Below are 55,931 nucleotides of genomic sequence, written 5' to 3'. Positions count from 1 at the left end.
GGGCGCGGGGTCGGTGGGCGGGTCCTGCTCGGTCAACTCGACGAAGCCGCCGTGGACCGGATAGGGCAGGCCCGCCGCGATCTCGTCGACGTCGATGATCATGATCTGCCCTTCGGGCAGGCCGTCGCGTTCGCGGATCCCGGTGTTCTCAGGGGTCTCGCTGTACTGGAGCCGGCCGGTCACCGCGGCCTCGCCAGCGGGTGCGGGCGGAACCTCCGGCTGCTGGGTCGAGGTCGGCGGCTGCTCCACCCAGCCCCGGTTGACCAGCACGGCCGTGCCGTCGCCGGTCACCAGCGGGGTGATCACGTAGAGGCCCACGCCCCTCGAGCCGTCCCGGTTGCGGACCAGCAGCTCGTGCTCGCTGTCGTAGGTGCCGGTGGCGGTGACCGTCCTCCAGCGGTCCTCGCTGTCCACGTCGCCGCCCACCGAGGTCAGCTCCTGGACGGGCACCGCGTCGCTGCTGAGGTTGGCCTCCTGCAGCGCCACCGCGGCGGCCTTGTCCTCCCATCTCCCGTACTGCCAGAAGCCCAGCGCGATGAAGGAGGGCACGACCAGGACCACCAGCGCGTGGAACGCCAGCATCCGAGGTGAGAACAGGACCCGAAGCACATCTTCGAGGCTACGAGATGGTCGCGCCCACTCGTCATCGCCCCGGGCCGACGCCCCGGGCCGGCCCCGTGGACCCCGCGGTCCCGGCCCGGAGAACGCGGTCGGCCCCCGGCGCGCTGCCGGGGGCCGACGTCGATCGTCACGCGTACGCGGGCCGGATCAGTCCTCGACGGACTCGGCGGACTCGGCGGCGGCCGCGGCCTTCTTCTTGCGGGAGAAGTACATGGCGGCACCGCCACCACCCAGGGCGGCGACGGCCGCGGCGACGAGGCCGCCCAGCGCCGCGCCAGTCACGGGCAGGCCGCCGGCGGGCTTGGAGTCATCGGCGGCCGGAGGGGTGTCCTCGGAGCCCTGGTCGTCGCCGGAGTCGCCGCCGTTGCCCTCGTCCTCGTCCTTGCCGCCGTTCTCGTCCTCGTCCTTGCCGCCCTCGTCCTCGTCCTTGCCGCCGTTCTCGTCCTCGTCCTTGTCGCCCTCGTCCTCGTCCTTGCCGTCGTCGCCGTCCCCGCTGTCCTCCTCGGAGATCTGCTGCATGCACTCGGCCTCGGCCACGCCGAGCACCGAAACGGCGTTGCCGCAGACGTCCACCGCGGCGTCGACCGGGATGTTGACCTGGTTGCCGCTGGCCACGCCACCGGAACCGTCCGTCTCCTGCTCGGCCCCGTCGCCGTCCCCGTTGCCGGAGGAGTCCCTGACGGCGTTGACGACCGTCGTGCACTCGGCCTTGGAGACGCCGAGCACGGCGATGGAGTTGCCGCAGACGTCCACCGCGACGTCAACGGGGATGTTGATCTGGTTGCCGCTGGCCACGCCACCGGAACCGTCGGTCTCCTGGCTGTTCTCCTCCGAGTCGGCCACCTTCTTGACGATCTCGGTGCACTCGGCCTTGGAGATGCCGCCGACGGCCGCGGAGTTGCCGCAGACGTCCACCGCGGCGTCAACGGGGATGTTGATCTGGTTGCCGCTGGCCACGCCACCGGAACCGTCGGTCTCCTGGCTGCTGCGCCCCTCATCGCTGGAGGCGTAGAGGACCTTCGAGATCTCGGTGCACTCGGCCTTGGAGATGCCCAGGACGGCCAGGGAGTTGCCGCACAGCTCGGCCTCGATGTCGACCGGGACGTTGACCTGGTTGCCGCTGGCCACGCCACCGGAACCGTCCGTCTCCTGGTCGGCGAAGGCGTAGGGGGCGAAGCCGCCGACCAGCCCCGTGGAGAGCAGGGCGACGGAAGCGGAGGTGTAGAGCTTCTTACGCATGTTCAGGCAGGACCTTTCGCTGACTGCGTTACCAAAGGTAACCGTTTGAGGCCTTAGCGTCACTAAGAGCGGGGTCAGTGAACCGCGGGCCCGAATATGAGACGCCGGGGGATTTCCGCCTTGCGTCAACGGCAGGAGGGGGCCGAGCCGATTCACGGCACAGGCCACCCGGAGCGCAAGCGACAGAGTGCTTCGACTTGCTGACAGACCGCTACGTTAGCAGTCTTTCGGCCACGGGAGGCAATTTTGGATGTAATTCCCGCAAAATCGGGGAAGCCGCCGATTACGACGGTCGGACGCCCCTTCCTATACCCCCAACAGGCACAACCGAGGGTACCGCTCCTCACCCCGGTCGAACGGTAGGAACTCTACTAGGCATCTTCGTAAATTCGGACTGAACCTAAAGCGCACGTCGTAAATCGCTACTTTGTGCAACCATCCGGCCGGACGGCCATTCAGTACTGCCATAAGGCCAACATAAAGGGCCTATGACCCAAGTCGCCCATAAAGGACATATCACCCAAGATGGCCCCGAGCCGGTTCCGAACGCACGAAAGCCCCGGTCGGGGGATCCGAGGATCCCCCGACCGGGGCTCGCCACCGGTCCGGCCGGTCGGCCGGACGCGCGGCCGGGACTAGCTCTGGACGCCCAGGCCCTTGGCGACGCCGCCGCCGAGGTCGGGGTGGACGTTGGTCCAGTACTCGACGACGCGCTTCTTCATGTCGTCGGTGACCTCGGGGGCCGAGGCGTGGCCGACGATGTTGTCCACCATGTTGGCGCGCTCGGAGTCGGAGAGGACCTTCTCCCACAGCGCACGCGGCTGGCCGAAGTCGTCGTCCTCCTTGTGGAGCTGGTAGGCGGAGCGCACCATCTCACCGGCGACGTGGTAGCCCTCCCCCTTGAACAGCTCGGGGTCGGCGACCGGGCCGCCCGCGGTGTTCGGCGCGTACACCGGGTCGCCGCCGTTGTAGAACGCCATCGCGCCGTCGCGGTTGTAGCTGTTGACCGGCGACTTCGGGCGGTTCACCGGCAGCTGCAGGTAGTTGGCGCCGATGCGGTAGCGGTGGGTGTCGGGGTAGGAGAACAGCCGGCCCTGCAGCATCTTGTCCGGGCTCATGGCGATGCCCGGCACCAGGTTCGAGGGCTCGAACGCCGCCTGCTCGATCTCGGCGAAGTAGTTCTCCGGATTGCGGTTCAGCGTGAACCGGCCGATGGTGATCTCCGGGTAGTCCTCGTGCGGCCACACCTTGGTGAGGTCGAACGGGTTGAACCGGTAGTCGGCGGCGTCCTCGAACGGCATGACCTGGATGTTGACGGTCCAGGACGGGAAGTCGCCGTTCTTGATGGAGTTCCACAGGTCGCGGCGGTGGACGTCGGGGTCCTCGGCCTCCAGCGCCTTGGCCTCGCCCGCGGTGAGGTTCTCGATGCCCTGCTCGGTCTTGAAGTGGTACTTCACCCAGAACTTCTCGCCGTTGGCGTTGTACCAGAGGAAGGTGTGGCTGCCGAAGCCGTGCTGGTGCCGCCAGGTCCTGGGGGTGCCGCGGTCGGTCATCAGGAACGAGACCTGGTGGGCCGACTCGGGGTTCAGGGTCCAGAAGTCCCACTGCATGTTGTTGTCGCGCAGCTGGTTGTCGGCGCGACGCTTCTGGGAGTGGATGAAGTCGGAGAACTTCGAGGGGTCCCGGATGAAGAAGATCGGCGTGTTGTTGCCGACGAGGTCGTAGTTGCCCTGCTCGGTGTAGAACTTCAGGGCGAAACCGCGCGGGTCGCGGGCGCTGTCGGCGCTGCCCAGCTCGCCGGCGACGGTCGAGAAGCGGAGCAGCAGAGGGGTCTTCTTGCCCTTCTGGAACAGATCCGCCTTGGTGTACTGGCTGACGTCCTCGGTGATCTCCATCTCACCGAAGGCGCCACCGCCCTTGGCGTGCACCACGCGCTCGGGCACGCGCTCGCGGTTGAAGTGGGCCATCTTCTGGATCAGGAAGTGGTCCTGCAGCAGCAGCGGACCGTTCGGGCCGACCGACTGGGAGAAACCGTCGCTCGGAGCCGGGATGCCGGCGTCGTCCGTGCTGTAGGGAACCCGTTCACTCACTCTGCTCGCACCTTTCGGGATGAGGAATTGGGAGGGCGGTCGGCCGCGGCGGCCGCGCAGCGGTCCGACCGGTGGACATCCGGGCGCGGGGGCGGGAGGACCGGGGCGCGCCCGCCTCCCGGACACGCGGGACCCCCGGCATGACCGGTCCTCGCTCTACTTCTTCTGGCAACTCGGACAGACGCCCCAGAACACCACTTCGGCCTCGTCGACGGTGTAGCCGTGCGTGCGCGACGGCTCCAGGCACGGGGCCCGGCCGACCACGCAGTCGACGTCGGTCACCTTGCCGCAGGTGCGACAGACCAGGTGGTGGTGGTTGTCTCCGACGCGGGCCTCATAGCGCGCCGGCGAACCGGCGGGCTCGATGCGGCGGATCAGTCCGGCTCCCGCCAGCGCGTGCAGACCGTCGTAGACCGCCTGGGTCGACACGTGCCCGACCTTGGTCCGGACGGAGCGCGCGACGTGCTCGGCGTCCAGGTGGTCGCCCACCCGGACGGACTCGAGGATCGCCAGCCGCGCAGCGGTGACCCGCAGCCCGACTTCGCGAAGGTGTGCGGCGTCGTCCATGATCAGCAGCATAGGACACTAACTTGAACTATTCAAGAAAACGATGAAGTCAAGTTAAGTGTCCGGCGGATGGCGCGCCTGCTGCTCTCCGGCCCGACGGGCGCCGCCCGTCCCCGCGGCCCGGCCCGGGCGACTCGGCGCGCCCGGGCGGACGGGGCCGGGCTCCCGTAACGAATGGGACTCATTGGGCGCAAAACCGCAAACGGGGGATCGGGACCCGACGTCCCAGATGTGCAGGACCACCCCTTTTGTTCCCGCACCCCTGGAGTCCCCCGTGCTCTCCTCGTCCCCCCGCACCGATGGTGCGCGCCGGCTCGGCGCGCTGTTCGCCATCGCGGCCTTGGCCACGGCGTGCGGCACAGCCCCCACCGACTCCTCCTCCGACCTGGAGCCCAACGCGGACGCCACGCCGGCCGACGAGGGACCGGCCACGCCGAGTGAGGCGCCCGCGGAGCCGTTCACGATCGCCTTCGGCGGAGACGTGCACTTCGAGACGGTCCTGCGCTCGCGGCTGGACTCCGACCCCGAGACCGCGCTCGGCCCGGTCTCCTCGGTCCTCGGCGAGGCCGACATCGCGATGGTGAACCTGGAGACCGCCGTCACCGAGGGCGGCACCCAGGCGCCGGGCAAGCAGTTCGTCTTCCGCGCGCCCCCGACTGCGCTCCAGGCGCTGCGGTCGGCGGGGGTCGACGTCGCCACGGTCGCCAACAACCACGGCATGGACTTCGGCCGGGACGGTCTGGCCGACACCCTCGACAACGCCGAAGAGGCCGGCTTCCCGCTGGTGGGCGCCGGGCGCGACGCCGACGAGGCCTATGCCCCGCACATCGTCGAGGCCAACGGCAACGAGGTCGCGATCCTCGGCGCCACCGACGTCTTGGACGACCACCTCATCGCCGAGTGGACCGCGGGCGAGGACAAGCCGGGCATGGCCTCGACCAAGGGCGAGATGCTGGACCGCATGCTGCGGGCGGTGTCCGAGGCCGAGGAGCAGGCCGACAGCGTCATCGTCTACCTGCACTGGGGACTGGAGGGCGACCACTGCCCGCTCCCGCACGCCCCCGACCTCGCCCGGCAGCTCATCGACGCCGGCGCCGACGCCGTCGTGGGCGGCCACGCGCACGTGCTCAGCCCCGGGGGCTACATGGGCGACGCCTACGTCCACTACGGCCTGGGCAACTTCGCCTTCTACAACTTCGACGGCCCCACCGCCGAGACCGGCGTGCTCGAGCTGACGATGCAGGGCGGCGAGGTGCTGGAGGACGAATGGCTGCCCGGCCGGATCCAGGGCGGCGTCCCCGTCATGTACGAGGGCGAAGCCGCCGGCCAGGCCCGCGACACCTGGGAGGGGCACCGCGCCACCTGCACGCCCGACCTCGGTGCCGAGCCCGGGGGCGGATCCTCCGAGGGGCGATAGGGTCATATCGCCGCCTCTGCGGTCTCAAGGGCCACAAGCCCCTTTTTCCGGCGTTCGCGCCATCACGTTCCCCAAACCTGGCACAATCGGGCGCAATCCTGACGCGCGTAGGAAGGGGAGCCGTGCCCGAGTCCAGCGATCACCGCTTTGACCTGCTCGCCCCGGGCGAGGAGCAGCCCGCGGCCCTGCCGGGATCGGCCGGCGAACACCGCATGCAGGAACTGTTCGGGACGGAGGACCGGGCACAGCGGTTCTACCGCGACCAGGTCCTCGACCGGTTGAACGCCCGGATGCGGGAGTTCGTCGCCCGCCAGGAGATGGTCTTCGTCGCGACCTCCGACGCCCGCGGCGAGTGCGATTCCAGCCTGCGCACCGGGCCGCCCGGGTTCGTGCACGTCATCGACGACCGGACGCTGGCCTACCCCGAGTACCGGGGCAACGGGGTCCTGGCCAGCGTCGGCAACATCGCCGAGAACCCGCACGTCGGCCTGATGTTCCTGGACTTCGAACGCGACCGCATCGGGCTGCACGTGAACGGCTGCGCCACGATCCTCGACGACGTCGAGCTGCGGCGGCACACCCCCGGCCTGCCCGAGCCGGCCCTCCCCGGCCAGCGTGCGCAGATGTGGGTGGTCGCCCGGGTCGAGGAGGCCTACATCCACTGCCGCAAGCACATTCCGCCGATGCGCAGGGTCACCGCTCAGGACCCGGCCTCCTGGGGCACCGACGACACCCGCCGCAAGGGCGGCGACTTCTTCGAGTCCAAGGGCACCCCCGCCCCCTGGTCGGGCGAGCCCGCCCGGTACGGCCACTGAGCGATCCCGTTCCCCCTTGGCCCCAGGGGGTGGAGCTCGGCCCCGGGAGGGGTCCCGTGCGGGTGCGGTTCTCTCGCGTGGCCGAAGGCCCCTTGAGGCGAACGTCGCACCCGGTGTGCTCGCGCGGAGCCGGGCACCACGCGAACACGGGCCTACGGCCACACGGCGGCACCGCCCGTTCACCGCGAACCCCTATGGCCGGAGCCTCCCCCCGGCGACCGAGGACACCGGGCCCTCATCCGGTCACGCCTGCCGCCACGCCGCCAGGACGGCGTCGATCTCCGTGGTCAGCGCCTGCTTGTCCGCGGTGTCGAGGAAGGACGCCGCGACCCCGTTGCGGGCGAGCGCGGCCAGGTCCGCGCCGGTGAGGCCGAGCCGTTGCGCGGTGCGGTACTCGTTGAGCAGGTCGGTGCCGAACATGGGCGGGTCGTCGGAGTTCAGCGTGACCATCAGGCCCTCCTCCAGCATGCGCGGCAGCGGGTGGTCCTCGATCCTCTCGACCGCGCGGGTGCGCAGGTTGGAGGTTGGCGAGACGTCCAGCGGGAGCTGCGTCTCGCGCAGGTGCCCCACCAGCCGCGGGTCCCTCATGCTGTCGATCCCGTGCCCGATCCGCTCGGCGCGCAGCACGTTGATCGCCGACCAGACGCGCTCGGGCCCGCCGTTCTCCCCCGCGTGCGGGAGGCTGTGCAGGCCGGCGGCCCTGGCGCGCGCGTAGATGCCGGCGAAGGGGTCGCGGTCCACCTCGATGCCCCCGACACCGAAGCCCACGACACTGTCGGGACCGTCCTTGAGCACCGCGTCCAGCGTCTTCTCGCCCACTTCGACCCCGAAGTCACCGGGGAAGTCGGGGATCCAGCGCAGCCTGACCCCGTGCTCGCGCTCGGCCTCGCGCCTGGCGTGCTCCAGCCCGGCGAACACGACGCCGGCCGGGATCCCGCGCATCAGGTGGTTGTACAGGCTGACGTGCAGCTCGGCGTAGCGGACGTTCTGCGCCGCCAGGCGGGCGGCCACGTCGGCGGCCAGCAGCGCGAAGTCCTCCTCGTCGCGCAGGGTCCGCACCGAGTTGATGTAGACGTCGATGAAGTGCGGGAAGTCGCGGAAGGCGTAGTAGTCGTTGATCTCCTCCAGCGAGCCGGGGAGGTCGGCCACGCCGTGTTTCACCGCCAGCTCCAGCAGTGTGGCGGGCTGCATCGAACCTTCCAGATGAACGTGAAGCTCCACCTTGGGCAGGTCCCGGATGAGCGCCTCGACGGCGGGCTCGGAGGGCGTCGCGCTGTTCATGCGGTGACGCTACTGAAGCCCCGGACGCCTTCCAAGGCTTCGACCATCCTTTTGACGGCGAAATGTCAGCAATGTCGCGACACGCTCTTTGCGGCGCACCGGTCCTGGCCACGCGGCCGCGGGACGCGCCGGTCGCGCCGCCGGGGCGCCGCGACCGGCGCCCCGGCGGCGCGCAGGGCGGTCACCCGGCCTCGGGTGCCCCGTTCACCCGGCGCGGCAGGCCCAGCGGATTGTCGTCGCGCAGCGCCTCGGGCAGCAGCGGCTGCGGGACCGACTGGTAGGTCACCGGACGCAGGAAGCGCCGGATCGCCGTGGTGCCCACCGAGGTGTGCAGCACCGATGTGGTCGCGGGGTAGGGGCCGCCGTGGGTCATCGCGTGCGTCACCGAGACGCCGGTGGGCCAGCCGTTCCACAGCACACGGCCGGCCTTCTCGGTCAGCACGGCGAGCAGCCGCGCGGCGACCGCGTCGCCGTCCTCGGCCTGAACGGTCGCCGTGAGCTGCCCCTCCAGCGCGCCGGCCACCTCCACCAGCTGCTCCTCGTCGGTGTAGGTGACCACCAGCGAGGTCGGGCCGAAACACTCCTCCAGCAGCACGTCGCGGTGCTCCAGCAGTGAGGCGGCGTCGGTGCGCAGCAGCGTGGGGGTCCAGTCGCCCTCCGCCGCCGCGCCGCGCACCAGCACCTCGGTCACCCGGTGCCCGGTCAGCTCCGCGAGTCCGGTCTCGAACCCCTCGGTCACCCGCTCGTTGAGCAGCCGGGAGGCCGCGCGCCCCGCGACGTCGGCCGCCAGCGCCTCCAACCCGGTGCCCTCGGGCACCAGGAGCACGCCCGGCTTGGTGCAGAACTGGCCGGATCCCAGCGTGAACGAGTCGGCGTAGCCGGAGAGGACGGCGTCGCCGCGCGCCGCGAGGGCCGCGCGGGTGACGAACACGGGGTTCAGGCTGCCGAGTTCGCCGTAGAACGGGATCGGCCTGGGGCGGGACGCGGCGAGGTCGTGCAGCGCCCGGCCGCCCGGGATCGAGCCGGTGAACCCGACCGCGGCGGTTCGCGGGTGCAGGACCGCCCGCCGACCGGTCTCCTGCCCGAAGACCACGGCGAACACGCCTTCCGGCGCGCCGGCGTCGCCGAGGGCCTTGGCGACGACCTCGCCGGTGCGCCGGGCGAGGCGGGGGTGGCCCGGGTGCGCCTTGACCACGACCGGGCAGCCGGCCGCGAGCGCGGAGGCGGTGTCTCCCCCCGCCGTGCTGAAGGCGAAGGGAAAGTTGCTGGCGCCGAAGACCACCACCGGCCCGAGCGGGACGAGCATCCTGCGGACGTCGGGACGCGGCCCCATGCCCCAGTCCGGGTCGGCGGTGTCGATGGCGGCTTCGAGGTAGGAGCCCTCTTCGACCGTCTCGGCGAACAGCCGCAACTGGAAGGTGGTGCGGGCGAGCTCGCCCCGGCAGCGCGCCTCGGGCAGGTGGCTCTCGGCCATGGCGATGGGCACGAGTTCGTCGGCCGCGGCGTCGAGCTCGGCGGCCGCGCGGCGCAGCATCGCCGCCCGTTCGGCCGGCCGCAGCCCGCCGAACACAGGGGCCGCCGCCTCCGCCGCGGCCATCACCCGGTCGAGCCCGGCCTCGCTGGTGTCGGTAATGGTGCTGGTGGTGTCGGTCATACCTGTCGTCTCCCGAGATGGTGCGAGTGGCCGTTGCCGCTTCATCCCATCATTTCGCACTCTCCAAGAAAGCGTTTGCCAATCCAGAGGGCGCGGAGAGCCGGTGGAGAGTGCACGACCGTGCGGCCGGGAACCGATGGAGCCGCGGGCCGGATCCGGCCACCCCCCGCCGCGGACCCGGGGCGGTGATGACGGTGATCGCATGCGCGCACCGGCCCGGCTCTCCGGCCGGCGATCGCGGGGAAGGACCGCGCACCGACGGAGACGGAGCCTGCGGGGAATGGCCCGAGGGCCGCGAGCCACCCTCGGGCCCCACACGGCGGAGCGGTCCCGGACGGAGGAGTCCGGGGAACGAAGGGTCCGGAAGTGGCCAAATCGGCGTTCGCCACATGGGGCGCGATCCCCGAACCGCGATAGTGCGGGAACCATTCGCGTTCGGAAAGGCATCATAGAGACGTGACGACCACTTCCCGCAGCTCCGCGCCGACCACGCCCAGGCAGCGTCACGAATCCGGATCCGACATCGGGTCGGGCGAGCCCGCGGAGAGCACCTGCAAGAGACGGGTCGACCCGTCCGACCCCGCTCTGGCACACGCTCCGCTGCGCCGCCTGCCGGCGCAGCAGCGCAGCATGGCCCGGGTGCAGCGGATGCTCGACGCCTGCGCCGAACTCCTCGACGAGTCCGGCTACACCCAGTTGTCGACCACCCGGATCGCCGAGCGCGCCGGCGTGGCGATCGGGTCGGTCTACCAGTTCTTCCCCGACAAGAGGGCCATCACCCAGGCGCTCGGCCTGCGCTACCTGGACCTGTTCAGCGTCCGGGTGACCGACCGGCTGGCCGAGATGACGTTCGCGCACTGGACCGAGGCCGCCGACGCGGTCGTCGACGAGTACATCGACATGCACCGCAACGTCCCCGGCTTCCGCAGCCTGCACTTCGGCGACGTCGTCGACGTCCGGCTGCTCGACGCCGACACCGACAACAACCGGGTGATCGCCACCCGGCTGCGGGAGCTGCTGACCTCGATCGCCGGGGCCAAGGACGACGAGCGGCTGGACCGCGCGGTCGTGGTGGCCGTCGAGGCCGCCGACGCCGTGCTCAAGCTCGCGTTCCGGCACGACCCCGACGGCGACGCCACCCTCATCGCCGAGGTGAAACTGATGCTGCGCAGCTATCTCGGCCGACACTTCGGGTCGGAATAGAAAGGGGGAACCGACCGCGACTTTCCCAAAGAGGACGATAGGGTTATTTCGCCCTACCGTCCGGAATCCAGCATCGCCGCTGGCAGTATGGAGACCGCGGGGCGGATTCCACGGTGGGAGAGCACCGTGCCCGGCTCCGCACACCGGTGCCCGCGCGCCATGGGGGAAGTGAAGATGGCGCCGCAGACACCGCGTGCGACCGGACGCCGATGCGCTTCGGCGTCCCCGCAGGCCCGGACGTGAAGACGACATTCCTCATTCCTTGCCCGCTACGCACAACGAGGTTCACGAGCGGAGCGGCCGGCTGCCACGCAGGAGGGGCACCCCGGCCCGAAGCGTTTGAACAGGGGGAGGACCCTCAGTGGTAGCTGACAGTACACTCGCAGAACCGTTGACCGGCACGGCCGCCGGAGTTCCCTACATCGCGGTGCCGCCGCCCGACACCAGTGAGCCGGCGCCGATGATCGTAGCGCTGCACGCGTTCGAACCGCCGCGCAGCGAGGCCGCGCTCGCGGGGACCCTGCCGCTCGCCTCCTTGCAGGCGTGGAAGTTCTACTTCGGGCTCCCGCTGTTCGGTGCCCGCCTGCCCGACGGCGGCGTGGCCGAGATCAACCGGCTCGGCCAGACCGACTACCTGATCCAGTTGTACGGCCCGGTCGTCGAGCAGGCCGCGGCCGAGCTGTCCCGCGCAGTGACCGAGCTGCGCGAGCGGTTCCCCGTGCACGACGGCCCGGTCGGGCTGATGGGTGTCGGGGCCGGCGGCGCGGCCGCGCTGCTCGCGCTGGCCGAGAGCCGGATGCCGATCAGCGCCGTCGGCGTGGTCAACCCGATCGTCGACCCCACCCAGGTGCTCACGGCCCGTGAGCGGCGGCTCGGCGTGGCCTACCACTGGACCGAGGAGTCCCGTGACGTGGCCGCCTGGCTGGACTTCACCGGCCGCGCCGACGACCTGGCCGCGCGCACGCCGCAGCCGCCGCTGCTCGTCATCACCGGCCGGCACGACGAGGTGATCCGGCCCGACCACGGCCAGGCCCTGCACGACGCGCTGGCCCCGCGCTACCACCCGCAGGCGCTGCGCCACATCGTCATCCCGGACCTCGCCCACACGATGGGCCCGGAGCCCGGACTGGAGCCCGGCCCGCCGGCGCCCGGCAACGTGCTGGCCGACCGCGCCCTGAGCGAGTGGTTCCACCTGCACATGACCTCGGCGACCCAGGCCACCCTGCGACTCGGCTAGGACGTGTCTCCCTGTTCAGGGCCGTCGCGGGCGTGCGATGGCAAGGCGGAGGAGCGAAGTCGCCGTCGGTTCCCCTGCGAGTGACGACAGCGCCGCGAGCGTGCCTCCAGCGCGGCGCGTAGCAGGCCGGGGAGAGACGCGGCCCGGCTTCGCTCCGCGAGCCGGCCGCGGGGGTGGCCCGAATGGACCTTACCGGCGAACCGCTTCATGCTGCCGTGCGGCCGTGTGGCCGGCCGGGTGAGGGGCCGCCGTCAAGAGAAGCGGCGACGAGGGCGGCGGTCTCCTCGCCGATCTTGACTCTGCGGGGCCTGAAAACGTTGCGATAATCCCGACAAGGCCAAGACCGCCGGAGGAGGGCCCGGGGTACAAGGCCGCCACAGCAGACCTGAGCCGCATATTCACCGAAAGCCGAGGCCACGCGGCAAAGCTCAGTAGCCGCGCTTCCCGCCCTTCTTGGGGCCCTTGGCCCGGACGTCGATGCCGCCGAACAGGCAGGTGCCGGTCAGCCGGATGGTCGGGGCGTTGGGGTCGGTGACCGAGTCGGTCCCGTGCGTGCTGGTGCCGCCGAAGATCGCGGTCGTGGCGTTGACCACCCGGACGCCGTACGGGACGGTGATCTGCAGGCCGCCGAAGATCACGGCGCACTGCACGATCACCTCGCGCTGGGTGAGCACCGCCTCGCGGAAGTCCAGGTCGATGCCGCCGAACATGGTGGAGACGTTGGTGCGCGGCTCCACCAGCCAGCGGCCGGCGCGTTCGGCGCCGCCGAACACCGCGACGATGTTCTCCCTGCCCTGGCTGCCCGCGGCGAGCCTGCGCGCCTCGTCGGAGGTGACCGTCATGCCGACCGGGTCCTCCTGGGGCTCCGGGGCGCGGCCGGCGGTCGCGGGGAGGTCGCGGGTGAGGGGCGCGAGTTCGCCGATCGTCTTGGCGCGGTAGAGCGATTCGAGGCGCTCCTCGTGCTCCTCCCGGGTGAGCCGGCCCTCGGCCAGCGCCTCGCGGAGCCGCTCCGCGACGCGATCGCGGTCGGCGTCCGAGGCGCGGATGTGATCGGGCTCCATAGCCGGGGTTCCCTCCTGAAGGAATGCGGAATAGCGCATCGCGGCGGTCCAGGCTACTTCTCCGCCCCGACCTCGCGCGTCTTGGCCTCCACGCCGCCGAAGACGCACACCCCGGTGACGCGGACGGTGGGCGCCTCAGGGGGCAGCGAGGCATCGGCGTGCTTGAGGCTGACCCCGCCGAAGATCCCCGACGCCTCGTTCACCACGCGCACCCCGGGCGGCACGACGAGGTCCAGGCAGCCGAAGACGAGCGCGCACTGGACGGTCACCTCGCGCTGCGACAGTATGGCCTCGCGCAGGTCCAGCTCCACCCCGCCGAACATGGCGGAGACGTTGGTGCGCGGTTCCACCAGCCAGCGGCCCTTGCGCTCGGCCGCGCCGAACACGGCGACGATGTTCTCGGAGCCCACGCCCGAAGCGATCAGCTCCAGGTCGGAGGCCGAGGAGCCGGAGCCGTCCGCCGGGGCGGAGGGCACCGGGCGGTCGGCGCCGGGGAGGTCGCGGGTGAGGGGCGCGAGTTCGCCGATCGTCTTGGCGCGGTAGGCCGAGTCGAGGCGCTCCTCGTGCTCCTCCCGGGTGAGCCGGCCCTCGGCCAGCGCGTCGCTCAACCGCCGCGCGACCAGGTCGCGATCGGCGTCCGACGCGCGCATGGCGCCGGCCTGCGGGAGCGGGTCCTGATTCACGATTCGCGTCATACCCACGAGTATCGATCCGGGCCGGCCGCCGCCGGATCCGGAGACGACCCTGGTGTGTCCCTGACTTGGCCGGCGCGCGACCCTGACGCCGGTCCCCGGCCTGCTTCCGCGCCCTCGGCTCACTCCTCGACGACCGCGCAGTAGGCCGCCACCCTGGCGCGCCGCACGGCGCGGTCGAGCAGGCGCAGGGCCTCCCTGCGCGCCTCCATCTGGCCGGCTGTCAGCCCGCGCCCCTCGTCGCCGCCGGCGAGCCGCACCACGACGGCCAGCCGGTCGGCCAGCGCCGCGACCCGGTGTGCCCGCTGGGGGTATCCGGGCGCCAGGCCGTCGGTGGGCGCACGGCCGACGTCGCGCAGGTCGGCCAGGGCCCGGGTGACCTCGGGCCCCCACGACGCGATGTCGTTGACCTGGCCGAACAGGGCCGTCGACTCCCGGATCGCGAGATTGAGCCGGTGCTCGGCGTCGGCCAGCGGCACCGGCTCCGGCGTCGCGTCGGCGGCGGGGTGGGGCATCCAGGAGACTCCCACGTAGGATGAGCCACGCCGGTCCTCGCTGGGGACGAGCCCCACCTGCCGGTCGTCCAGCCGCACCAGCACAGCCTCCCGAGCCTCGATCGCCGCCATGTTGAGTTCCGCCGCTCCCACCAGCCCCAGCGGGTCGCCGGGCACCGGCAGGCACAGCCTGAACGCGCTCAGGCCCAGGGAACGCAGCCGGGCGAGCGCCGTGCGCAGCGGCGCTCCGGCCTCGAAGGGCAGGTCGCCCCCTGTGACGGCGCCGATGACGTGGGGCCCGGTGCGCCGTTCCACCGCGCCGACGGCGTCGTCCAGCCCGACCCGGCCGGACAACCACGCGTTGCCCCACGCGACGAGTGGTGCGGATGACAGTTCTCGAAGCATCGGTTCAAGCGTAGATCGGCCATCAGACCATCAGGTGCGTATCCAGTAGGTTCGCATCCGGGCGACACGAAGGAGAAGGATGAACGGGCATGTGCTGCGCATGGACGGCGTGGGAGTGCGCCGCGGGTCCGCGGAGCTGCTGCGCGACGTGGACTGGGCCGTCGAGGCCGAGGACCGCTGGGTCATCGTCGGCCCCAACGGGGCGGGCAAGACCACGCTGCTGCGGATCGCCGCCGCGCAGCTCTTCCCCACCAGGGGGACGGTGGAGATCCTCGATGAGCGGCTCGGCGCCGTCGACGTCTTCGAGCTGCGGCCGCTCATCGGGTTCGCCAGCGCCGCGGTGATCAACCAGGTGCCCGACTCCGAGAAGGTCGCCGATCTCGTGATCAGCGCCTCCTACGGGTTCCTCGGCCGGTGGCGGGAGGAGTACGGGGCCCCCGACCACGACCGGGCGCGGGCGCTGCTGGCCCAGTGGGGGGCCGCGCACCTGGCCGAGCGCAGGTTCGGCACGCTGTCGGAGGGAGAGCGCAAGCGCGTGCAGATCGCGCGCTCGGTCATGGCCGACCCCGAGCTGCTGCTGCTCGACGAGCCCGCGGCAGGCCTGGACCTGGGCGGCAGGGAGGACCTGGTGGGCCGGCTCAGCGCGCTGGCCACCGACGCGGATTCCCCCGCTCTCGTTCTCGTCACCCACCACGTGGAGGAGATCCCGCCGGGCTTCACCCACGGGCTGCTGATGCGGGAGGGGCGCGTGATCGGGGCCGGCCCGCTGGAGCGCGTCATGACCGCCGACCTCCTCAGCGAGACGTTCGGTCTGCCGCTGAAGGTGGAGCGCGACGACGACCGCTGGTACGCGCGGGCCGTCTGACCCCCTCCGGCCCGACCTGTACCGGTTCTTCGAGAAACCCGCGATCCGGCTGGCCGGAATTTCGGGCATTGTCCGCATCCGGCCAGGACCGCGATGTTTGCCCCGAGGTCAGGGGCGATTCCGCAAACGGCGTGATCCGCGGGGTTTTATGATCACCGCGTGGTCGTCCGTCGCCTTCCGGGGCGGAGGTCCACGGTCCTGTGACGCCCCCGGTGGGGACGGCCCCACCCACTGACAGGAGAGCCGGAGCCGCCCGTGCTGACCGCCGTAATCATCGTCGTGATCTTCGTGGCGATCCTGCTCGTCATCGGCGTGCGCAGCGTGCGCATCGTTCCGCAGGCCGAGCAGGACGTCGTCGAGCGCTTCGGCCGCTACCACCGCACGCTGAAGTCGGGCTTCAACATCGTCGTCCCGTTCGTCGACAACATCCGCGAGCGCATCGACATGCGGGACCAGGTCGTCAGCTTCCCGCCGCAGGCCGCCATCACCCAGGACAACCTGTCGGTCAACGTCGACACGGTGGTCTACTACCGGGTGACCAACGTCTACGACGCCACCTACAAGGTCGCCAACTTCATCACCGCTGTGGAGCAGCTCTCCTCGGCGACGCTGCGCAACGTCATCGGCGGCATGGACCTGGAGCAGACGCTGACCTCGCGCGACCAGATCAACCGGGAGCTGCGCTCGGTGCTGGACGAGGCCACCGCTGAGTGGGGCATCAAGGTCAGCCGGGTGGAGCTGAAGGCGATCGACCCGTCGGAGTCCATCCAGGAGGCCATGGAGAAGCAGATGCGCGCCGACCGGGACAAGCGCGCGCAGATCCTGCAGGCCGAGGGCGAGAAGCAGTCGGCCATCCTGCGGGCCGAGGGTGAGAAGTCGTCGGCGGTGCTGCGCGCCCGCGGTTCGGCCGAGGCCGAGACCGTGCGGGCCAAGGCCGATGCCGAGGCGATGACGCTGCGCGCCCGCGGCGAGGCCGACGCCATCGCCATGGTCTTCAAGGCTCTGCACTCGGGCAAGGTCAGCCAGGAGCTGCTGGCCTACCAGTACCTGCAGAAGCTGCCGGAGATCGCCCGGGGCGACGCCAACAAGGTGTGGATCGTGCCCTCGGAGATGGGCAAGGCGCTGGAGGGCATCGGCGGCTTCTTCGAGGCGGTCCGCGACGGCGGGGCGCCCGACGGCCGCGGCGCCGACCCCGGCGAGCGGCCGGAGGCGCCCGGCGACGATCCGGAACCCGTCGTGGACCTGGAGGGACGCGGCTACGGCAGGCCGCCCGTGCTCGACGACTAGGTCGTCGGTGGGAATCGGAGGTGTGCCACAGGGGTTCGTCGGCCACCGCATGACGTGGGAAGGCCGCCGTCAGCGCGCCGGCGCCGGCGGTGTGAAAGGTCACGCCGTATCCGCCCGTGCCGGTCGCCCGCCACGGGCGGCCGGGGCCTTGAGCGGCGGGAGTCCCGCGCCCTTCCGCGTCGCCGGAGGCTGCGCGCCTGACAACAGCCCCACCAGGCTCGCAGTGGTCCGGCAGGGCCTGGAGGCGATCCCCGCCCCCTCCCCATCAACGATCCAGGGTCCGCAGCGGCCGGGGCCCGCGGCGGGCGACCGCCGGCCCGCGGTCGCGGCGTGAAACAGTAGGCCATGTGAATCCCACCAGCACCGTGTTCGTAGACTGTATGCATCGCCGGGCGGGCTGACCTGTCCCCGAAAGCAAAGGTTACGGATGACTTGGTGGGAGGCGCTCGCCATTCTGGTGGCGGGCATGGGCGCGGGCGGCATCAACGCGGTCGTCGGGTCCGGGACGCTGTTCACGTTCCCGGTCCTGCTGGCGCTCGGATACCCGCCCGTGACGGCCACGATCTCCAACAGCATCGGCCTGGCGCCCGGATCGCTCACGGGCGCGATCGGCTACCGCAGGGAGCTGAAGGGGCAGCGGACCCGGCTGCTGCGCTTCGGCGGCATGTCGCTCCTCGGCGCGGTCACCGGCGGCACGCTCCTGCTCAACCTGCCCGAGGACGTGTTCGAGACCGTCGTCCCGGTCCTCATCGCACTGGCCTGCGTGCTGATCGTGGCGCAGCCCAAGATCAACGCCTGGATGCGCAGGAGGCGCCCTGCGCGGCCCAACGGCGGCCCGCTGCTGCCGTTCGGCGTCTACGGCGCCGGCGTCTACGGCGGCTACTTCGCCGCGGCCCAGGGCATCGTCCTGATCAGCCTGATGGGCGCCTCCCTGGACGAGGAGCTGCAGCGCATCAACGCCCTGAAGAACGTGCTGGCCTTCATCGTCAACGCGACCGCCGCGGCCTTCTACATCGTCTTCGCCGACCCCGCGTGGCCGGTGGTCGGCCTCATCGCGGGCGGCTCGGTCATCGGCGGCTACATCGGCGCGCGCTTCGGCCGCAGACTCAAGCCGCTCGCGCTGCGGATCCTCATCGTGGTCGTCGGGTTGACCGCCGCCGCGCAGCTGGTCGCCGACGCGGTCACCTGACGGCCGCCGGCCCGATCACCGCGGAGTCGTCGGCGCCCCCCGGCCGGAGGCCTTGGACCGGGTGAAGTACCCCCGCCGCTCGGCGTCGTCGATCAGGGCGGTGGCGTAGGAGCCCAGCGCGTCGGAGCCCTCGGAGATGATCCGGACCTTCTCCATCACCTGCGCCTTGGATACCCCGTACTGCACCCACGTGCCGCCGTCGGTGTGCCAGTTGGCGAGCATGGGGGCGAGCCGGTCGACGGCCTTGGCGAAGCGGGCCTCAGCGGTCTCCCTGGCCTCGAACTCCTCCCACAGCCCCCGCATGTGGTCGGCCTGGTCCTTGGGCAGCAGCGCGTAGAGGCGGTCGGCCGCGGCGCGCTCGCGCTCGGCCTGGGACCGCGACATCAGCGAGTCGTAGACGAAGGTGTCACCCGCGTCGATCTCGACGATGTCGTGCACCAGCAGGAGCTGGACCACATGGTCGATGTCGGTGCCGGGCGGCGCGTGCTCGGCGAACACCCGGGCGATCAGGGCCAGGTGCCAGGAGTGCTCGGCGTCGTTCTCCCTGCGGGAGCCGTCGACGAGCAGGTTGCGGCGCAGAATCCGCTTGAGCTTGTCGGTTTCGAGGATGAACCGGAGCTGGGACGTGAGTCGTTCGTGATCGACCCCACTGGCATGGACCGGTGCCGGTTCAGTCACGTAAGTCGCCCTCCTAGAGAAGCTTGTCGCACACGGATCCCGCTGGGACGGCGCACGTCGCCGGGCCCGGACGGCGATAGGGGGCGCCGTGGCCGTCCGCGGCGGAGAAGACACGCGTGATTATCCACCACGTTAACCAAAACCAGGGGCGAATGCCCGGCCCACCATGGGGATGATCCCATGGAACGCGCACGGGCTGACGCGCAAGCGTCCACCAAGGGAGGCCACATGGAGCGACGGGTTAACGACCGGACACGACTGGTCGTCATCGGGGGCGACGCCGGGGGGATGAGCGCGGCCTCGCAGGCGCGCCGCCGGTGCGGGCCCGACGACCTGGAGATCGTCGCGCTGGAACGCGGCGACCACACCTCCTACTCGGCGTGCGGCATCCCCTACCTGGTCGGGGGGACCGTGCCGAGCGCGGACGAGCTGATCGCCCGCGACCCCGCCACCTTCATCCGCGACCACGCGATCGACGTGCGCACCGGGACCGAGGCGACCGACGTCGACCTGGACCGCCGCGTCGTCCGCACGGTGGACGCGCAGGGGGCGGAGCGCGAAGAGCGCTTCGACCGGCTCATGATCGCCACCGGGGCGGTGCCGATCCGCCCCGACTGGCCCGGCTCCGACGCCGAAGGGATCTTCGGCGTGCAGACCCTGGCCGACGGCATCCGGGTGCGCGAGTACGTCGACGAGCGGCGGCCGCGCCGCGCCGTCGTGGTGGGGGGCGGCTACATCGGCCTGGAGATGGCCGAGGCGTTCCTGGAGCGCGGCATGCGGGTGGACCTGGTCGAGGCGGCCCCGGAACCGATGGGCACGCTCGACCCCGACATGGGCCGGCTGGTGCGCGAGGCCGTGTGCGCGATGGGGGTGGAATTCCACCCCGGCGCGAAGGTGACCGGCTTCGAGACGGCGGGCGGCCGGGTCAGTGCGGTGGTGACCGAGCAGGCGGTCCACGAGGCCGACATCGTGGTCCTCGGCATGGGCGTGCGCCCCGACAGCGACCTGGCCCGCAGGGCGGGACTGCGGATCGGGCCGACCGGCGGCATCGCGGTGGACCGGCGGATGCGCACCTCCGCGTCCGACGTGTGGGCCGCGGGGGACTGCGTGGAGACGTTCCACCGCGTCTCGCGCGCGCCCGTCGCGATCGCGCTCGGCACCCACGCCAACAAGCAGGGGCGGGTCGCCGGCACCAACATCGGCGGCGGCTACGCCCACTTCGCCGGTGTCGTCGGCACCGCGATCACCAAGATCTGCGGCCTGGAGGTGTCGCGCACGGGCCTCAACGAGAAGGAGGCGCAGCGGGCCGGGTTCGAGTTCGAGACCGTCACGGTGGAGTCCACCACCCGCGCCGGCTACTACCCGGGTGCCACGACCATGTGCCTCAAGCTCCTCGCCGAACGCCGGACCGGCCGGCTGCTGGGCGGCCAGATCGTCGGGAGGGAGAACGCGGGCAAGCGCGTGGACGTGCTCGCCACGGCGCTGTGGAACGACATGTCCGTCGAGGAGGTCTCCGGCATGGACCTCGGCTACGCCCCGCCGTTCTCCCCGGTCTGGGACCCCGTCCTGATCGCGGCCCGCAAGCTGAGCGAGAAGACCGAGGCGTCCCCGGGCTAGTGTTCCGAGTCGCTGATTCGGTGAAGGTATGCGGTGATGGCCGCGAAGATCTCCTCGGCGCTCTTGGTCCACACGAGCGGACGTGGATCCTCGTTGTAGTCGGCGATCCAGGACTGCAGCGCCGGCTCCAGCTCTGTGACCGAGGTGCAGGTGCCCCGCCGGATCCGCGACACCGCGGTCCGGTTCAGCCCGCTCTGCCGCGCCATCGGTCCTTACGGTTCACCGGGGCGGTTCACTCCCGCCAGGCGGCTGCGCGGCGATCCGGTTGAGGACCGCGACGTGCTGTCTGAAGGCGTCGTGGCCGGCGGAGGTGAGCGAGACCCACGTGGTGGTGCGCCGCCCGATCTGCCCCTTGCGGATGGCCGCGTATCCGGCCTTCTCCAACGTCGTCAGGTGCTGGGACAGCGCCGAGTCGCTGACCTCGACCGTGTCGCGGATGAACCGGAACTCGGCGCGTTCCACCGCCGAGAGCGTCGCCACGATCGAGAACCGCACCGGGGAGTGGATCACCGGGTCCAGTTCGTGGCGCAGATGACTCATGAGCGCCGTCCGGTGACGGCCGCGGCGAAGAACGGACCGGAGAACCACCGGCTCGCCCGCCGCGCCCGCGCTCGCAGCCGGTCGGCCTCCGCCGGCGCCTTCCGCGCCCGCCGTCGCTCTTCTTCGCTCACCACACCCGTCCTTTCGAACCACTCACGTACTTTAGCGGCTATAAAGTACGTGACTGCAGGAGAAAACCCACTCATCGGATCGGCGGACGCGGAGCAGCTCACGCTCCGCCGACCGCACATGAGCGCCAGGTGAACATTGGGGGGCGCGGCGGTTCGTTGACCGACCTCGGCACGCGGCACCGGAGACGGGCCGAGTACCTTAGAGCACGTCATGATTCTTCCGAATTCCACGCTCCTGGTAACGGTGACCGGACGCGACCGTCCCGGCGTGAGCGCGCGGTTGCTGAGCACCCTGTCGGTCTTCCCCGTCACCCTCGCCGACCTCGAACAGGTCGTCATCGGCGGTCGCCTCGTCCTCGGCGCACTGCTGTCGGTCGACGACCGGGTCGCGCCCGGCGTCAGCCGCGACCGCGTGTTCGAAGAGGTCCGCAGCGCGATCGAGAAGACCGTCGTCGACCTCGGCATGCAGGTGGAGTGCTCCGACGGCAACGGCCGCGTGAGCGCCGCCGGAACCGGGAAGCTGCACGTCACGATCCTCGCGAATCCACTGCGTCCGGGCGCGCTCGGCGCGATCGCCTCGTGCGTGGCGCGCGCCGGGGCCAACATCGACCGCATCGAACGGCTCGCGAGCTACCCGGTGACCTCGATCGAGCTCGTGGTCTCCGGCGCCGACACCGAGCAGCTCCGCGCGGACCTGGCCATGGAGGCCGCCACCCAGTCGATCGACGTCGCCGTCCAGCCCAGCGGCCTGCACCGGCGGGGCAAGCACCTGGTCGTGATGGACGTCGACTCCACCCTGATCCAGGGCGAGGTCATCGAGCTGCTGGCCGAGCACGCCGGATGCGCCGAGGAGGTCGCGCGGGTCACAGCGGAGGCCATGCGCGGCGAACTGGACTTCGAGGAGTCCCTGCGGCGCCGCGTCGCGCTGCTCAAGGGCCTCGACGCGAGCGCACTCGACGACGTCAGGGAGAAGCTGGTGCTGACCCCGGGCGCCCGGACCCTGGTGCGCACGCTCAAGCGGCTCGGCTACGAGTGCGCCATCGTCAGCGGCGGATTCTCCCAGGTCACCGATGCGCTCGTGGAGCGGCTCGGCATCGACCACTCCGCGGCGAACACGCTGGAGATCGTCGACGGCAGGCTCACCGGCGGCCTGGTCGGGCCGATCATCGACCGCAAGGGCAAGGCCACCGCGCTGGAGCGCTTCGCCGCCGAGGCGGGGGTGCCGCTCACCCAGACCGTGGCCATCGGCGACGGAGCCAACGACCTGGACATGCTCCAGACGGCAGGCCTCGGCGTGGCGTTCAACGCCAAACCGCTGGTCCGCGAGCAGGCCGACACCTCGGTGAGCGTGCCCTACCTGGACACCATCGTGTTCCTGCTCGGCGTCTCCCGCGAAGAGATCGAGGCCGCCGACCGGAAGGACGAGGTCTAGGTCAGGATCCGGCCGGTCCCGGTGCCGGGGGCGGCGTAGAGCCACTCCACGTCGAGGTCGGCCACCGCGATGCTCGCCGGCGGAAACGCGACGACGCCGCCGATGAAGGCCGCGGCGAGCTGGGCCGCGGTCGGATTGTGTCCGACGACCATGAGCGTGCCGACGTCGGCGCCGACCAACCCGATCAGCTCGAACATGGCGTCGAGGCCCGCGGAGTAGGCCGCCGGTTCGAAGTCCACCGTCGGCTCGCCCGGCAGTCCCGCTGCCACCAGCTCCCAGGTCTGCCTGGTGCGGCGGGCGGTGGAGCAGATGACGTGGTCCGGAACGAGCCCCTCCCCGGCCAGCAGCCTGCCGACCGCGGCGGCCTGGACGCGTCCCTTGCCCGTGAGTTCGCGATCGGCGTCGGAGGTCCCGATGCCGGGGTCGGCCTGGGCGTGCCGCAGGATGATCAGCCGCCCGCTCATGGCGCCAGCACCGTGGCCAGGATCGCGAGTACGGCGATGAACACGAACATGGTCCCGACGATGACGCCGAGACCCTTCATACCGGACATGGAGCCAAGTCTCCCACGCCCCGCGGCGGGGACGCAGGCGGCGCCCTGCTCCCGGGGAGCAGGGCGCCGCTGTCGGTCGGAGGCGGCCGGACGGCCGCCTCTCCTCAGTCCTTGCGGCCCTCGCTCAGCGGGGCCTGCTCCTTGCCGCCGTTCTCCGGCGACTTCCCGTTGGCGGCGGCCTGGGCCGGCTCGGCCCGCTGAGTCTCCAGCACGGGCCGGTCCTCCGGCGCGGCCGGAGCGCTCCTGGGCGTCTCGCCGGAGTCGGAGCGCCGCTTGGACCAGACGATCGCGCCCACGATGACCACCAGCGCGACCGCCGTGACGCCCACGCGCAGCACGGCGCTCTCGGCGTAGATCACCACGCTCGGCGCGATGATCAGCGCGACCAGGTTCATCACCTTGAGCAGCGGGTTGATCGCCGGGCCCGCGGTGTCCTTGAACGGGTCGCCCACGGTGTCGCCGATGACGGTCGCCTCGTGCGCCTCCGAGCCCTTGCCGCCGTGGTGGCCGTCCTCGACCAGCTTCTTGGCGTTGTCCCATGCGCCGCCGGAGTTGGCGAGGAACACCGCCATCAGCGCGCCGGCCGCGATCGCGCCGCCGAGGAACGCGCCGAGCGATGCGTAGCCGAGGGCGAAGCCCACCGCGATCGGGGTGAGCACGGCGAGCAGACCGGGGGTGATCAGCTCCCGCAGCGAGTCGCGGGTGCAGATGTCGACGACCCGGCCGTACTCGGGCTTCTCGGTGCCGTCCATGATCCCGGGCCGGGTGCGGAACTGCTCCCTGACCTCCTGCACCACCCGGCCGGCGGCGCGGCCGACCGCCATGATGGCCAGGCCGGAGAACAGGAACACCACCGAGGCGCCGATGATCACGCCGACGAGGACGTTGGGCTGGTCGATGGAGAGGCTGAACGTGTCGGCCCGGTCGCCCAGCGCGCCCTCCACCGAGGTCCGGAACGCGCCGAACAGGGCGGTGGCGGCGAGCACGGCCGTCGCGATCGCGATTCCCTTGGTGATCGCCTTGGTCGTGTTGCCGACGGCGTCCAGGCTGGTCAGAACATCGGCGCCCGGGCCCTCGACGTCACCGGACATCTCGGCGATGCCCTGGGCGTTGTCCGAGACCGGGCCGAAGGTGTCCATGGCGACGATCACGCCGACCGTGGTGAGCAGGCCGGTGCCGGCCAGCGCGACCGCGAAGAGGCTGATCGTGATGTTTCCGGCGCCGAGCAGGAACGCGCCGTAGACCGCGCCGGCGATGAGCAGCGCCGAGTACACGGCGGACTCCAGCCCGACCGAGATGCCCGAGAGGATCACCGTCGCGGCGCCGGTCTCGGAGCTCTCGCCGATGTCCTTGACCGGACGGCGGTTGGTCTCGGTGAAGTAGCCGGTCAGCAGTTGGATGGCGGCGGCGAGCACCAGCCCGATCAGCACCGCGCCGATCGCGATGTAGCGGGGGTTGCCGTCGAGGCCGGCGATCTCGTCGCTGACGCCGCTGAGGTCGGCGAAGCCGGTCGGCAGGTAGACGAAGGCGGTGCCGACCACGAGCACGGCGGAGATGACCGCCGAGATGAAGAAGCCGCGGTTGATGGCGGCCATGGCGTTCTTGTCGCGAGCCCTCGGCGCGACGACGAAGATGCCGATGATCGCCGTGATGACGCCGATCATGGGGACCAGCAGCGGGAAGACAAGGCCTTCCACGCCGAAGGCGACCCGGCCGAGGATCAGCGAGGCGACCAGCACCACGGCGTAGGACTCGAACAGGTCGGCCGCCATGCCGGCGCAGTCGCCGACGTTGTCGCCCACGTTGTCGGCGATGGTCGCGGCGTTGCGGGGATCGTCCTCGGGGATGCCCTGCTCGACCTTGCCGACCAGGTCGGCGCCCACGTCGGCGGCCTTGGTGAAGATGCCGCCGCCGACGCGCATGAACATGGCGAGCAGCGCGGCGCCGAAGCCGAAGCCCTCAAGCACGATCGGGGCGTCGCCGCGGTAGGCGAGCACCACGATGGCCGCGCCCAGCAGGCCGAGGCCGACGGTGAACATCCCGGCCACGCCGCCGGTGCGGAACGCGATCCGCATGGCCGCGTGCTCCCCCGCCTCCCGGGCCGCGGCGGCCACCCGCACGTTTCCGCGGACGGCCAGCCACATTCCGACGAACCCGGTCAGCGCGGAGAAGATCGCGCCCAGGGCGAAGAACAGGGAGCGGCCGTAGCGAACGGCCTCGGAATCGGCCGGAAGCAGCAGGAGCAGCAGAGGAATCGCGATGACGAAGACGATCAGGGTGCGGAATTGGCGTTTGAGGTACGCCGCCGCGCCTTCCTGAACGGCACGTGCGATGTTTTGCATTCGCTCGGTGCCCTGGTCCGCGGCCAGAACCTCGCGCACCAGGGCCCCCGCGACGGCGAGCGCGAGCAGCGCCACCGCCAGAACCACGATGACCAGCGTGAAGTTCAAGCCGTCCAGGGTGAGCGCCTGGCCGCTTTCGGCGGCGAGGTTGAGCCCAGTCAATCCGTCCTCCTTGAGACGGGCACGTTGCGGCCCCGCACGGTCGCGCACCGTCGTCCGGAGTGGACCCAGAAGGGTGGCCCGACGGCACGCACAGCAGGGTCTTGCGGGTGCCACCAGTTACGGATACAGCCCACCGCATCCGTTGCACCCAACGTCCACGGTGTGCCGGGATTCTACGCATCACCGTCTCAAAAAGAGAGGGCCGCGGGCCAACTTCCACGCCACACCTGGGATATGTGATCACTTGGTGATCTCTAAAGCGCGACAACTCCGTTTAGAGCAGGCAAGGTATTACATTCGATGCGATAAATAAACGGAACGGGTCATTAGCCATAAAGCGCACATAAAGCCCAGAAGATGACGTACGTCACATGCGTCACAGCACTGCGGGGCGGGGAGGAGGCGCCGGGCGGCGAAAACGCGCGGGCCCGGGCGGCGGGAGGATCCCCGTGTACACAGCAGAGCTGGGGCGGAACCGCTCCGGCCACCGGTCCGCCCCGATTGCGGACTACGCCACGCGCGCCTACGCGCTCCCCGACCGGGTCAGCCGCAGCGCGGCGGGATCCACCTCCGCCGCGGCGTCGGCCTCGATCCGGTCGGCGACGGCCCGGCCGTGGGCGGCCGCTCCGAGCGCGTCGACCCCGTGGGGCGCGTCGGCGCCGTAGGCCTCCACCCGGTCCGCGCCCCGCCGCAGCAGGCGGGCCGCGCCGGTCCGATTGCCCCGCTGGGCGTGCGTCAGTCCGACCGCGATCTGGGCCAGCCCGCGCCACAGCTCGCGCTCGTCCTCATCCGCGGCCTTCCAGACCGCCTCCAGCACCTCGTGGGCGTGGAAGGCGTAGCCGTCGCCGAGCAGCCGCTGCGCCTCGGCCAGCCCCTCCTGCGGCGTGAACACGGCGTCGTCCGGCACGCGGGGGACCCCGGGCACTCCGTGGGGCAGGGGGCGGCCGTAGCGGTCCCGCGGCCGCTGGTTCTGGGCACGCCCCTCGGGGTTGCGGTCCCGGAATGCACTCATCTCGCGCTCGCCCTCTCCATTCGTCGCCGTCGCCGCGCGCCCGCGGCGCCGCCTTCGGGGCCGGCCGGAGCGCTTCCGGCGCGGCACCCTTCAACGGCCCGGCCCCGGCCCCTTCCCAAGTCTGCCCCCGCAGGCCGCACGGGGTGCGGAGCGGGGGTGCGCTCAGGAGTCCGGTTCGCTGTCGTCGAGCCAGTCGGTCAGCAGCGAGCTGACCCGGTCCGGCTGCTCCTGGTGCGGGAAGTGCCCGGCCCCGTCGATCAGCCGCCAGCGGTAGGGGGCGTCGACGTAGCGGCCCGAGCCGCGCGCCGTCATCGGCAGCAGGAAGGGGTCGAGCGCGCCGTGGACGTGCAGCGTCGGCACGCCGATGGGACGGCGCATCCGGCGCATGTAGCGCTGCCCGTCGGGGCGCGCCTGCGAGCGGAAGAGCCAGCGGTGGTACTCCAGCGAGCAGTGCGCCACGCCGGGGATCTGGAAGGCGTCGCGGCACAGCCGCTCGGTGGCGGGGTCCGGCCAGTCGGGCCGCGACCACGCCCGCAGCATCCTGGCGACGAGCTCGGCGTCGTTGGCCACGAGCCGGCGCTCGGGCAGCACCGGCAGCTGGAAGCCGAGGAAGTGCCGACCGGCCCAGCCCTGGCCGGAGGCGAGCATGGAGCCGCGCAGCCGCAGGGGGTGCGGCATGGACAGCACGGCGAGGCGGCGCACCGACTTGGGAAAGTAGGCGCCCATCGTCCAGCCGAGCATGCCGCCGGTGGCGTGCCCGACCACGGCGGCGTTGGCCTCGCCCAGCGCGCGGACCAGTCCGGCGGCATCGGAGGCCAGGGTGACGAGGTCGTAGCCGCGCGGCGTCTTGTCGCTGGCGCCGTAGCCCCGCAGGTCGACGGCCACGGCCCGGTAACCCGACTCGGCGAGGGCGGTGAGCTGGTGGTGCCAGGTCCACCAGAACTGCGGGAACCCGTGCAGCAGCAGCACCAGCGGCCCGTCCCCCGCCTCGGCCACGTGGAACCGGGTCCCGGCGGCGCTCACCGTCCGGTGCGTCCACGGCCCGTCGACCAGCACGACCGATTCCTCAGGCATGGCCCGCCCCGAGGTTTCCGCGCATTTCGGCCCTAGGCGTCGGCCGGGCGTTCGCGCCGCAGCACCGCCATGGTCTTGGACATGGTCTCACCGGTGCGGGGCAGGCCCTTGAGCCGCTTGAGGTAGCGCGTTCCCGCGAAGACCAGGCCTCCGGCGACCAGCAGGTAGAACACGGTGACGATCAGGAAGGCCAGCCACGGGGCCAGCCCCAGCTCCCAGAGCCCCAGCCCGATGGTGATCGACGCGAGGACGAGGACGAGGTGCCCCAGGACCGCCGCGACGACGAACAGGCCTGACCCCTTGGCGACCTGGCGGGCGTCCCGGGCGATCTCCAGCTTGGCGAGTTCGATCTCCAGGCGCACCAACTGGGAGAGATTGCCGCCGGCCTCGGAGACGAGTTCGCCGAGCGAGTGCTCCGCCCCTTCGCGGTCCACCGGTTCCCGGCCACCCGACTTGGTCTCGGGCATCGAGGTGGCTCCCTTCATTCGGACGAACGTCCTTGGCATCCTTCCACATATCACCCGCCCCGGGCCCCTAACGCCTCCGGCAGCGGCGCGCCCCCGGTCCCGCGGGGCCGGGGGCGCGCCGATCGGGTGCGCGCGCCGGTCACTCCTCGCTCTTGGCTCCGGGGAGCTTCTCGGCGATGATGTCCATCACCGACGAGTCGGTGAGCGTCGAGACGTCACCGAGGCTGCGGTTCTCCGCGACGTCGCGCAGCAGCCGGCGCATGATCTTGCCGGAGCGCGTCTTCGGCAGCTCGGGGACCACCATGATCTGGCGCGGCTTGGCGATCGGGCCGAGCGAGGTGCCGACGTGGTCGCGCAACTCCTTGACCAGGCCCTCGCCGCCCTCGCCCACCTCACCGCGCAGGATCACGAAGGCCACGATGGCCTGGCCGGTGACCGGGTCGGTGGCGCCCGTGACCGCGGCCTCGGCGACCTTGGGGTGCGAGACCAGGGCGGACTCCACCTCGGTGGTGGAGATGTTGTGCCCGGACACCAGCATCACGTCGTCGACCCGGCCGAGCAGCCAGATGTCGCCGTCGGCGTCGCGCTTGGCGCCGTCACCCGGGAAGTACAGGCCCTCGAAGCGCGACCAGTAGGTCTCCTTGTAGCGCTCCGGGTCGCCCCAGATGCCGCGCAGCATGGCCGGCCACGGGTCTCGGACGACGATGAAGCCGCCGCCGCCGTCGGGCACCGACCGGGCCTGGTCGTCCACCACGTCGGCGGTGATGCCCGGGATCGGCCGCATCGCGGCGCCCGGCTTGCCCTCGGTGACGCCGGGCAGCGGCGACACCATGATCGCCCCGGTCTCGGTCTGCCACCAGGTGTCGACGACCGGTGTGCGGTCGCCGCCGATGTTCTTGCGGTACCAGGTGTAGGCCTCGGGGTTGATCGGCTCGCCGACCGACCCGAGCACCCGCAGGCTGGACAGGTCGTACTGGGCGGGGACGTCCTCGCCCCACTTCATGAACGTGCGGATCGCCGTCGGCGCCATGTAGGCGATGGTGACGCCGTACTTCTGCACGATCTCCCAGAAGCGGCCCTTGTGCGGGGTGTCGGGGGTGCCCTCGTACATGACCGACGTGGCGCCGTTGGAGAGCGGCCCGTAGACGATGTAGGAGTGGCCGGTGACCCAGCCGATGTCGGCCGCGGTCCAGAAGACGTCCGTCTCGGGCTTGAGGTCGAAGACGGCCCAGTGGGTGTAGGAGACCTGGGCGAGGTAGCCGCCCGTCGTGTGCAGGATGCCCTTCGGCTTGGCCGTGGTCCCGCTGGTGTACATGATGTAGAGCGGGTGCTCGGCGTCGTGCGCCTCGGCCTCGTGGGAGGTGCTCTGGCGTTCGACGGCGTCGTGCCACCAGACGTCGCGGCCCTCGGTCCACTCCACGTCCTGGCCGGTGCGGCGGACGACGAGGACGTGCCGCACGCCCGGCCGGTCCTGCACCGCGGCGTCCACGCTGGCCTTGAGGGCGCTGGGCTTGCCCCTGCGGTAGCCGCCGTCGGCGGTGATCACGACCTTGGCGTCGCTGTCGTCGATCCGGCTGCCCAGCGCGTCGACCGAGAAGCCGCCGAAGACCACCATGTGGGGGGCGCCGATGCGGGCGCACGCCAGCATGGCGACCACGGTCTCCGGGATCATCGGCATGTAGATGGCCACGCGGTCGCCCTTGGTCACGCCGAGTTCCAGCAGGGCGTTGGCCGCCTGGCAGACCATGTCCTTGAGCTGTGCGTAGGTGATGGTGCGGGTGTCACCGGGCTCGCCCTCCCAGTGGTAGGCGACCTTGTCACCGCTGCCGGCCTCGACGTGGCGGTCGACGCAGTTCACGGCCGCGTTGAGCGTGCCGCCGGTGAACCACTTGGCGAATGGGGGCTCCCACTCCAAAACGTTGTCCCAGGGGCGCTCCCACTGCAGCCGGCCCGCCTGCTCCTCCCAGAACCCGAGCCGGTCGGCGGCCGCGGTCTCGTAGGCGTCGGCCCGCACGTTCGCGTCGGCGGCCAGATCCGCGGGCGGCGGGAACCTCCGCGACTCCTGAAGAAGGTTGGACAGCGTCTCGTGTCCCGGCTCCTGTGGAGTCTCAGCCACTGTGGTGCTCCTTACTCTTTCGAGGATTCCCCTAATAAACCATGTGGTCGACACCACTCCATCAAGCGGGCGGCAGCGGTCACAAGTGGGTCGGCGCGCAGGTCAGGTGTTACCCGGACGTAGGCTTCGTAAGCGTGAGTGCTGGATCAGCCGACCCGCTGCTGCGGATCGCGGAACTTCCCGGGGTCGACGAGGCCGTTCAGGAGACGCGCGCCATCGTCGACCGACTTCTCGGCCACCGGGTGCTGCGCCGACGCAGCGCCGATGTCTCCATGGAGGCGGCGCTGCGCGGGGCGCGCGCCTCCGCTGTGCTGGAGGGCGCGGACGCCTCCCTGGAGCAGGTGCGCTCCGGCGAAAGCGACGACCCCCGCGTCAAGGGCGCCCTTCGGGTGTCGGGCGAGCTCGGCGGTCTGGTCGAGACCTGGCCGAAGGCCCCCCGGCAGGTGCTGGCCCGGCTGCACGTGCTGGCCGCGGCCGACGCCGTGCCGACCGACTCCATCGGTCGGCCGCGGCTGGACGGCGAGACCGCCGAGGACCCGCTCGGCATCGGCCCGGCGCCGGGCGCGGCGCTGGTGTCGGAGCGGATCGACGCCCTGAACGCGCTGCTGTCCGCGCGCGCCGCCGTCCCCGCGCTGGTGGTGAGCGCGATCGTGCACGGCGAACTGGTGGCGCTGCGCCCGTTCGGCTGGGGCGACGGCATCATCGCCAGGGCCGCCGAGCGGCTGACCCTGATCGAGCGGGGCCTGGACCCGAAGTCGCTGGTGCCCTCGGAGCTGGGGCACGCGGAACTCAGGGAGGAGTACGGTCCCGCGCTGCGCGGTTACCTCAGCGGGAAGGCCGACGGAATGGCGGAGTGGATCGTCTACTGCGCCCGCGCGGTGGCCGCCGGGGCGCGCGACTCGCTGGCGACGTGCGAGGCGCTCAAGCGGGGGTGACGGCCCCGTTCCCGGAGGGACGGGCGGAGAAAGACGCCGGTAGACGCCGACGACGCCCCGCCCGGCACCGGGGCCGGATCGGGGCGCCGCGGACACGTCACACCGGGCTAGCAAGCGTGCAACATATGTTGTCCGACCAGGGTGGACCTGATCTGGACGAGCCTCCCGCGGCTTGGTGACGCGTGGGTACCCGGCTGCCGTGTCCAGTGGGTCGAGCCCACCTTCTTCTTCCTTTCTACGCCGGTTCGCAACGCTTGGAAAGAGCCTCGTCGGGGGCTTTTTCACCCGAGTTCGCAAATCAGCGTGGTAACGTTGCGTATTATCCTTGTTACTTGCTCACGGACGCGTGAACGCGCGCCGCGAAGAGAGTCCCCACCATCGTCCCTCCGGCCCCGACCGCACAACGACGCGCGACCGGCGGCGAACGCGCTCCGACCGATCGCCGCATCCCATGCGCATGACGGACGCCCGCCTGATGTGTGACCATGACGGCGCCCGAACGCGCGCCGGTCGGCGCGCCCCCCAATGACCTCACCTGGATAACGGAGCCGGCTCTACCCCCCCGGAGCCGGACCGTGAAGACGGCCCCCGCTCTCCCCCCGGCGGGGGCCGTCGCCATCTTTGTCCACAGGCGCGAAATCCGCCTTTCCCATCCGGACCCGGTTGACCGACCGTGGAGGTGTCAGCTCCACCGACCGGAAGGCTCGCGATGGACGAACGCCCCAGTGGACCCCGCCGGCCGCGCACCCGGGCGAGGCCGGTCCGCCCGGCGCCCCGGGGAGACCGCTCCTCACCCGCCGGAGCCCCCGAAGCCCCGGCGCGGCCCCTGCTCGTCACCGACGACCCCGACCTGCTCGACGACCTGCTGCGCCTCGCCGCCGCGGCCGACGTCGAGGTCACGGTCGCGCACGCCGCGGCGCACGCGAGCCGGGAGTGGCCGCGCGCACCGCTCGTCGTCGTCGGCGCCGACCTCGTCGCTGCACTGGCCGATCTGGAGCCCGACCGGCACCCCAACGTCGTGGTGGCCGGATCCGGCTCCGCCGGCGCGCCCACCGGTGGCCGCACCTCCGGTGCCGACGAGCGGATATGGAACGCTGCGCTGCGCATCGGGGCGCGCGAGGTGCTCGCGGTTCCCGAGCGGGAGACGCGGCTGGTGGATCTGTTCGCCGAGGCCACCGAGGGCGGGCTGGAGCGGGCCCGCGTCGTGGCGGTGGTCGGCGGGCGGGGCGGGGCCGGCGCGAGCCTGCTCGCCGTCGCGCTGGCCCTTGCCGGGGAGCGGGCCCGGCTGCGCACCCTGCTGGTCGACGCCGATCCGCTCGGCAGCGGCCTGGACCTCCTCATCGGCGAGGAGCACGTGACCGGTACGCGCTGGGGCGAGCTCACGGCCCGCCAGGGCCGGATGAGCTGGCCGTCGCTGCACGGCGCCCTTCCGACGGTGCGCGGCCTGACCCTCCTGACCTGGGCGCGCGGTCCGGCGGCGCGGATTCCCGCACCCGCGATGCGCGCGGTGCTCGCCTCGGCGGTCCGGGGAACCGATCTGGTGGTCGCCGACCTCCCCCGAACGCTCGACGCCACGGCGCACGAGGTGCTGCGCCGCACCACCGTGGCGCTGCTGGCCGTGCCGGCCGACGTGCACGCGGTGATGTCGGCCTCGCGGATCGCCCCGATGCTGCGCGACCACGTGGCCGATCTCCGCCTGGTCGTCCGCGGGGCCTCTCCCGCAGGACTGCCCGCCGACGCCGTCGCGCTCTCCCTCGGCCTTCCCCTGGCCGGTGAACTCGCCGACGAACCCGGCATCGACCGCGCCCTCGAACGGGGAGAACCCCCCGCCGCCCGCCCCAGATCCCCGCTCGCGGCGTTCGGCGACGCGTTCGTCGCCCGCCTGCGCACCGACTCCGCGCGCCCGCCTCCCCGCCGATCCTGACCTGAGCCTGGTGAGGCTCGCGGAAGTTGGGTGGTGTGCTCGGCGCGGATCCTCTCCCGCCCTCTTCTCGTCGATCTTGACCTTGCGGAGGCTATTCAGACGTTTCAAGGGCCCATGACTTCAACGTGAGTTTCGGCCTCGGCCATCGGGGGTCGTGAAGCCTCAGCCGAAGGACGCAAGCCCGCGGTGACCGGGCGACGTTGCACGCCACCCCCAACCCCAGGGGGTCGCGAAACCTCAACCACAGGAGGGATCCGCGGTGGTTGGGCGATTTCCGTCCACGGGCCTTCGGCCACGCGAGAGAATCGCCCACCCGCACGCCATCCCTCCTGGGGCGGGCCTTCACGACCCCCTGGGGGCGAGGTTGAAACCCAAGGTCAAGACCGGCGCCAAAGGAGGCGCGGCGGGAGGGCATCCGCGCCTGGCCGGACCCACCGCCGCCCTCGCTGCCGCTTTTCGGTGCAGACCACCCGCTACCCGGCAGCGGACAAGGCCGCACAGCAGGGCCCGTCCTCCCCGAACCACCGGCAGCCGAATGCCCTGAAACCACCGGCCGCATCGGGCGGCCCGGTGCCGTCCGCCGCGCTTCACCGGATCGAGGTGCCCGTGTCCCCTCTTCCACCGCCCGCGCATTCCGCTCCGGCGCCCGCCCTGCTCGACGCCGTGCGCACCCGACTGGTCCGCGAGTCCGCGGAGCCCACTCCGGCGAGGGTGGCCTCGGCGGTGCGCGCCGAAGGCGGGGTACTCGGCGACGCCGAGGTCCTGGCGATCGTCCGGCTGCTGCGCGCCGACCTCGCCGGGGCCGGTCCGCTGGAGCCGCTCCTGGCCGACCCCGGCATCACCGACATCCTGGTCAACGGCCCCGGCCAGGTGTGGGTCGAAGGCGACTCCGGTCTTCGGCGCGCCGACGGAATCCGCTTCGCCGACGACGACGCGGTCCGCCGACTGGCCCAGCGCCTCGCCGCCCAGGCCGGTCGCCGACTCGACGCCGCGGCCCCCTGGGTCGATGCGCGGCTCCCCTCCGGCGCCCGGCTGCACGCGGTGCTGCCGCCCATCGCTCCCGAGGGCGTCTGCCTGTCGCTGCGGCTGCCGCGCCGGCGGGTGTTCTCGCTCGGCGAGCTGGTGGCCTCCGGCAGCCTGCCCCCGAACGGCGCGCGACTGCTGCGCGCGCTGGTCGCGTCCAGGTCGGCCTACCTGATCTGCGGCGGGACCGGCAGCGGGAAGACGACGCTGCTGTCGGCGCTGCTCTCCCTGGTCGGTCGGCACGAGCGGCTGGTGCTGGTGGAGGACTCCGCGGAGCTGCGGCCCGAGCACCCGCACGTGGTCCGGCTGCAGGCGCGCCCGCCCAACATCGAGGGCACCGGCGGCGTCAGCATGCACCAATTGGTGCGGCAGGCGCTGCGCATGCGCCCCGACCGCCTGGTGGTGGGAGAGGTCCGGGGCGCTGAAGTCGTCGACCTGCTCGCCGCCCTGAACACGGGGCACGAAGGCGGCTCAGGTACCGTCCACGCCAACGCGGCCGTCGACGTCCCCGCGCGCATCGAGGCGCTGGGCTGCGCCGCCGGGCTGAGCAGGGAGGCGGTGCACAGCCAGCTCGCCGCCACGCGCGCGCTGGTCGTGCACCTGGCCCGCGATCCCGGCGGTCCGCGCCGGGTGGCCGAGGTCTGCGTGCTGCGCCGCGATGCCTCGGGACTGGTCAGGGCGGTCCCGGCGATCACGTTCCGCGACGGTCGCGGCGGCGCCGAGCAGCCGGGATTCCCCGAACTCACCGAACGCCTGGGACCGTGGTGGCGCGACGCCGGCCCCGGGGAGCGCTGAGCCCGATGTCCACGGCGTCCGCATGGCTCGCCCTGCTCACCGGCCACGCCGGGTGGCTGGCGGCGCTCGGCGCCGCGGGCCTCGCCGCGGTTCGCGCGCTGCCCTCCGTCCCCGAGGCGCGGCTGCGAGCGCTGCGCCCGCGCGCCCCCGCGACGCGCCGCCCCCTCCCCGGCCTGTGGACATCGACCCGCGCCCGGATCGACGCCGCGTCGGGACGCGGCCGGGCCCGGTGGCGGAGCGCCGTCGTCGAGCTCTGCCGCGTCATGGCGGCGGAGCTGCGCGGCGGCCGGACGCCCGCCGACGCGCTGGGATCGGCGGTGGAGGAGCTCGACCCCGCGGTCGCCGCCGAACTCGCGGGCGCGGTGGCGGCCGCCCGCGGCGGCTTCGACCCCGGTCCCGCGCTGCGCGGCGCGGCGGCCCGTCCGGGCGCAGCGGGCCTGGGCTACCTCGCCGCCTGCTGGCAGGTCGCTTCGGGTACGGGAGGCGGCCTGGCCGACGTCGTGGAACGCCTGGCCGAGAGCCTCGCCCACGAAGAGGCCCGGCACCGGGAACTCGCCGCCAACCTCGCCGGCCCCCGCACGACCGCACTCCTGCTGGCCGCCCTGCCCGCGGCCGGCCTGCTGATGACGACCGCGCTGGGCGGCAACCCGCTGGCCTTCCTCTTCACCACCCCGGCGGGTCTGCTGTGCCTCCTCGCCGGCCTCTCCCTCAACGCCCTGGGGCTGTGGTGGACCCACCGCATGGTCCGCCGGGTCCTGATCGCCCTGGAGCCGCGGTGAGCCCCGGTTCATCCGCCCCCTCGCCCTCCTTCCTCGCACCGGGAGCCGCAGACCCATGGACCTGCTGCAACTGATGGCCGTCGCCGCGGCGGCGACGGCCGGCTGGCTGCTGACGGGAGACGGCCGTTCACCGGCCGAGCGGCGGCTCGCCGCGCTGCGCCCGGAACCGCGGCCGACTCCGGCGCGGCCCCCGCGACGCCCGGGGCCGGTCGTGCGCGGGCTGGTGGCGTGCGCGCCGCTGTGCACGCTCACGCTGATCCTCGGGTTCCCCGTCGGCGTACTCCTCGGTGCTGGAGCGGGCGGCGCGATCTGGTGGCGGCTGAACCGCGCCGACTCCGGTGCCGTCCGGGAACGGCGGGCGCGCGTGGTCGTCGGACTGCCGATCGCGGTGGATCTCCTGGCCGCGGGGGTGCGGTCGGGCTCCACCATGACCGACGCTCTGGACGCCGTCGCCGGGGCCGTGCGCGGGCCGCTCGGGACCGAGCTGAACGGCGTGGCCGAGCGGCTCCGGCTCGGCGCCGACCCGGCCGCCGCATGGCAGGAGCTGCGCGAACCCGCCGAGCTGGCCGCTCTGGGCCGCACACTCGCGCGCGCCGCCCGCACCGGCGCCCCCGTCGCCGATGTCCTGGAACGCCACTCCACCGACTGCCGCCGCGCCGCGGGCGCACGCACGCTCGCGCTCTCCCAGCGGCTCGGCGTGCTGGTGGTCATCCCACTGGGCCTGTGCTTCCTGCCGGCCTTCGCCCTCATCGGCGTGGTCCCCCTGGCCGCCGACCTCGTCTCCGGCCTGGCCCTGCCGTGAGCCCCGCGAGAAGTCCCCCGTTGACCTTGAGCTTCGGCCTCGGCCATCGGAGGTCGTGAAGCTCACCCCCGGGCCGGAGCCTCGCGGTGACCGGGGAACCATGCCCGCGGCCCTTGGCCATCGGGGGCTTGAACCTCGCCCCGGGGAGGGATCCGCGGTGACCGGGCGATCCTCCCGCGCGCCCTCCCTCCTGGGGCGGGCCTTAAAAACCCATTTGAGTTGAGGTCAAAACCCGAATTCACGACCGATGGTCGAGGCCGCGCAATGAACCTTTGGTCGCTGTCCGAGCGAACCGGATGCCCTCAGCACATCGGTGGATTTCCCGGAGTTATCCACAGAAGAGAAATTCGGCTTTCCCCTCTTGTCTTTCCCGGAGCAATCTGGTTTCAGGCGGGACGCTCCCTTGCCGTCTCGCCCGGCCCGGACCCGACCACGCCCGTAGGAGGTTCCATGTTCACCGCCTTCGCCGCCCTCAGCAGGTTCGCCTTCCCCACCCCCCGCACCCGCGACCGCGGGATGTCGACGGCCGAATACGCCCTGGGAACGGTTTCGGCGTGCGCGTTCGCCGCGATCCTCTATGTGATCCTGACCAGCTCCGAAGTCCGCGACACCCTCACCCGGATGGTCACCGACGCCCTCCAGATCGGGGGCTGAGGTGCGCCGCCGCTGCAGTACGGGCTGTCCCGCTCCCCGTAGGGGCGGCGTCGGCGACCGGGGCACGGTCACCGCGGAGATCGCCGTCGCGCTCCCGGGCCTGGCGCTCATCCTGGGGATCGCGCTCGCGGCGGTCCAAGCGGCGGCGACGCACCTCGCGTGCGTCGATGCCGCCCGTATCGGGGCCCGCGCACTCGCCCGCGGCGAGGACCACCGGGTGGTGCGCGACCTGGTCTCCCGGCTCGGCCCGGTCAACGCCGACGTACGGCTCTCCGAGGACGTCGGCCTCGCCCGCGTCCGGGTCAGCGCACCGGTGCCGCTCGGTCCGGGACCGTCCACTCCGCTCCGGGTCGGCGGCGAGGCCGCCACCCCGATCGAACCCGAACGGTGAGGAGCCGCTGATGCGTTCCACCTTCCCGCCCGTGCGCCGCCTCCCGGCGCCCCGCCATCGCGAGACCGGATCCGGCACGGTGTGGGTGCTCGTGCTGTGCGCCCTGATCTGGTTCTGCGCCTTCACGTCGGTACTGGTGGCGAGCGTGCGCACCGATCGCCACCGCGCCGCTGCGGCCGCCGACCTCGCCGCCCTGGCCGGGGCCCGGCAGGCCGCCCGGGGCTCGGAGCGGGCCTGCGCCACCGCGGTGAAGGCCGCCGAGGCCAACGGCGCCCGGCTGACGTCCTGCGAGGTCTCCGGACTCACGATGGACGTCCGCGTGCGGGTTCCGGCCCGGATGTGGCCCGGCACCATGGCCGCCGACGCCCGCGCCGGTCCACTCGCCCCGACCGCGCCGTAACGCCTCCCAGCGTCCCGATCCAGGTTGGAGAGCCCGTGGCCGCACCTCCGCCGTACAGCCGCGCCGCCCACATCGCGGTGGTCGCCACCGGAATCACTCTTCTGTGCGCCTTCACCGCGCCCATTCCAGGCCCTCAGACCACCGTCGGCGGCGGCCGGGGCGGTGAGCCGCCCGTCGAGACGTCCCGGCCCCGATTCGATCCGATCCCGAACGCACCACCGCTGCCGCCGCGGCCGGTGCTCCCGTCCGGTCCCGTCGACCTCGTCCCGCCCTCGGACCCGCTCCCCGCCATCCCTCTCGACCCCTCGGGTTCCCCGCCCCTTCCGGGGCGCCCGCCGACCGTGCTCACCCGTTCGCTCGACCCGCCCGACGACGGACCTGATGAGGACGGCCCAGCGGACGGCGGCGACCCGTCTCCGTCCGCCTCCCCCGGTGACGGTGTGGGCGCCTCCCGTCCCCCGCCCACACCGTCACCCTCCTCGCCCACGGGTTCCACCGCGCCGCACACCGCGTCCGCGGGGCCGGCGGTATCGCCACCGTCCGAGCAGGCGTCCCCGGGAGTGCGGTACGGCTACGCGCCTCCGGCCGCGGGCCCGGGCGGGCGGCTGCTGGGAACCGCGGCGGCGTGGGCGCTGGTCCTCGCTGCCTTGACGCTGGCCCTGCGGCTCACCGTCGGCTGGCCGCGGTTCCCGCCCAGGTACCGAGGCCGGCGCCGGACGAACTCCCGACCCTCATGGAGGTGACCCCGATGCCCTCTCCCGTTCCCGGCGGCACCGCCCCCCGCTGCCGACTGCGTCGACCGCTCCGGGCGGCGCTGCGCGAGCCGCGACCGTGCGCCACCCGTCCCGCCGCCGGCTGTCCCGGCCGTCGGCCGGCGACCGACCCTCATCCCGCGTCCCCGCCGCCGGACCCGCCACAGAACCGCAGCCCCGAGGATCCTCCCGGCGGCGGGGCCGGTGCCGAGCCTCCGGAGGACCCCCGATGACGTTCCCCGTGAAACCGACGCCGACGGGTCGGCCCCGCGCTTCAGCGCTTCCGTACGAGCAGGACGATGGCGATGAGTCCCAGGATCGCGATCAGGACACTGAGGGGCACCAGAAGCTGGGTGGACAGGCTCATGGCGACGTCACCTACCCGGGCGCGCCCCGGTGATAACCCCGAGGGCGTCCTCGGACACCGTCACCGGACGCCCCCTTGGAACCACCATCCGATCAGCGGACCGTTGGCCGACTTTCGGCGCGCGAGGCGCCACAGTGCTCTCCGCACTCGACGTCCACGGAGGAAGAGGATGCGTATCGGTCATCAGTGGGGACCCTTGCTCGCGGTTGCGGTGCTCGCCGGCTGCACGCGGTCCGCCGTCGTCGAGGAGTCCGCGGCCCCGGCACGGATTCCGGCCGTTCAGGCGTGCGCCGCGCGCCCCTGCGCGCACGGGCGGTCCGCGACACCTCCCCCGTTCCGACCGGCCGGAGAAATCCGGGCCGGCGACTCCCGGTTCCACACCGGCCACCGAATGAGCCTTTCTCTGTAATGGTCGGTGACGGTCTGTGTTCGCCTGTGCGGCTCGACACTTAGCCCTTGCGCTAACTATTGCGGAGCCGCCATACTTAGCCACATGGCACAGTATTCGGTGCAGCTCGACGGGGTGTTCGTCGCCCTCGCCGACCCGACCCGGCGCGCCGTCGTCCGGCGCCTCGGCCACGGGCCCACGAGCGTCGGCGACCTCGCCCGCGAGTTCCCGATGACCCTCCCCTCGTTCATGAAGCACGTGCGGACGCTCGAATCGAACGGGCTCATCCGCACGGTCAAGTCCGGCCGGGTGCGCACCTGCGTGCTCAACCGCGAGCGGCTCGCCCTCGTCGACGACTGGCTCGCGGAGCAGCGCCGGATCTGGGAGGAGCGCACCGACCGCCTCGAACAGTTCGTCACCGACCCGGAGGAGAACAGGCAGTGAATCCCGACCTCGACCTTGGCCTGGAGCGGATCATCCGCGCCCCGCGCGCAACCGTGTGGAGCGCCTGGACCGACCCGTCCCGGCTTGAGCAGTGGTGGGTCCCGGCCCCGTCCCGCTGCCGGGTGGATCGCCTGGACCTGCGGCCCGGCGGGGCGTTCGTGACGCGGCTGAGCGACGACGGGACCGAGTTCGTCCCGCACCTGGACGCGTGCTTCCTCGCCGTCGACGAACTCGAGCGGATCGTGTTCACCAACGCGATCGACAGCACATGGCGCCCCGCGAATCCCGCCCCGGTCGCGATGACCGCCACGATCACATTGGACGATCACCCGGACGGCACGGACTACCGGATGGTCGTCCGGCACGGCGACCCGGAGGCCCGCGCTCATCACGAGAAGCTCGGCTTCGCCGAGGGCTGGGGTTCGGTCGCCGGCCAGTTGGCCGCGCTCACCGAGAGCATGGCCCCGCGATGAAGATCACCCTCACCGAGTTCGTCACGCTCGACGGGGTCAGCCAGGGACCCGGCTCGCCGGAGGAGGACACCAGCGACGGATTCGCTCGCGGCGGCTGGCTCGTTCCCCACATGGACGGGACGTTCGTCCAGCGCGCCTCCGACTGGCTCGACCTCGCCGGCGGCCTGCTGCTCGGACGGCGGACCTACGAGGCGTTCGCACGCGACTGGCCGAAGATCACCGATCCGGCCGACCCGTTCGCCGAGCGGATGAACACCCTGCCGAAGTACGTCGTGACGAACACCCTCACCGAAGGGACCTGGAACCCAACGATCGTCCTCAAGGGCGACCCGATCCACGCGGTCACCGAACTCAAGGCGCGGCCAGGCCGGGAACTCCAGATCCACGGCAGCGCCCGCCTCGGCGACTCACTGCTGTCGGCGGGCCTGATCGACACGCTCCGCCTCGTGGTCGCCCCCGCCGTCCTCCGGACCGGCCGACGGCTACTGACCGGCGCAGGCACCCCGTCCGGTCTCCGCCTGCTCCACCACGAGGCCACGCCGAACGGCCTGCTGCTCCTCGAATACGAGGTGACCGGCCAAGCACGCCAAGGCGAATACGAGGGCGTCACCGCCTTCACATAAGCAGCGCCACCGGGAGCCCGGCAACCTGATCCTGTCCGGTGTGCGCTGGGCCTCTGACCTCGGCCTCGACCCGGCCGAATGCGTCAAGACGGTCTACCGGTACCCGCACGAGGGGATCGACGTGCTCGCCGAAGTCGCGGGCGATCCCACCGGCCTGGCGGACCTGGGCTACGAGGGCGCCGCCGACATCGTGTGCGTACCGATCAAGAAGGCCAAGAGCGCCGAGCCGACCGATGACCGGCAGACCTACAACAAGCTGATCCGCGGCATCCGAGGCATCGGCGAACGCGCGGACGCCCTGCTCATCATGCGTTTAAGACCCTACGCCGGGTCGGTCCCGACCCCTGGCGGATCGGCGCGATCACCGCCGCCGCCCGCATCCTGCTCCACTACGAGAGCAACCGCACGATGCGAGATCACTCAACGCAACCGACTGTTACCGATAAAGGCTCAATGAATTCGTCCCGAATTCTCCACCCGGAGATTATTCGGACGTTCACCTATGTCAACCGAATCGATGAGTCCGATCACGCTCCGCTGCCGCGGAACGGCGGTTGCTTCCGCGCCCCCTGCGACTCGGCTCTTACTCGGCATAGCAGGACCAAACTTCCCGTATTCAATTGACATGAAGAATTACGCGTCTCCCCGGCCCATATCTAGAATTCCTAATCCGGGCGCGGGTCGGCCACAGCGGTGGCGGAGCTCCTCATCGAGGTCGTATGCGGTGTGCCGCGGTCCACGCGACCGCCCGCCGTCCCCGGCCGAGGATCGAGGAGGATCCCATGACACAGAGCAAGAGCGACATCGGAACATCCACCACGGCGCCCGACGGCCCCGGCACCACGGCGCTCGCCGACCTCCACGTCGGCTTCGCGGGCGGCGTCATCCTGCCCGGCGACCCCGCCTACGACGAGGCGCGGGCCGTCTTCAACACGATGATCGACCGGCGGCCGGGCGTCATCGCCCAGTGCGAGAGCGTCGAGGACGTCGCCAGGGCGATCCGCTTCGGGCGCGAACTCGGGTTGGAGACGGCGGTCCGCTGCGGCGGGCACAGTGTGGCCGGAACCGCCCTCACCGACGGCGGCATCGTCGTCGACCTGCGGCGGATGAACGAGGTGGTGGTCGATCCCGATGAGCGCACGGTCCGCGTGGCCGGCGGCGCCACCATGAGCGCGCTCGACCGCGCGACCGAGCCCCACGGTCTGGTGACGACCGGCGGGCGGGTGTCCACGACCGGGATCGGCGGCTTCACCCTCGGCGGCGGATCGGGCTGGCTGGAGCGCAAATTCGGACTGGCCTGCGACAACCTGCTGTCGGCCGAACTGGTGACGGCGGAGGGCGACACCGTCCGCGCCAGCGCCGAGGAGAACCCGGAGCTGTTCTGGGCGCTGCACGGCGGGGGCGGCAACTTCGGCGTGGTCACCTCGTTCACCTTCAGGCTGCACCCGCTCCCCTCGTTCTCGGCGGCCCTGCTGCTGTGGAGGTCCGAGGCGGGCCCCGAGGTCGCGCACGCCTACCGCGACTTCATGGACTCGGCCCCGGACGAGGTCGGCGGAGGATTCTTCTACCTCACAGCGCCGCCCGAGGCGTTCGTCCCGGAGCACCTGGTCGGCACGCGCGTGTGCGCGGTCCTGGTCACCTACACCGGCGACCTGGACGGGCTGCGCCAACTGGCCGATCCGGTGCTGGAGCTGAACCCCGACGGCCGGATGATCGCCGAACTGCCCTACTCTCAGCTGCAGAGCATGCTGGACGACGACCCCGGCTACCGCAACTACTGGTCCGCGGAGTACCTCGGCTCCCTCCCCGACCAGGCCGTGGACCTCTTCTGCTCCCAGGGGGAGAAGATGATCTCCCCCTCGCCGAGCCTGCACGCGCTGTGGCGCCAGGGTGGCGCGGTGGGGCGGGTGCGAGCGGACTATCCGATCCCGTGGCGGCGGGCGCCGTGGGCGGTCCACCCGCTCGGCATGTGGGAGGACCCGGCCGACGACGAGCGCGGAAAGCGGTGGGTGCACGACATCGGCGTCGACATGCGGCCCTGGGCGATCGGCGCCGTCTACCTGAACTTCATCGGCAACGAGGGCGAGGAGCGGGTCATCGCGGGGTACGGCATCGAGAACTACAAGCGCCTCGCCGCCGTGAAGGCCCAGTACGACCCGCACAACGTCTTCCACCTCAACCACAACATCAAGCCGAGCTGAGCCGCGGACGGGCCGGGGCGCGGTCCGGCCCGTCCGCGGGAAAACCACTGGCCGATCACCGGCCCCTGCCGCACAATCCCGGCATGGGAATGCGCCATTGGCCCCTGTACGACCTGAAGGTCGCCACGCCCCGCCTCGAACTGCGGCTGCCGCAACCGGAGGAACTGGACGCCCTGGCCGAGCTCGCGGCCGAGGGGGTGCACGACCCCGAGGTGATGCCGTTCATCGTGCCCTGGACGGACGCCCCGCCGGAGGAGCGGGCGCGCGCCGTCATGCAGTACCACTGGCGGCGGCTGGCGGAGTGGACGCCGCAGGACTGGACCCTGCCGCTGACCGTCTTCCTGGACGGCCGGGTGGTGGGGACGCAGGACCTGGCGGCGCGGGACTTCGCGGTCGTCCGGGAGGTGAGCACGGGGTCGTGGCTGGGACGCTCCTTCCAGAGGCGCGGAATCGGCACCGAGATGCGCGCCGGCGCGCTGCACCTGGCCTTCGCCGGCCTGGGCGCGGAGTCGGCGCGCAGCGCGGCCATGAGCGACAACGCCGCCTCCCTCGAGGTCTCGCGCAGGCTCGGCTACCGACGTGACGGCGCCGAGCGCATCGCGGTCCGCGGCCGCCCGGTGCGCGAGCAGCGCCTGCTCATGGAGCGCGCCGACTGGCTGCGGCACCGGACCGGGGGGATCGAGGTGACCGGGCTGGGACCGGGGCCGGCGCTGTTCGGCCTGGACGAGGGGGGCGGTACGGTCTCCGCGGAGGCCGGAGGCGCGCCCCCTGAGGGGTTCCGGGTGTGAGGGCGCGCACGCCCCCGCATGTCAGCACCGCGCGGGACAATGGTCCTCCACCGCGACCATGAAAGGCCGCCGCATGCCCACCCCCGAGGTACTCCCGCAACACCTGCTGGCGCTGATGTACGCGCCGGAGGACGCCGTGATCATCGTGTGTCCGGACGGGTGGGCGGCCGTGGCCCGCGCCCACCAGAGCGACGGCCGGGTGGTCTACTCCCGCGCGCGGCTGCTCTCCGACGGGGTGGTCCCCACTCCCGAGGCGCTGGCCGAGCTCGCCGACCGGCTCACCGGGACACTCGTCGGCTGGGAGCTCGTCGCCTGAGAACCGGGGGCCGCCGCCCCGCCCCGACCGCCGCGGAGGAGGACCCCGAGTCACGGGAGCCCCGGGAGGCGCGGCGGTGCCCCGCATCCGGCCCGCCGCCGGTCCGTGCCGATACGTGCTCCCGGGAACGGCCGTCGACCGGATCTGGCCGCAACCGGCCACGAACCCTCACGAACCCGCTCATCGCCTGCCGCATGTCCGAAACGCGGACATGCCGGGACATGAAACTAGCAATCCGTCATATTGACACTACTATGCGTGTACCTCTCAAATGAGTGGGTGCGGTCCGACGCCTCACCCCCCACTCCCTTGGAGGCAACGTGAAAGGACGCAGGCTGATCAGCGGGCTCGCCCTGGCGGCGGTGTTCCTCACGACCGTCATGGCCGGCGGCGCCGCCGCAGAGCCCGGGACGGCGGAACGGTCCCACCTCCAGTACCGGGTCGAAGGGCCCGAAACCCGGCAGGAGCGCACCCGGGTGGCCGGCACCGGGGCGGCCATCGACGAGGTCGCGGACGGTTCGCTCGTCATCACCGCCACATCGGAGGAGGCCGACGCGGTCGAACGGCTCGGCTTCCGGGTGACCGCGCTCGCCGGGCCGGAGCCCGAGACCGAGCCGAGGGCCCTGGACTTTCCTCCCGCCGACTCCGACTATCACAACTACGCGGAACTCACGGCGGCCGTCGACCAGGTCGTGGCCGACCACCCCTCGATCGCGAGAAGGACCAGCGTCGGCTCGTCGCACCAGGGCCGGGACCTCATGGCGGTCAAGATCAGCGACAACGCGGCGGCGGACGAGGACGAACCCGAGGTGCTCTTCACGCACCACCAGCACGCCAGGGAGCACCTGACCGTCGAGATGGCGGTCTACCTGCTCGACCTGCTCACCGACGGCTACGGCTCCGACCCGCGGATCACGGAACTGGTGCGGGAGCGCGAGATCTGGGTCCTGCCCGATCTGAACCCCGACGGCGGCGAGTACGACATCGCCACCGGCTCCTACCGGGGTTGGCGCAAGAACCGGCAGCCCACCCCTTGGAACGGCGCGGTGGGAACGGACCTGAACCGCAACTGGGCCTACAACTGGGGCTGCTGCGGCGGCTCGTCGGGCAACCCGTTCAGCAGCACCTACCGCGGGCCCTCCGCCGCGTCGGCGCCCGAGGTGCGCGCCGTGTCCGACTTCGTGCGCAGCCGGGTCGTCGGCGGCGAGCAGCAGATCACGGCCGCGATCGACTTCCACACCTACGGCGAGCTGATCCTCTGGCCGTACGGCTACACCTACGACGAGACCGCACCGGGCATGACGCGGGACGACTACGACGCCCACGCCGAACTCGGCCGGCTCATGGCGCGGTCCAACGGCTACACGCCGCAGCAGTCCAGCGACCTCTACGTCACCGACGGGTCGATCAACGACTGGTTGTGGGGCGACCAGGGGATCTTCTCCTACACCTTCGAGATGTATCCCGCCGGTTCCGCCGGGGGCGGCTTCTACCCGCCGGACGAGGTCATCACCAGGGAGACCTCGCGCAACCGTGAGGCGGTGCTGCGGCTGCTGGAGTACGCCGACTGCCCCTACCGGATCATCGGCGAGGAGCAGCGGTACTGCGGCGCGGGCGCATCCGGCTGACGAAAGGGCCGGAATCGAGGCGACCGGCTGAACCGCCGCCCCGTGTCCGCCCGTATCTCATTGCAGAGGGGGTGGCGTAGCGATGGGCACCGGACTCCTCCGCACGTGCGACCTGGCACTTGACGGCACCGAACCGATGCGCGAGTGCTCCACCGGTGCCGGGGGGCGCGGCGCCGCACCGGAGGTGGTCCGGTGACGACGTTCACCATCACCTCCGACGGCGTGCTCGACGACGAGGGGCGGGAGCTGAGCCCCGACGCCATCCGCAGGCTGCAGAACCGCCTGGCCGATGTGGAGCAGCGGATCCGGCACGCCGCGACGCGGCGGACGTTCCCCAGGGGCGCGCGCGTGCGCGGCCGGCACGGGGCGTCGGTCCACACGGTCGTGGGGCACACCCCGGCCGGCCTCGGAGGCGCCTACCTGCGCGTGGAGGCGCCGGACGGGATGGTGATGCTGGTGCTCGCCGACGAGGCCGAACTCGTCGGCGATCCCACCGGGGAGGGGGACGAAGGGCGGTAGCGGCCCGCGGCCCCGCCCGCTCGCCCTCCCCGGAGCGGGCTTCCCTGGAGCAGCGGGGCCAGGCACGGCCGGACCCGCCCGTCCGGCGTCGCGACCATGAGCGAACGGGACCCCCCGCATCGGCATGTGGGTCACAGCCGACGGCCGCGTCCGCCATGAACTGCTCCCCGGCGACCGCTACGACGAGGCGCGCGGCAGCCGCAGGAGCGCCTACGCGGGCGGCCACACCATCGACGGCGACCGCGTCGAGTACCTCGGCGACACCGGGTTCACCGCCGACGGCGACCTCCACCACGGCGGCTACGCGTTCCACCGGGAGAGGTGGCCGCGCCGGCCGGGCGTCCGCTCACCACAGCCACCACGACGACCCGTCGTCATCGTCGTCGTCCGGGTCGGCCGGGGTCGGTGTCGGATCGGGATCGGGCTGAGCGTGCCGGTACCCGGCTTCCCCTCCGCCCCCGCCGCTCTCCGGCTGCGAACCGCCGCCGGACGACCCGTCCGTCGACTCCCCCGAACCGGAGGAATCGCGGGCCGACGCCGGTGGTTGCGTCGCGGGCGCGCTCTCCTCGTGGGCCGACGGGGACGGGCTCGCCGTCTGCGGCTCCACCTGCGTCGACACGGTCGTGCCCTCCGAAGGGCGCTCGCCGCCGCCGTCGGCCTCGGCGGCCGGTTCCGACGGAGCGGGCGATCCGCCGGGGAACCCGGTCGGCGCGTCCAGCGGCTCCGAACGGGTATCGGAGGCTCTGACCTGGGGGTCGGATCCCGACGCGAACCAGGTGAGGCCCGCTCCGGCCAGTCCCACGGCGACAATGGCGCCGGCCAGGATCGGCAGCCACGGCACGGAGCGGCGGGCGTGCCTTCCCCGCACGCGGCGCGGAGAAGAGGTATCCATGACCGAGTCGTCATCCATGTCGATCAACTACTCTGGATCGGTTCGCTACCAAGCTGTATGCCATTCGAATCGATCAGACGCATCGCCGACTGCGAGGCACTCCTGCACTCCGTGCGGCTACGTCGATGGGTGTCGGTGTCTGCTCAAGAGGGTGCGATCGGACGACGCGCCGACGCCCCTCCGCGTCATCGCATCATCCTTGGGGGTTCGCTCGCGCCCTTCGCGACCGACCGGCGAGAGCTCCGCATCGCCCGGTCCGATGGGCGGGGGCGGCGCCGCCGGCGTCGGTGGCGGACGTTCCCGACCGCGTCCGCAGCCCTGCCGGAAGCCCTGCCCGGCACTGCTCTGGAAATCGTAGGGCATTGGGCGGCGCTGTGGACGATCATGCTCAGGAAAATCCCGAAAAAGGCCGCGCAGCCGGACGCGGCCCGCATCCGGTGCGGGAGGGGTCGGCGCCGCGGGACGGCCGGAGCACCAGACGCTAACCTGTGGAGCCCGAACGCCCGACGAACAGCCGAAAGAAGCGCCCGATGAACCGTTTCGCCAGGACCGCAGCAGCCGCTCTCCTCGGCACCGCCCTTCTGGCGTCAGCGGCCTGCGGGGCCGACGGCGCGGCGCAGGACTCCGGCGACGGCTCGGCCGCCGCGGTCACGGGCGCGACGCTGCACACCAGCGAGGGCGAGATCGAGGTCACGCTGTTCCCCGAGCGGGCGCCCGAGACGGTGGCCAACTTCGCGCAGCTCGCCGAAGGCGACAAGGCCGCCAATCCGCGGACCGGCAAGGACGAGTTCTACGACGGGACGGTGTTCCACCGGGTCATTCCGGACTTCATGATCCAGGGCGGGGATCCCGAGGGCACCGGCACGGGCGGCCCCGGCTACACCTTCGCCGACGAGATCGACCCCGACCTGGCGTTCGACGAGCCGGGCCGACTGGCCATGGCCAACTCCGGTCCCGACACCAACGGCTCGCAGTTCTTCATCACCTCGGCGCCGACGCCCTGGCTGGACGGCAGGCACACCATTTTCGGCGAGGTCGCCGATCAGGCCGGCCACGACGTGGTCGCCGCCATCTCCGCGATTCCGACCGACGGCGCCGACCGCCCCACCGAGGACGTCGTCCTGGAGTCGGTCACCGTCCACCGCTCCACCGGCTGACCGCTCTCCGGCGACTCCGCCCACACCCTGTGGACGGCGACGCGCGGACCGCGGTCCCGGTGGTCCCCGCCGCCGCGTGTGCGGTGGCCGGATGCGCCCCCACACGCGCGAGAGCGCCGCCCCGCACCCGAAGTCCCAGGTGCGGGGCGGCGTCGTGCGTGCCCGAGGGCTACTCGTCCGAGCCTGCGGCGGCCTTGCGCCTGCGCGAGAAGTACATCGCGGCGCCGCCGCCGCCGACCGCCACCGCGGCCGCGGTCACCAGGCCGCCCAGCGCGGCACCGGTCACCGGCAGCGAACCGCCGGCCGCGTCGGTGTCACCGTCGTCCTGACCACCGTCGGCCGGGGTCGGCTTGTCGTCGCCGTCGCCGTCCGAGTCGCCGTCACCGTCACCGTCACCGGTACCGCCGCCGGGCAGGGTCTCGCAGGCGACGCCGTCACCGTCGCGGTCGAGGTCGTGCGGGTCCGAGGCGTCCTGCTCCAGCACGGCCTGCGCCTCCTCCTGCGTGGCGAAGTCGGAGCAGTCCAAGTCCTGGAAGTCGCCATCGCCACCACCATCGCCGCCGCCGGGCTGCTCCCCGTCCTGGCCGTCGTCGCCGTCGCCCGGCGGCTCCTCCTCCGCCTCGCACGCCGACACGGTCACCGACTGCCAGTCCAGGAACATGTGCTGCTCCGGGCCCCGGACGAGTCGGTACTCCACCGTGTGCCCGCCCGAGCCGTCCTCGAACTCCACCGGCACCGTCTCCGAGCCGCCGGCGGGCACGTCAACCGTCTGGTACAGCGGCCCGAACGGCTGTCCGGCCAGCGGCCCCTCCTCGATGGTGAGCCCGTCGAGCTCCGGCTCGACCGGCGCCGAGGGCTCCTCGCCGTCGACCCGGTAGTCGAACGTCCACGCCCAGTCGGTCGGGTTGGTGAACGCCAGCTCGACGCCGCCGCAGTCGGCGGGGGTCGCGGTGGCGGACGGGGCGCCGTCGGCCAGCGCCGCACCGGCGGGCAGAACCAGCGCGGCGGCGTGCATGGGACGCTAGCCCCCTGTCGGAGATTGTGTCCGCAATCGGGAGACATCTGGCCAGGACCGGAACCCCGGTCAACCGAACGGCGCCACGCGCGTCCGGAGTCGGCGGAATCCGCCCGCGAGGCGGGAGGACCGTCATGCTCGTCGGCGTCTCCACTCCCTGAGGAGCACGCGATGACCGGCGGGGGGGACGCCGCCGTCCGCGGAGATCGGACCCGGCCACCGCTATTCGCGCCGCTCGTCCACCGGCTTGGCCAGGAACCGGACGAAGAATGCCACGACGGCCCCGACGAGGCCCGCCTGGCCCGCGTCCTGCCACCGGTCCACGACCAGCAGCGCCGCGGCGCCGATCACGACACCCGCCACGAGGCCGATGAGCACGGCCCGCCACCACGCGCGCAGCACGCTCCGGTTGGTCTCACGCCAGAACACGAGCCGGACCTACCCGACGCCACGACGGCCAACCGCGCCTGCGGAACGGAGAAGGAACGACGGTAGCCGCCGAGTCCGCACGATCACCCGGTGTGCCCGCACCCGGCAGGTCCACGCCACAGGATGCGCGGTCACCCGATACCCTCAGCCGGCGTCGCGGCCGTCCATGGAGTGTGCGACCCGCTGCAGGGAAGCGGATTCAGGGCCGCGCGTCGCCGTCGAAGGGAATCAGCAGTGCCCACCGAACGAATCGGCCCGCCTCTGACCGCGGGCGAGCGCGAGATGCTGCGCGCCTTCCTCGACTACCACCGCGCGACGCTCGCCATGAAGTGCGACGGCCTCTCCGACGAGGACCTGCGCCGCCGGTCGATGCCGCCTTCGACGCTCTCGCTGCTCGGCCTGGTGCGGCACATGGCCGAGGTGGAACGCACGTGGTTCCGCCGGGTGATCAACGGGGAGGACGTCCCGCTCGTGTGGTCGCAGGAGGGCGACTTCCAAGTGGCCTACGACGCGAATGCGGCCACGCGGTCGGAGGCGTTCGACGCCTGGCAGAGGGAGGTCGTGCACGCGCGCCGGATCGAGCAGGGGGCGGAGTCCCTCGACGTGGCCGGCCACCAGCCCAAATGGGGTGAGGACGTGTCGCTGCGGCTGGTGATGCTGCACCTGATCCACGAGTACGCCCGCCACAACGGCCACGCCGACTTCCTACGAGAGGGCATCGACGGAACCGTCGGAGCCTGACCACACCACATCGCCCGCCCACCAAACATCCCCACATGCGTGGGGGTCGGCGGATGGAGGGACTCGGCTACTCCCGAGATGCCGGTTCATCCCCACGTGCGTGGAGTGCGGCGCGGGGGCGGAGTTCGGCTCTGCTATTCGGCCGGTTCATCCCCACGTGCGTGGGGTGCGACTCGATGATCCGATCAGCCGCCGTGCCGGCTCCTTGGCCGCATCATGTCACTGGGCATTCTCTGGGCAAAGACACTGGGCATTTTCTGGGCATCGTGTTTGACTCGTTCCATGAACGACACCGACCGACCCCCCGACGGGGTGGACGAGACGATCGTCTCGGGCCTCCTCCCCCTGCTACGCAAGGGCCTGCCCGTCGTTCCCGACCATGTCGAGCCCCGGCTCCTCGATCTGCGCGGGGTCATCGTCCGGGCCGCTGACCCTGCCGACCCCGCCTCTCTCGCCACCGCCCTGGACGGCGTGCTGCGGGCGGCCCTCGCCCGCTTCGACGACGCCCGATACGCCGAAGCCGCGCGGGCCCTGTTCGGTCTTCCTCCGGGGAGACCGGGCACCACCCTCACTGCCCGCCGCGCCGCCGCTGCCGCGGCCGCCGGCCACGAGGTGCACCACTTCCGCAAGCGTGTCGAGCCCCGACTCGTCGACCGGCTGGCGTGGATGCTCCAGCAGGACGCGGAGCAGTTCGGCACCACCCGCGTGGCGGCACCCCGGCTCACTCCCGCAGGCGCTCCGCCGCAGCTTCCCCGTGACGTCTTCGCCTGGGAGCTGACCGAGCACGAAGAGCAGCTCGCCCGAGTGTGGGCGGCGATCTATGCGCTGCGCTCCGAGCTGCTGGCCCTGGACCGGATGGCGAGCATGGGCGAAGGCTTCCAAGAGATCAGCCGCCAGGCCGTCACCGCGGCGTGGCGCTACGGGCTGCTCAGGGCCGAAGCCGAACGCTACCGCGGCTCTTACCCGCCCGGCTCCTTCGGAGCACTGGGGGACCTCTCCGTCGATGATGTGGTGGCCCTGGCCGGATGGGTGCCTCCCCTGAAGGACGAGCACATCACCAAGCTCACCCGCGCCGGGGCCGACCACCCCGACCGGGCCGCGTTCGTCGCCGTCATGCGCGCCGAAGTCGAGTTGGGCAACACCTGGTCCCGCCCGTGGCTGGACCACCGCAACGAGAACAAGGACCACTGATGACCACACCTGCAAACACCGACCCGCTCGCCGCCGCCATCGCCAAGGCGGCAGAGGAGGACCCGCGCCGCTACGTGATCACCGGCGGCCCGTCAGCGGGCAAGGACGACGTGATCGCCGAAATCCTCGGCGCCGGCATCCCCTGCATGGAGTCCGAGCCGGGCCGGGCCATCTACCGCAAGCACCGCGAGCGGCTGGGACGCCACCTGCGCGCCGAGGACCGGCGCGAATACTCCGCCGAGGTGCTGGAGGCGTTCGTCGCCGAGTTCGAGGCCCAGAAGTCCGGCATCCGCTTCTACAACCGGGGCATCCCCGACTCCTACGGCTGGGAGCGGTTCTTCGGCCTGTCCCCCACACCCCAGCTCGAAGAGGCCAACCGCGTCTACCGCTACGACGCGGTGTTCGTCCTCGATCCACTCGACACCTTCGAGGACCCCGACGACATCGTGTGGGCCAAGGACCGCGAGATCCGCCGCGTGCACGAGCTGATCGTCCAGGGCTACTACGACGCCGGGTACGACCCCGTGTTCGTCCCCGCCAACTCCGCCTCGAACCGCCTCGACTTCATCCTGAACAACCTGCGCATACCCAAGCCCAAGAGGTGACACCGTGTCGGCATCCACCCCCCTGCTGATCTCGCCCAACAGCGTCCTGGCCAACGCCCTGCTGCGCTCGGTCGACATCCTGCGCCCCCGCATCCAGGCCACCCGACCCAAGCGGATCGAGTTCGTGGTCGGCACCCAGATCAACGGCGCCCCGCACTTGGGCACCAACCTGGTGCAGACGACCGCGTTCCTGCTCGCCCAGGTCGCCCGCCGCGAGTTCTCCGTGGAGACCTCGGTCCGATTCGGCGCCCTCGACAACGCGCCGCACGACGTGGTCCTGGACCCCGAGACCCACCACGCCTACCAGCAGACCTACTTCCACGCGCTCGGTAAGGCCGGGATCGGCGACCTGATCGGCACCTACTACCGGGCCTTCTTCGATTCCCTGTCGGAGGCCGCCAGCACCGACTACACGCTGGAGACCTACACCGACCAGCAGGCCGCCCCGGGCTTCCGCGCGGAGTTCCTGCGTACCCTGGAGCGCCTGGAGGAGATCCGCTGGTGGATGGCTCCCTCCCACGGTGTGGTCCACACCCGGCTCCCCTGCCCCGAGTGCGGGTGGGCGGAGAAGCGCGCCGAACGCACCAAGCTGGTGGGCTTGGGCGAGGAGGGGGCCCGGTTCACCGCCCGGTGCTTCGACCACGGCGCCTACGAGGTCGACGTCGACCCGGAGACCGACGCCTACCTCGACCTGGCGACCCTGTACCGCAACCTCGTCAAGGAACGGCTTCTGGGCCGCGACACCGAGACCATGCACGTGATGCTCAAAGGCGGCGACTGGGCGTTCGGCTGCCAGCTCGTCGACGGCGCGCTCGGCGTCATCGGCACGCCCGGCCACCAGATGCCGCTGAGGATCTTCACCCCGCAGGTGCTCGCCCACACCGGGGCGAAGCTGTCCAAGTCGCTGCTGCGCGAGCGCGGCAAGGGCGCGCTGCCCGCCGACGTGGAACCCTGGATGCTCGACACCACCACGTGGCCGGGCGGCACCGACCACTACGTCGACGTGCTCCTGTGGCTCGTCGGCGAGCTGTTGACCGATCCGAAACACTTCTTCCGCAGCTTCACCGTCAAGGAACTCGGACGCCTCATGACCAACCGACCCGCCGACCTCGAACAGCGGCCCCGCGCCCATGAGATGGGCATCTACAAGCGGTACTTCGACCTGATCAAGGCCGGGACCAAGACCACGGAGATCCGGGTCAACGACAGCAGCCGCCAGCGGCTCAAGGTCGGGGACCTGCTGCGGTTCCGGTGCCGCGACGAGGAGGTCCTGACCCGCATCACCCGGATCGCCCGCTACACCGACTTCGAGGAGATGTTCGACCACGAGCCGCTCTCCTCGGTCAACCCGACCGCGACCCGGGAGGACCAGCTCCGCAACATCCGTGAAATCTACCCGCCCGAACGCGAGGCGCTCGGTGTGGTGGCCATTGGCATCGAACTCGCCACCCCGGCCCTGCCGGTTGAGTCGGTTTCCTAGTCGGCGCGGCCGCCGCAGGCTAGCATCCCGATCAATCCCCACCGACCGGAGCACCCATGAAGCATCGCACCGTCTCCGCCCTGGCCGCCCTTCCCCTGCTGCTGCTCGCCTCCGCATGCGGTGGCGAACGCACCGCCGAAGACGACGCCACAGCCGCCGGCGTTATGTGCGAGGATTCGGTCCGCGAGGAGCTGGACCTCGGCGAGTCCGCCCAGTTCGACGACTCGCCGGACGTGGAGGTCACCTCCGCGGAGTCGCCTCGGACCTACGAGATCGCCGGGTCGGTCGACGTCGACGGCACCGCCACCGACTACGTGTGCACGATCTCCACCAGCGACCAGGGCGACACCTGGACCATGGAGGGCGTGGAGATCACCGGGTAGGGCCCGGTATGGCCGATGCCCCGTCGCCAGCGCTCCCATTGGTGCGGGAAATGCATTGGGTAATGCATGCGAGAGGCCCCCGGCGATACCGAGGGCCTTCTTGCTGCCTGGGCTACTGGAAGTCGCCTCCGCGGGCCGCGTTGATGAACGCGGACCACTCGGCCGGTGTGAAGAACAGGTGACCGTTCTCCGGGTGCTGGGAGTCCCGCATCGCCGATCCCGCCGAGGTGTCGGCCACCTCGACACAGTTCTGGCCACGGGAGCTGGAGTAGGAGCTCTTGCGGAAGGTGAGGTGATGGGAAATGTTGGGCGATGTCATGGTGTCCTTCTACTGCATGTTGTCGAGCAGCCCTGCGATACCACCAGATTGACGCTCATCCACCCGGACCCGCGCGAGGTGGACATCACCGACACCCGGCCCCGCGAGATCACCATCATCCTCGGCACGGGGATGACCGTGGAGCTGTGGCCTGGGGCCGACGACCACGACCGGCAGGAGGAGTGGCTGGCCGCGGCTGAGACCGCGATCCGCACCGCCCGCACGCTCATGTGGACCTACCGCGAAGAGCAGCAGGGCCCGGAGGTGCCGCAGTGACCACCGCCAGGTGGCGGACGCACCCCTGAGCACGCCGACGCCCACGCCGCCGCCGCGCGGCTCCAGGCCCAGCACCCGGACGTGATCGTCTGGTACGGCGAGCACTCCGGTCGCTGGTACGCGACCGATGGCGACGGACTGCACGAGCGCGACAGCATCGACGCCCTGACGCTGCTGCTGGGGTGACGGTCCCGCCGACCGCGGCCGCGCGGCGAGCAGGTGCCCCGCCGGGTGCCTGTTCCCTGAAGACCCGCCGCGCCGGGGACCCCTACCCCCAGCCCCCCTGGCGCAGTGTTGGTGGCCGTGGACGGAGGTGATCGGGGGCGCCCACGGCCACCCTCCCCAGCGTGCTCCCTACCGCCTCTCCAGGGAGCGCGCATCCCCAGCGGCCCGGCCCTCTCCTCTCAGGGGCCGGGCCGCACTTCTTCTACACGCCCATCTCCGATGGAGACGATCGTGTTCTACCTGTGGCTTGTACTCGCGGGCGCCGCCGCCTACATCCTCGTCGGCGCCGTCTACATGTGGCTGTTCTACCGGCGGGCGCTGCGCGGCGCGGACCCGTGCGGCTGCCCGCAGTGCCGCCGGCGCGCCGTCCTGCGCGAGCGCGGCGCCGTCCGCCTGTCGCAGCAGCCCGCGCACCGCCGCCTCGTCACCTGGGTGGTGGCCGACCTCGGCTGGCCGATCCGGCTCGCGCAATCACTGCTGGAGCGCCCGCACCGCCCGTAACGCAGACCACCCCGCCCCCCGAGGAGAGGTACGGGGATGGGGCGGTCTTGTGGGGGCCGGATGCTCTGCTACGCCCCGGAGGGGGTGGGGCTGCTGCGCACCTCGGCGATGGGCCCCTGTGTGCCGCACCAGGAACAGTACAAACGCCCGAGTCCCGCTGTCGAGGGCAAATCCTGAGCAATCCGAAAAGACGCCACAAGAACCCCGAACACGGCGGGCCCAAACCGATCGGTTTACGTGCTGGCCAACCTCGGCCACACCCACCTGACGTGCA

Annotated in this window: 56 protein-coding genes and 1 pseudogene (1 of these 57 running past the window's edge); 35 read left to right on the top strand and 22 right to left on the bottom strand. The window is 71.8% G+C overall.

The features are described from left to right. The 4 genes from HDA32_RS00285 to HDA32_RS00270 all read right to left on the bottom strand — a co-directional run. Positions 1–609: the 5' portion of an SURF1 family cytochrome oxidase biogenesis protein gene (locus HDA32_RS00285; protein ID WP_312862982.1), read on the bottom strand. 231 nt of this gene lie to the left of the window's left edge; only the first 609 of its 840 coding nucleotides appear in the window; its start codon is at positions 607–609; its stop codon lies off the left edge, out of view. A 159-nt stretch (positions 610–768) separates the two neighbouring features. Further along, positions 769–1,860, bottom strand: a complete 1,092-nt coding sequence (locus HDA32_RS00280) for a chaplin (protein WP_179641249.1) — start codon at positions 1,858–1,860, stop codon at positions 769–771. 635 nt (positions 1,861–2,495) lie between these two features. Continuing rightward, positions 2,496–3,950, bottom strand: coding sequence for a catalase (locus HDA32_RS00275; protein ID WP_179641248.1), 1,455 nt, complete (start codon positions 3,948–3,950; stop codon positions 2,496–2,498). Between the two features lie 156 nt (positions 3,951–4,106). Continuing rightward, positions 4,107–4,517 (bottom strand): Fur family transcriptional regulator, encoded by a 411-nt coding sequence (locus HDA32_RS00270; protein ID WP_179641247.1) that lies wholly within the window; start codon positions 4,515–4,517, stop codon positions 4,107–4,109. Between the two features lie 229 nt (positions 4,518–4,746). Between HDA32_RS00270 and HDA32_RS00265 the strand changes: the two genes are divergently transcribed. Further along, entirely contained in the window at positions 4,747–5,934 is a 1,188-nt protein-coding gene (locus HDA32_RS00265) for a CapA family protein (RefSeq protein ID WP_179641246.1), read from the top strand. Between the two features lie 212 nt (positions 5,935–6,146). Then, positions 6,147–6,749 (top strand): pyridoxamine 5'-phosphate oxidase family protein, encoded by a 603-nt coding sequence (locus HDA32_RS00260; RefSeq protein ID WP_179646367.1) that lies wholly within the window; start codon positions 6,147–6,149, stop codon positions 6,747–6,749. A 243-nt stretch (positions 6,750–6,992) separates the two neighbouring features. Here HDA32_RS00260 and add read toward each other — a convergent pair whose 3' ends face one another. Further along, positions 6,993–8,030 carry an adenosine deaminase gene (gene add, locus HDA32_RS00255; protein ID WP_179641245.1) on the bottom strand — a complete coding sequence of 346 codons (1,038 nt, stop codon included), beginning with the start codon at positions 8,028–8,030 and terminating at the stop codon, positions 6,993–6,995. Between the two features lie 181 nt (positions 8,031–8,211). Then, entirely contained in the window at positions 8,212–9,684 is a 1,473-nt protein-coding gene (locus tag HDA32_RS00250) for an aldehyde dehydrogenase (NADP(+)) (RefSeq protein ID WP_179641244.1), read from the bottom strand. 630 nt (positions 9,685–10,314) lie between these two features. On the opposite strand from HDA32_RS00250, the gene HDA32_RS00245 reads away from it, so the two are divergent. Then, positions 10,315–10,887: a TetR/AcrR family transcriptional regulator gene (locus HDA32_RS00245; RefSeq protein ID WP_179646366.1), complete on the top strand. Its 573-nt coding sequence runs from the start codon at positions 10,315–10,317 to the stop codon at positions 10,885–10,887. 361 nt (positions 10,888–11,248) lie between these two features. Then, a complete protein-coding gene (locus HDA32_RS00240; protein ID WP_179641243.1) occupies positions 11,249–12,124 on the top strand; it encodes a prolyl oligopeptidase family serine peptidase in 876 nt (291 codons plus the stop codon). 428 nt (positions 12,125–12,552) lie between these two features. Here HDA32_RS00240 and HDA32_RS00235 read toward each other — a convergent pair whose 3' ends face one another. The 3 genes from HDA32_RS00235 to HDA32_RS00225 all read right to left on the bottom strand — a co-directional run bounded on the left by HDA32_RS00235 (position 12,553) and on the right by HDA32_RS00225 (position 14,776). Then, positions 12,553–13,185 (bottom strand): DUF1707 SHOCT-like domain-containing protein, encoded by a 633-nt coding sequence (locus HDA32_RS00235; RefSeq protein WP_179641242.1) that lies wholly within the window; start codon positions 13,183–13,185, stop codon positions 12,553–12,555. A 53-nt stretch (positions 13,186–13,238) separates the two neighbouring features. After that, the gene (locus HDA32_RS00230; RefSeq protein WP_246334175.1) at positions 13,239–13,880 is read right to left on the bottom strand and encodes a DUF1707 SHOCT-like domain-containing protein; all 642 of its coding nucleotides are present in this window, start codon (positions 13,878–13,880) and stop codon (positions 13,239–13,241) included. 119 nt (positions 13,881–13,999) lie between these two features. After that, positions 14,000–14,776, bottom strand: a complete 777-nt coding sequence (locus HDA32_RS00225; protein WP_179641241.1) for an Rv1486c family protein — start codon at positions 14,774–14,776, stop codon at positions 14,000–14,002. A 79-nt stretch (positions 14,777–14,855) separates the two neighbouring features. On the opposite strand from HDA32_RS00225, the gene HDA32_RS00220 reads away from it, so the two are divergent. The 3 genes from HDA32_RS00220 to HDA32_RS00210 all read left to right on the top strand — a co-directional run bounded on the left by HDA32_RS00220 (position 14,856) and on the right by HDA32_RS00210 (position 18,117). After that, positions 14,856–15,641 carry an ABC transporter ATP-binding protein gene (locus tag HDA32_RS00220; RefSeq protein WP_179641240.1) on the top strand — a complete coding sequence of 262 codons (786 nt, stop codon included), beginning with the start codon at positions 14,856–14,858 and terminating at the stop codon, positions 15,639–15,641. Positions 15,642–15,899: 258 nt separating this feature from the next. Next, complete coding sequence (locus HDA32_RS00215) at positions 15,900–16,928, top strand: SPFH domain-containing protein (RefSeq protein ID WP_179646364.1); 1,029 nt, start codon at positions 15,900–15,902, stop codon at positions 16,926–16,928. Positions 16,929–17,355: 427 nt separating this feature from the next. Further along, complete coding sequence (locus HDA32_RS00210; RefSeq protein WP_179641239.1) at positions 17,356–18,117, top strand: sulfite exporter TauE/SafE family protein; 762 nt, start codon at positions 17,356–17,358, stop codon at positions 18,115–18,117. 15 nt (positions 18,118–18,132) lie between these two features. On the opposite strand, the gene HDA32_RS00205 is transcribed toward HDA32_RS00210, so the two are convergent. Continuing rightward, positions 18,133–18,795 carry an HD domain-containing protein gene (locus HDA32_RS00205; protein WP_179641238.1) on the bottom strand — a complete coding sequence of 221 codons (663 nt, stop codon included), beginning with the start codon at positions 18,793–18,795 and terminating at the stop codon, positions 18,133–18,135. A 228-nt stretch (positions 18,796–19,023) separates the two neighbouring features. Between HDA32_RS00205 and HDA32_RS00200 the strand changes: the two genes are divergently transcribed. Continuing rightward, a complete protein-coding gene (locus HDA32_RS00200; protein WP_179641237.1) occupies positions 19,024–20,412 on the top strand; it encodes an FAD-dependent oxidoreductase in 1,389 nt (462 codons plus the stop codon). On the opposite strand, the gene HDA32_RS00195 is transcribed toward HDA32_RS00200, so the two are convergent. Further along, positions 20,409–20,618 (bottom strand): hypothetical protein, encoded by a 210-nt coding sequence (locus HDA32_RS00195; protein ID WP_179641236.1) that lies wholly within the window; start codon positions 20,616–20,618, stop codon positions 20,409–20,411. The genes HDA32_RS00200 and HDA32_RS00195 overlap by 4 nt on opposite strands. Positions 20,619–20,631: 13 nt before the next feature. Beyond that, positions 20,632–20,952: a winged helix-turn-helix domain-containing protein gene (locus HDA32_RS00190; RefSeq protein ID WP_179641235.1), complete on the bottom strand. Its 321-nt coding sequence runs from the start codon at positions 20,950–20,952 to the stop codon at positions 20,632–20,634. 342 nt (positions 20,953–21,294) lie between these two features. On the opposite strand from HDA32_RS00190, the gene serB reads away from it, so the two are divergent. Next, positions 21,295–22,515 carry a phosphoserine phosphatase SerB gene (serB, locus tag HDA32_RS00185; RefSeq protein WP_179641234.1) on the top strand — a complete coding sequence of 407 codons (1,221 nt, stop codon included), beginning with the start codon at positions 21,295–21,297 and terminating at the stop codon, positions 22,513–22,515. Here serB and HDA32_RS00180 read toward each other — a convergent pair. The 6 genes from HDA32_RS00180 to acs form a co-directional block, all read right to left on the bottom strand. Continuing rightward, positions 22,512–22,979, bottom strand: a complete 468-nt coding sequence (locus HDA32_RS00180; RefSeq protein ID WP_179641233.1) for a SixA phosphatase family protein — start codon at positions 22,977–22,979, stop codon at positions 22,512–22,514. The genes serB and HDA32_RS00180 overlap by 4 nt on opposite strands. Positions 22,980–23,172: 193 nt before the next feature. Beyond that, positions 23,173–25,572, bottom strand: a complete 2,400-nt coding sequence (locus HDA32_RS00175) for a sodium-translocating pyrophosphatase (protein ID WP_246334173.1) — start codon at positions 25,570–25,572, stop codon at positions 23,173–23,175. Positions 25,573–26,095: 523 nt separating this feature from the next. Next, positions 26,096–26,584, bottom strand: coding sequence for a DUF309 domain-containing protein (locus HDA32_RS00170; RefSeq protein ID WP_179641232.1), 489 nt, complete (start codon positions 26,582–26,584; stop codon positions 26,096–26,098). 162 nt (positions 26,585–26,746) lie between these two features. Then, positions 26,747–27,658: an alpha/beta fold hydrolase gene (locus HDA32_RS00165; RefSeq protein WP_179641231.1), complete on the bottom strand. Its 912-nt coding sequence runs from the start codon at positions 27,656–27,658 to the stop codon at positions 26,747–26,749. A gap of 32 nt (positions 27,659–27,690) precedes the next feature. Further along, complete coding sequence (locus HDA32_RS00160; protein WP_246334171.1) at positions 27,691–28,125, bottom strand: phage holin family protein; 435 nt, start codon at positions 28,123–28,125, stop codon at positions 27,691–27,693. A 139-nt stretch (positions 28,126–28,264) separates the two neighbouring features. Further along, positions 28,265–30,241 carry an acetate--CoA ligase gene (gene acs / locus HDA32_RS00155; RefSeq protein ID WP_179641229.1) on the bottom strand — a complete coding sequence of 659 codons (1,977 nt, stop codon included), beginning with the start codon at positions 30,239–30,241 and terminating at the stop codon, positions 28,265–28,267. Between the two features lie 134 nt (positions 30,242–30,375). On the opposite strand from acs, the gene HDA32_RS00150 reads away from it, so the two are divergent. The 18 genes and pseudogenes from HDA32_RS00150 to HDA32_RS30395 all read left to right on the top strand — a co-directional run. Then, on the top strand, positions 30,376–31,176 hold the full coding sequence (locus HDA32_RS00150; protein WP_179641228.1) for a Fic family protein: 801 nt from the start codon (positions 30,376–30,378) through the stop codon (positions 31,174–31,176). A gap of 709 nt (positions 31,177–31,885) precedes the next feature. Beyond that, on the top strand, positions 31,886–33,100 hold the full coding sequence (gene ssd, locus HDA32_RS00145; protein ID WP_179641227.1) for a septum site-determining protein Ssd: 1,215 nt from the start codon (positions 31,886–31,888) through the stop codon (positions 33,098–33,100). A 606-nt stretch (positions 33,101–33,706) separates the two neighbouring features. Next, the gene (locus tag HDA32_RS00140) at positions 33,707–34,918 is read left to right on the top strand and encodes a TadA family conjugal transfer-associated ATPase (protein ID WP_312862979.1); all 1,212 of its coding nucleotides are present in this window, start codon (positions 33,707–33,709) and stop codon (positions 34,916–34,918) included. A 5-nt stretch (positions 34,919–34,923) separates the two neighbouring features. Beyond that, positions 34,924–35,697 (top strand): type II secretion system F family protein, encoded by a 774-nt coding sequence (locus tag HDA32_RS00135; RefSeq protein ID WP_179641225.1) that lies wholly within the window; start codon positions 34,924–34,926, stop codon positions 35,695–35,697. A gap of 55 nt (positions 35,698–35,752) precedes the next feature. After that, entirely contained in the window at positions 35,753–36,499 is a 747-nt protein-coding gene (locus HDA32_RS00130) for a type II secretion system F family protein (RefSeq protein ID WP_179641224.1), read from the top strand. Positions 36,500–36,949: 450 nt separating this feature from the next. Next, on the top strand, positions 36,950–37,153 hold the full coding sequence (locus HDA32_RS00125; protein ID WP_246334169.1) for a DUF4244 domain-containing protein: 204 nt from the start codon (positions 36,950–36,952) through the stop codon (positions 37,151–37,153). Between the two features lies 1 nt (position 37,154). Beyond that, a complete protein-coding gene (locus HDA32_RS00120; RefSeq protein WP_312862978.1) occupies positions 37,155–37,544 on the top strand; it encodes a TadE family type IV pilus minor pilin in 390 nt (129 codons plus the stop codon). A 10-nt stretch (positions 37,545–37,554) separates the two neighbouring features. Continuing rightward, positions 37,555–37,944 (top strand): Rv3654c family TadE-like protein, encoded by a 390-nt coding sequence (locus HDA32_RS00115; protein ID WP_179641223.1) that lies wholly within the window; start codon positions 37,555–37,557, stop codon positions 37,942–37,944. A gap of 1,612 nt (positions 37,945–39,556) precedes the next feature. Beyond that, entirely contained in the window at positions 39,557–39,895 is a 339-nt protein-coding gene (locus HDA32_RS00110; RefSeq protein ID WP_179641222.1) for an ArsR/SmtB family transcription factor, read from the top strand. After that, entirely contained in the window at positions 39,892–40,368 is a 477-nt protein-coding gene (locus HDA32_RS00105) for an SRPBCC domain-containing protein (protein WP_179641221.1), read from the top strand. Before HDA32_RS00110 ends, HDA32_RS00105 begins: the two co-directional genes overlap by 4 nt. Continuing rightward, positions 40,365–40,991, top strand: coding sequence for a dihydrofolate reductase family protein (locus HDA32_RS00100; protein WP_179641220.1), 627 nt, complete (start codon positions 40,365–40,367; stop codon positions 40,989–40,991). Before HDA32_RS00105 ends, HDA32_RS00100 begins: the two co-directional genes overlap by 4 nt. A 40-nt stretch (positions 40,992–41,031) precedes the next feature. Further along, positions 41,032–41,448, top strand: coding sequence for a hypothetical protein (locus HDA32_RS31985; RefSeq protein WP_179641219.1), 417 nt, complete (start codon positions 41,032–41,034; stop codon positions 41,446–41,448). A 325-nt stretch (positions 41,449–41,773) separates the two neighbouring features. Then, positions 41,774–43,192: an FAD-binding oxidoreductase gene (locus HDA32_RS00090; protein ID WP_179641218.1), complete on the top strand. Its 1,419-nt coding sequence runs from the start codon at positions 41,774–41,776 to the stop codon at positions 43,190–43,192. Positions 43,193–43,275: 83 nt separating this feature from the next. After that, positions 43,276–43,980 (top strand): GNAT family N-acetyltransferase, encoded by a 705-nt coding sequence (locus tag HDA32_RS00085; RefSeq protein WP_179641217.1) that lies wholly within the window; start codon positions 43,276–43,278, stop codon positions 43,978–43,980. Positions 43,981–44,053: 73 nt separating this feature from the next. Next, on the top strand, positions 44,054–44,296 hold the full coding sequence (locus HDA32_RS00080; RefSeq protein WP_179641216.1) for a hypothetical protein: 243 nt from the start codon (positions 44,054–44,056) through the stop codon (positions 44,294–44,296). 320 nt (positions 44,297–44,616) lie between these two features. Continuing rightward, positions 44,617–45,924, top strand: coding sequence for a M14 family metallopeptidase (locus HDA32_RS00075; protein ID WP_312862977.1), 1,308 nt, complete (start codon positions 44,617–44,619; stop codon positions 45,922–45,924). Positions 45,925–46,116: 192 nt separating this feature from the next. Beyond that, positions 46,117–46,443: a hypothetical protein gene (locus tag HDA32_RS00070; RefSeq protein WP_179641215.1), complete on the top strand. Its 327-nt coding sequence runs from the start codon at positions 46,117–46,119 to the stop codon at positions 46,441–46,443. A gap of 124 nt (positions 46,444–46,567) precedes the next feature. Further along, positions 46,568–46,747, top strand: a pseudogene (locus HDA32_RS30395) (Atu4866 domain-containing protein); the annotation flags it as partial. Positions 46,748–46,789: 42 nt separating this feature from the next. Here HDA32_RS30395 and HDA32_RS30390 read toward each other — a convergent pair. Further along, positions 46,790–47,335: a hypothetical protein gene (locus HDA32_RS30390; RefSeq protein WP_179641189.1), complete on the bottom strand. Its 546-nt coding sequence runs from the start codon at positions 47,333–47,335 to the stop codon at positions 46,790–46,792. Positions 47,336–47,865: 530 nt separating this feature from the next. Between HDA32_RS30390 and HDA32_RS00055 the strand changes: the two genes are divergently transcribed. Next, entirely contained in the window at positions 47,866–48,492 is a 627-nt protein-coding gene (locus tag HDA32_RS00055) for a peptidylprolyl isomerase (RefSeq protein WP_179641214.1), read from the top strand. Positions 48,493–48,661: 169 nt separating this feature from the next. On the opposite strand, the gene HDA32_RS00050 is transcribed toward HDA32_RS00055, so the two are convergent. Together HDA32_RS00050 and HDA32_RS00045 are read right to left on the bottom strand one after the other, a co-directional pair. Next, positions 48,662–49,507 carry an excalibur calcium-binding domain-containing protein gene (locus HDA32_RS00050; RefSeq protein ID WP_179641213.1) on the bottom strand — a complete coding sequence of 282 codons (846 nt, stop codon included), beginning with the start codon at positions 49,505–49,507 and terminating at the stop codon, positions 48,662–48,664. Between the two features lie 222 nt (positions 49,508–49,729). Further along, entirely contained in the window at positions 49,730–49,936 is a 207-nt protein-coding gene (locus HDA32_RS00045; protein ID WP_179641212.1) for a hypothetical protein, read from the bottom strand. Between the two features lie 234 nt (positions 49,937–50,170). Here HDA32_RS00045 and HDA32_RS00040 point away from each other — a divergent pair, with 234 nt between their 5' ends. The 5 genes from HDA32_RS00040 to HDA32_RS00020 all read left to right on the top strand — a co-directional run bounded on the left by HDA32_RS00040 (position 50,171) and on the right by HDA32_RS00020 (position 54,336). Then, positions 50,171–50,677 (top strand): DinB family protein, encoded by a 507-nt coding sequence (locus HDA32_RS00040; protein WP_179641211.1) that lies wholly within the window; start codon positions 50,171–50,173, stop codon positions 50,675–50,677. Between the two features lie 282 nt (positions 50,678–50,959). After that, positions 50,960–51,868: a hypothetical protein gene (locus HDA32_RS00035; protein ID WP_179641210.1), complete on the top strand. Its 909-nt coding sequence runs from the start codon at positions 50,960–50,962 to the stop codon at positions 51,866–51,868. Continuing rightward, positions 51,868–52,473, top strand: coding sequence for an AAA family ATPase (locus tag HDA32_RS00030; protein WP_179641209.1), 606 nt, complete (start codon positions 51,868–51,870; stop codon positions 52,471–52,473). The genes HDA32_RS00035 and HDA32_RS00030 overlap by 1 nt, the downstream gene beginning before the upstream one ends. A gap of 4 nt (positions 52,474–52,477) precedes the next feature. Then, complete coding sequence (locus tag HDA32_RS31655; protein ID WP_312862976.1) at positions 52,478–53,953, top strand: ASCH domain-containing protein; 1,476 nt, start codon at positions 52,478–52,480, stop codon at positions 53,951–53,953. A 56-nt stretch (positions 53,954–54,009) separates the two neighbouring features. Further along, positions 54,010–54,336 (top strand): hypothetical protein, encoded by a 327-nt coding sequence (locus HDA32_RS00020; protein WP_179641208.1) that lies wholly within the window; start codon positions 54,010–54,012, stop codon positions 54,334–54,336. Positions 54,337–54,448: 112 nt separating this feature from the next. On the opposite strand, the gene HDA32_RS00015 is transcribed toward HDA32_RS00020, so the two are convergent. Further along, positions 54,449–54,655: a DUF397 domain-containing protein gene (locus HDA32_RS00015; RefSeq protein WP_179641207.1), complete on the bottom strand. Its 207-nt coding sequence runs from the start codon at positions 54,653–54,655 to the stop codon at positions 54,449–54,451. 48 nt (positions 54,656–54,703) lie between these two features. Between HDA32_RS00015 and HDA32_RS00010 the strand changes: the two genes are divergently transcribed. Both HDA32_RS00010 and HDA32_RS00005 read left to right on the top strand, forming a co-directional pair. Next, positions 54,704–54,931, top strand: a complete 228-nt coding sequence (locus HDA32_RS00010; RefSeq protein ID WP_179641206.1) for a hypothetical protein — start codon at positions 54,704–54,706, stop codon at positions 54,929–54,931. 444 nt (positions 54,932–55,375) lie between these two features. Continuing rightward, positions 55,376–55,657: a hypothetical protein gene (locus HDA32_RS00005; protein WP_179641205.1), complete on the top strand. Its 282-nt coding sequence runs from the start codon at positions 55,376–55,378 to the stop codon at positions 55,655–55,657. Positions 55,658–55,931: the final 274 nt, after the last annotated feature.

The organism is Spinactinospora alkalitolerans (assembly GCF_013408795.1).
Taxonomy (GTDB): Bacteria; Actinomycetota; Actinomycetes; order Streptosporangiales; family Streptosporangiaceae; genus Spinactinospora; species Spinactinospora alkalitolerans.
This window is presented reverse-complemented; position numbering and strand designations above follow the sequence as displayed.

What these genes read in the sequence shown, in the direction of transcription:
- HDA32_RS00230 (WP_246334175.1), bottom strand. Translation starts at nt 13,880, where the DNA reads ATGACGCGAATCGTGAATCAGGACCCGCTCCCGCAGGCCGGCGCCATG.
- HDA32_RS00160 (WP_246334171.1), bottom strand. Translation starts at nt 28,125, where the DNA reads ATGCCCGAGACCAAGTCGGGTGGCCGGGAACCGGTGGACCGCGAAGGG.
- HDA32_RS00005 (WP_179641205.1), top strand. Translation starts at nt 55,376, where the DNA reads ATGGAGACGATCGTGTTCTACCTGTGGCTTGTACTCGCGGGCGCCGCC.
- HDA32_RS00130 (WP_179641224.1), top strand. Translation starts at nt 35,753, where the DNA reads ATGGACCTGCTGCAACTGATGGCCGTCGCCGCGGCGGCGACGGCCGGC.
- HDA32_RS00235 (WP_179641242.1), bottom strand. Translation starts at nt 13,185, where the DNA reads ATGGAGCCCGATCACATCCGCGCCTCGGACGCCGACCGCGATCGCGTC.
- HDA32_RS00250 (WP_179641244.1), bottom strand. Translation starts at nt 9,684, where the DNA reads ATGACCGACACCACCAGCACCATTACCGACACCAGCGAGGCCGGGCTC.
- HDA32_RS00090 (WP_179641218.1), top strand. Translation starts at nt 41,774, where the DNA reads ATGACACAGAGCAAGAGCGACATCGGAACATCCACCACGGCGCCCGAC.
- HDA32_RS00020 (WP_179641208.1), top strand. Translation starts at nt 54,010, where the DNA reads ATGAAGCATCGCACCGTCTCCGCCCTGGCCGCCCTTCCCCTGCTGCTG.
- HDA32_RS00080 (WP_179641216.1), top strand. Translation starts at nt 44,054, where the DNA reads ATGCCCACCCCCGAGGTACTCCCGCAACACCTGCTGGCGCTGATGTAC.
- HDA32_RS00170 (WP_179641232.1), bottom strand. Translation starts at nt 26,584, where the DNA reads ATGAGTGCATTCCGGGACCGCAACCCCGAGGGGCGTGCCCAGAACCAG.
- HDA32_RS00135 (WP_179641225.1), top strand. Translation starts at nt 34,924, where the DNA reads ATGTCCACGGCGTCCGCATGGCTCGCCCTGCTCACCGGCCACGCCGGG.
- HDA32_RS00110 (WP_179641222.1), top strand. Translation starts at nt 39,557, where the DNA reads ATGGCACAGTATTCGGTGCAGCTCGACGGGGTGTTCGTCGCCCTCGCC.
- HDA32_RS00035 (WP_179641210.1), top strand. Translation starts at nt 50,960, where the DNA reads ATGAACGACACCGACCGACCCCCCGACGGGGTGGACGAGACGATCGTC.
- HDA32_RS00210 (WP_179641239.1), top strand. Translation starts at nt 17,356, where the DNA reads ATGACTTGGTGGGAGGCGCTCGCCATTCTGGTGGCGGGCATGGGCGCG.
- HDA32_RS00165 (WP_179641231.1), bottom strand. Translation starts at nt 27,658, where the DNA reads ATGCCTGAGGAATCGGTCGTGCTGGTCGACGGGCCGTGGACGCACCGG.
- add (WP_179641245.1), bottom strand. Translation starts at nt 8,030, where the DNA reads ATGAACAGCGCGACGCCCTCCGAGCCCGCCGTCGAGGCGCTCATCCGG.
- HDA32_RS00100 (WP_179641220.1), top strand. Translation starts at nt 40,365, where the DNA reads ATGAAGATCACCCTCACCGAGTTCGTCACGCTCGACGGGGTCAGCCAG.
- HDA32_RS00180 (WP_179641233.1), bottom strand. Translation starts at nt 22,979, where the DNA reads ATGAGCGGGCGGCTGATCATCCTGCGGCACGCCCAGGCCGACCCCGGC.
- HDA32_RS00030 (WP_179641209.1), top strand. Translation starts at nt 51,868, where the DNA reads ATGACCACACCTGCAAACACCGACCCGCTCGCCGCCGCCATCGCCAAG.
- HDA32_RS00225 (WP_179641241.1), bottom strand. Translation starts at nt 14,776, where the DNA reads ATGCTTCGAGAACTGTCATCCGCACCACTCGTCGCGTGGGGCAACGCG.
- HDA32_RS00280 (WP_179641249.1), bottom strand. Translation starts at nt 1,860, where the DNA reads ATGCGTAAGAAGCTCTACACCTCCGCTTCCGTCGCCCTGCTCTCCACG.
- HDA32_RS00245 (WP_179646366.1), top strand. Translation starts at nt 10,315, where the DNA reads ATGGCCCGGGTGCAGCGGATGCTCGACGCCTGCGCCGAACTCCTCGAC.
- HDA32_RS00125 (WP_246334169.1), top strand. Translation starts at nt 36,950, where the DNA reads ATGTTCACCGCCTTCGCCGCCCTCAGCAGGTTCGCCTTCCCCACCCCC.
- HDA32_RS00055 (WP_179641214.1), top strand. Translation starts at nt 47,866, where the DNA reads ATGAACCGTTTCGCCAGGACCGCAGCAGCCGCTCTCCTCGGCACCGCC.
- HDA32_RS30390 (WP_179641189.1), bottom strand. Translation starts at nt 47,335, where the DNA reads ATGGATACCTCTTCTCCGCGCCGCGTGCGGGGAAGGCACGCCCGCCGC.
- HDA32_RS00200 (WP_179641237.1), top strand. Translation starts at nt 19,024, where the DNA reads ATGGAGCGACGGGTTAACGACCGGACACGACTGGTCGTCATCGGGGGC.
- HDA32_RS00270 (WP_179641247.1), bottom strand. Translation starts at nt 4,517, where the DNA reads ATGGACGACGCCGCACACCTTCGCGAAGTCGGGCTGCGGGTCACCGCT.
- HDA32_RS00050 (WP_179641213.1), bottom strand. Translation starts at nt 49,507, where the DNA reads ATGCACGCCGCCGCGCTGGTTCTGCCCGCCGGTGCGGCGCTGGCCGAC.
- HDA32_RS00190 (WP_179641235.1), bottom strand. Translation starts at nt 20,952, where the DNA reads ATGAGTCATCTGCGCCACGAACTGGACCCGGTGATCCACTCCCCGGTG.
- HDA32_RS00195 (WP_179641236.1), bottom strand. Translation starts at nt 20,618, where the DNA reads ATGGCGCGGCAGAGCGGGCTGAACCGGACCGCGGTGTCGCGGATCCGG.
- HDA32_RS00265 (WP_179641246.1), top strand. Translation starts at nt 4,747, where the DNA reads ATGTGCAGGACCACCCCTTTTGTTCCCGCACCCCTGGAGTCCCCCGTG.
- HDA32_RS00220 (WP_179641240.1), top strand. Translation starts at nt 14,856, where the DNA reads ATGAACGGGCATGTGCTGCGCATGGACGGCGTGGGAGTGCGCCGCGGG.
- HDA32_RS00115 (WP_179641223.1), top strand. Translation starts at nt 37,555, where the DNA reads ATGCGTTCCACCTTCCCGCCCGTGCGCCGCCTCCCGGCGCCCCGCCAT.
- HDA32_RS00085 (WP_179641217.1), top strand. Translation starts at nt 43,276, where the DNA reads ATGGGAATGCGCCATTGGCCCCTGTACGACCTGAAGGTCGCCACGCCC.
- HDA32_RS00015 (WP_179641207.1), bottom strand. Translation starts at nt 54,655, where the DNA reads ATGACATCGCCCAACATTTCCCATCACCTCACCTTCCGCAAGAGCTCC.
- serB (WP_179641234.1), top strand. Translation starts at nt 21,295, where the DNA reads ATGATTCTTCCGAATTCCACGCTCCTGGTAACGGTGACCGGACGCGAC.
- ssd (WP_179641227.1), top strand. Translation starts at nt 31,886, where the DNA reads ATGGACGAACGCCCCAGTGGACCCCGCCGGCCGCGCACCCGGGCGAGG.
- HDA32_RS00260 (WP_179646367.1), top strand. Translation starts at nt 6,147, where the DNA reads ATGCAGGAACTGTTCGGGACGGAGGACCGGGCACAGCGGTTCTACCGC.